The organism is Pseudomonas gingeri (assembly GCF_013385635.1).
Taxonomy (GTDB): Bacteria; Pseudomonadota; Gammaproteobacteria; order Pseudomonadales; family Pseudomonadaceae; genus Aquipseudomonas; species Aquipseudomonas gingeri_A.
The window spans coordinates 1-55,054 of sequence record NZ_JACAPR010000001.1; the positions used below are offsets into that span (position 1 = coordinate 1).

The 55,054-nt window shown below is 62.7% G+C and carries 54 protein-coding genes (1 of these 54 cut by a window edge); 25 read left to right on the top strand and 29 right to left on the bottom strand.

Annotated elements, in window-relative coordinates; genetic code table 11:
• Positions 1-176 precede the first annotated feature (176 nt).
• A complete protein-coding gene (locus HX851_RS00005) occupies positions 177-1,766 on the bottom strand; it encodes an ABC transporter substrate-binding protein (protein ID WP_177064474.1) in 1,590 nt (529 codons plus the stop codon).
• A gap of 450 nt (positions 1,767-2,216) precedes the next feature.
• On the opposite strand from HX851_RS00005, the gene rpmB reads away from it, so the two are divergent.
• From rpmB to HX851_RS00020, 3 genes are all read left to right on the top strand, one after another.
• Positions 2,217-2,450, top strand: a complete 234-nt coding sequence (gene rpmB, locus HX851_RS00010; protein ID WP_007921114.1) for a 50S ribosomal protein L28 — start codon at positions 2,217-2,219, stop codon at positions 2,448-2,450.
• Positions 2,451-2,462: 12 nt separating this feature from the next.
• Positions 2,463-2,618, top strand: coding sequence for a 50S ribosomal protein L33 (rpmG, locus tag HX851_RS00015; protein WP_003177274.1), 156 nt, complete (start codon positions 2,463-2,465; stop codon positions 2,616-2,618).
• A gap of 161 nt (positions 2,619-2,779) precedes the next feature.
• Positions 2,780-4,162, top strand: a complete 1,383-nt coding sequence (locus HX851_RS00020) for a hypothetical protein (RefSeq protein ID WP_177064476.1) — start codon at positions 2,780-2,782, stop codon at positions 4,160-4,162.
• Here HX851_RS00020 and HX851_RS00025 read toward each other — a convergent pair whose 3' ends face one another.
• Positions 4,163-4,525, bottom strand: a complete 363-nt coding sequence (locus HX851_RS00025; RefSeq protein ID WP_177058342.1) for a cupin domain-containing protein — start codon at positions 4,523-4,525, stop codon at positions 4,163-4,165.
• Positions 4,526-4,764: 239 nt separating this feature from the next.
• Here HX851_RS00025 and HX851_RS00030 point away from each other — a divergent pair, with 239 nt between their 5' ends.
• Entirely contained in the window at positions 4,765-6,258 is a 1,494-nt protein-coding gene (locus tag HX851_RS00030) for an aldehyde dehydrogenase (protein WP_177064478.1), read from the top strand.
• Between the two features lie 219 nt (positions 6,259-6,477).
• On the top strand, positions 6,478-7,626 hold the full coding sequence (locus HX851_RS00035) for an MFS transporter (protein WP_177064480.1): 1,149 nt from the start codon (positions 6,478-6,480) through the stop codon (positions 7,624-7,626).
• Here HX851_RS00035 and HX851_RS00040 read toward each other — a convergent pair.
• Both HX851_RS00040 and HX851_RS00045 read right to left on the bottom strand, forming a co-directional pair.
• The gene (locus tag HX851_RS00040) at positions 7,623-9,176 is read right to left on the bottom strand and encodes a phospholipase D family protein (RefSeq protein WP_177064482.1); all 1,554 of its coding nucleotides are present in this window, start codon (positions 9,174-9,176) and stop codon (positions 7,623-7,625) included. The two genes, HX851_RS00035 and HX851_RS00040, sit on opposite strands and share 4 nt — an antisense overlap.
• A 60-nt stretch (positions 9,177-9,236) precedes the next feature.
• Positions 9,237-10,670, bottom strand: a complete 1,434-nt coding sequence (locus HX851_RS00045; protein ID WP_177058338.1) for an aminotransferase-like domain-containing protein — start codon at positions 10,668-10,670, stop codon at positions 9,237-9,239.
• A gap of 181 nt (positions 10,671-10,851) precedes the next feature.
• On the opposite strand from HX851_RS00045, the gene HX851_RS00050 reads away from it, so the two are divergent.
• Positions 10,852-11,097, top strand: a complete 246-nt coding sequence (locus HX851_RS00050; protein ID WP_177064484.1) for a DUF1127 domain-containing protein — start codon at positions 10,852-10,854, stop codon at positions 11,095-11,097.
• Here the strand turns inward: HX851_RS00050 and HX851_RS00055 are convergent.
• Positions 11,094-12,386 carry an NAD(P)/FAD-dependent oxidoreductase gene (locus HX851_RS00055; protein ID WP_177064486.1) on the bottom strand — a complete coding sequence of 431 codons (1,293 nt, stop codon included), beginning with the start codon at positions 12,384-12,386 and terminating at the stop codon, positions 11,094-11,096. The genes HX851_RS00050 and HX851_RS00055 overlap by 4 nt on opposite strands.
• Positions 12,387-12,536: 150 nt before the next feature.
• Here HX851_RS00055 and HX851_RS00060 point away from each other — a divergent pair, with 150 nt between their 5' ends.
• On the top strand, positions 12,537-12,890 hold the full coding sequence (locus HX851_RS00060) for a YkgJ family cysteine cluster protein (protein ID WP_177058335.1): 354 nt from the start codon (positions 12,537-12,539) through the stop codon (positions 12,888-12,890).
• 116 nt (positions 12,891-13,006) lie between these two features.
• Here the strand turns inward: HX851_RS00060 and HX851_RS00065 are convergent, their stop codons facing one another.
• Complete coding sequence (locus tag HX851_RS00065; RefSeq protein WP_017125528.1) at positions 13,007-13,495, bottom strand: Lrp/AsnC ligand binding domain-containing protein; 489 nt, start codon at positions 13,493-13,495, stop codon at positions 13,007-13,009.
• Between the two features lie 157 nt (positions 13,496-13,652).
• On the opposite strand from HX851_RS00065, the gene dadA reads away from it, so the two are divergent.
• The 6 genes from dadA (at position 13,653) to HX851_RS00095 (ending at position 19,781) form a co-directional block, all read left to right on the top strand.
• Entirely contained in the window at positions 13,653-14,954 is a 1,302-nt protein-coding gene (dadA, locus tag HX851_RS00070; RefSeq protein ID WP_177064489.1) for a D-amino acid dehydrogenase, read from the top strand.
• Complete coding sequence (locus HX851_RS00075) at positions 14,926-15,279, top strand: RidA family protein (protein WP_177058333.1); 354 nt, start codon at positions 14,926-14,928, stop codon at positions 15,277-15,279. Before dadA ends, HX851_RS00075 begins: the two co-directional genes overlap by 29 nt.
• Before the next feature lie 90 nt (positions 15,280-15,369).
• Positions 15,370-16,443 (top strand): alanine racemase, encoded by a 1,074-nt coding sequence (gene alr, locus HX851_RS00080; protein WP_177064491.1) that lies wholly within the window; start codon positions 15,370-15,372, stop codon positions 16,441-16,443.
• A gap of 129 nt (positions 16,444-16,572) precedes the next feature.
• Positions 16,573-17,121, top strand: a complete 549-nt coding sequence (locus HX851_RS00085; protein WP_177064671.1) for a cupin domain-containing protein — start codon at positions 16,573-16,575, stop codon at positions 17,119-17,121.
• A gap of 175 nt (positions 17,122-17,296) precedes the next feature.
• Positions 17,297-17,722, top strand: coding sequence for a c-type cytochrome (locus tag HX851_RS00090; protein ID WP_369680887.1), 426 nt, complete (start codon positions 17,297-17,299; stop codon positions 17,720-17,722).
• A 136-nt stretch (positions 17,723-17,858) separates the two neighbouring features.
• Entirely contained in the window at positions 17,859-19,781 is a 1,923-nt protein-coding gene (locus HX851_RS00095) for an acetyl-CoA hydrolase/transferase C-terminal domain-containing protein (RefSeq protein WP_177064493.1), read from the top strand.
• A gap of 7 nt (positions 19,782-19,788) precedes the next feature.
• Here the strand turns inward: HX851_RS00095 and HX851_RS33510 are convergent, their stop codons facing one another.
• The 8 genes from HX851_RS33510 to HX851_RS00135 all read right to left on the bottom strand — a co-directional run bounded on the left by HX851_RS33510 (position 19,789) and on the right by HX851_RS00135 (position 27,961).
• Positions 19,789-20,811 (bottom strand): fimbrial protein, encoded by a 1,023-nt coding sequence (locus tag HX851_RS33510; RefSeq protein WP_256262788.1) that lies wholly within the window; start codon positions 20,809-20,811, stop codon positions 19,789-19,791.
• A gap of 71 nt (positions 20,812-20,882) precedes the next feature.
• A complete protein-coding gene (locus tag HX851_RS00105; RefSeq protein ID WP_177064495.1) occupies positions 20,883-21,404 on the bottom strand; it encodes a fimbrial protein in 522 nt (173 codons plus the stop codon).
• A gap of 56 nt (positions 21,405-21,460) precedes the next feature.
• Positions 21,461-21,988, bottom strand: a complete 528-nt coding sequence (locus HX851_RS00110; protein ID WP_177064498.1) for a fimbrial protein — start codon at positions 21,986-21,988, stop codon at positions 21,461-21,463.
• A gap of 23 nt (positions 21,989-22,011) precedes the next feature.
• Positions 22,012-22,953 (bottom strand): fimbrial protein, encoded by a 942-nt coding sequence (locus HX851_RS00115; protein WP_218173382.1) that lies wholly within the window; start codon positions 22,951-22,953, stop codon positions 22,012-22,014.
• Positions 22,954-23,026: 73 nt separating this feature from the next.
• Complete coding sequence (locus HX851_RS00120; RefSeq protein ID WP_177064500.1) at positions 23,027-25,630, bottom strand: fimbria/pilus outer membrane usher protein; 2,604 nt, start codon at positions 25,628-25,630, stop codon at positions 23,027-23,029.
• A 136-nt stretch (positions 25,631-25,766) separates the two neighbouring features.
• Complete coding sequence (locus HX851_RS00125; protein WP_177064502.1) at positions 25,767-26,546, bottom strand: fimbria/pilus periplasmic chaperone; 780 nt, start codon at positions 26,544-26,546, stop codon at positions 25,767-25,769.
• A gap of 19 nt (positions 26,547-26,565) precedes the next feature.
• A complete protein-coding gene (locus tag HX851_RS00130; protein ID WP_177058326.1) occupies positions 26,566-27,336 on the bottom strand; it encodes a fimbria/pilus periplasmic chaperone in 771 nt (256 codons plus the stop codon).
• A gap of 61 nt (positions 27,337-27,397) precedes the next feature.
• Complete coding sequence (locus HX851_RS00135; protein ID WP_177058325.1) at positions 27,398-27,961, bottom strand: fimbrial protein; 564 nt, start codon at positions 27,959-27,961, stop codon at positions 27,398-27,400.
• A 299-nt stretch (positions 27,962-28,260) separates the two neighbouring features.
• Between HX851_RS00135 and HX851_RS00140 the strand changes: the two genes are divergently transcribed.
• Entirely contained in the window at positions 28,261-28,929 is a 669-nt protein-coding gene (locus HX851_RS00140) for a response regulator (protein WP_177058495.1), read from the top strand.
• A gap of 30 nt (positions 28,930-28,959) precedes the next feature.
• On the opposite strand, the gene HX851_RS00145 is transcribed toward HX851_RS00140, so the two are convergent.
• Together HX851_RS00145 and rep are read right to left on the bottom strand one after the other, a co-directional pair.
• Positions 28,960-29,529 (bottom strand): xanthine phosphoribosyltransferase, encoded by a 570-nt coding sequence (locus HX851_RS00145; protein ID WP_177058324.1) that lies wholly within the window; start codon positions 29,527-29,529, stop codon positions 28,960-28,962.
• A 259-nt stretch (positions 29,530-29,788) separates the two neighbouring features.
• Positions 29,789-31,798: a DNA helicase Rep gene (gene rep, locus HX851_RS00150; protein WP_177058323.1), complete on the bottom strand. Its 2,010-nt coding sequence runs from the start codon at positions 31,796-31,798 to the stop codon at positions 29,789-29,791.
• Between the two features lie 268 nt (positions 31,799-32,066).
• On the opposite strand from rep, the gene HX851_RS00155 reads away from it, so the two are divergent.
• Entirely contained in the window at positions 32,067-33,737 is a 1,671-nt protein-coding gene (locus HX851_RS00155; protein WP_177058322.1) for a putative bifunctional diguanylate cyclase/phosphodiesterase, read from the top strand.
• Positions 33,738-33,892: 155 nt separating this feature from the next.
• Here HX851_RS00155 and HX851_RS00160 read toward each other — a convergent pair whose 3' ends face one another.
• Complete coding sequence (locus HX851_RS00160) at positions 33,893-35,284, bottom strand: NorM family multidrug efflux MATE transporter (RefSeq protein ID WP_177064504.1); 1,392 nt, start codon at positions 35,282-35,284, stop codon at positions 33,893-33,895.
• Positions 35,285-35,443: 159 nt separating this feature from the next.
• Between HX851_RS00160 and HX851_RS00165 the strand changes: the two genes are divergently transcribed.
• From HX851_RS00165 to HX851_RS00175, 3 genes are all read left to right on the top strand, one after another.
• The gene (locus HX851_RS00165) at positions 35,444-36,364 is read left to right on the top strand and encodes a LysR substrate-binding domain-containing protein (RefSeq protein WP_177064506.1); all 921 of its coding nucleotides are present in this window, start codon (positions 35,444-35,446) and stop codon (positions 36,362-36,364) included.
• A 190-nt stretch (positions 36,365-36,554) separates the two neighbouring features.
• The gene (locus HX851_RS00170; protein WP_177058319.1) at positions 36,555-38,531 is read left to right on the top strand and encodes a methyl-accepting chemotaxis protein; all 1,977 of its coding nucleotides are present in this window, start codon (positions 36,555-36,557) and stop codon (positions 38,529-38,531) included.
• Positions 38,532-38,759: 228 nt separating this feature from the next.
• The gene (locus HX851_RS00175; protein ID WP_177064508.1) at positions 38,760-39,569 is read left to right on the top strand and encodes an NYN domain-containing protein; all 810 of its coding nucleotides are present in this window, start codon (positions 38,760-38,762) and stop codon (positions 39,567-39,569) included.
• A 24-nt stretch (positions 39,570-39,593) separates the two neighbouring features.
• Here the strand turns inward: HX851_RS00175 and HX851_RS00180 are convergent, their stop codons facing one another.
• From HX851_RS00180 to HX851_RS00200, 5 genes are all read right to left on the bottom strand, one after another.
• On the bottom strand, positions 39,594-41,087 hold the full coding sequence (locus HX851_RS00180) for a YifB family Mg chelatase-like AAA ATPase (protein ID WP_177064510.1): 1,494 nt from the start codon (positions 41,085-41,087) through the stop codon (positions 39,594-39,596).
• Positions 41,088-41,279: 192 nt separating this feature from the next.
• Positions 41,280-41,867 (bottom strand): mobile mystery protein B, encoded by a 588-nt coding sequence (locus HX851_RS00185; RefSeq protein WP_177064512.1) that lies wholly within the window; start codon positions 41,865-41,867, stop codon positions 41,280-41,282.
• Entirely contained in the window at positions 41,858-42,322 is a 465-nt protein-coding gene (locus HX851_RS00190) for a helix-turn-helix domain-containing protein (protein WP_177058308.1), read from the bottom strand. Before HX851_RS00190 ends, HX851_RS00185 begins: the two co-directional genes overlap by 10 nt.
• Before the next feature lie 282 nt (positions 42,323-42,604).
• On the bottom strand, positions 42,605-42,805 hold the full coding sequence (locus tag HX851_RS00195) for a hypothetical protein (RefSeq protein WP_177058307.1): 201 nt from the start codon (positions 42,803-42,805) through the stop codon (positions 42,605-42,607).
• Between the two features lie 542 nt (positions 42,806-43,347).
• The gene (locus HX851_RS00200) at positions 43,348-43,608 is read right to left on the bottom strand and encodes an accessory factor UbiK family protein (RefSeq protein ID WP_177058306.1); all 261 of its coding nucleotides are present in this window, start codon (positions 43,606-43,608) and stop codon (positions 43,348-43,350) included.
• A gap of 414 nt (positions 43,609-44,022) precedes the next feature.
• Here HX851_RS00200 and glnK point away from each other — a divergent pair, with 414 nt between their 5' ends.
• The 4 genes from glnK (at position 44,023) to sutA (ending at position 46,805) form a co-directional block, all read left to right on the top strand.
• Positions 44,023-44,361 (top strand): P-II family nitrogen regulator, encoded by a 339-nt coding sequence (gene glnK / locus HX851_RS00205; RefSeq protein ID WP_002555808.1) that lies wholly within the window; start codon positions 44,023-44,025, stop codon positions 44,359-44,361.
• Positions 44,362-44,394: 33 nt separating this feature from the next.
• The gene (locus tag HX851_RS00210) at positions 44,395-45,735 is read left to right on the top strand and encodes an ammonium transporter (RefSeq protein ID WP_177058305.1); all 1,341 of its coding nucleotides are present in this window, start codon (positions 44,395-44,397) and stop codon (positions 45,733-45,735) included.
• A 212-nt stretch (positions 45,736-45,947) separates the two neighbouring features.
• Positions 45,948-46,373 carry a secondary thiamine-phosphate synthase enzyme YjbQ gene (locus HX851_RS00215; RefSeq protein WP_177058304.1) on the top strand — a complete coding sequence of 142 codons (426 nt, stop codon included), beginning with the start codon at positions 45,948-45,950 and terminating at the stop codon, positions 46,371-46,373.
• Between the two features lie 102 nt (positions 46,374-46,475).
• Positions 46,476-46,805, top strand: coding sequence for a dormancy-specific transcriptional regulator SutA (gene sutA, locus HX851_RS00220; RefSeq protein ID WP_177058303.1), 330 nt, complete (start codon positions 46,476-46,478; stop codon positions 46,803-46,805).
• 167 nt (positions 46,806-46,972) lie between these two features.
• Here the strand turns inward: sutA and HX851_RS00225 are convergent, their stop codons facing one another.
• From HX851_RS00225 to lptM, 6 genes are read right to left on the bottom strand one after another with little or no spacing between them, the layout of a single operon-like run.
• Complete coding sequence (locus HX851_RS00225) at positions 46,973-47,680, bottom strand: HAD family hydrolase (RefSeq protein ID WP_177058302.1); 708 nt, start codon at positions 47,678-47,680, stop codon at positions 46,973-46,975.
• A complete protein-coding gene (gene xerC / locus HX851_RS00230) occupies positions 47,680-48,576 on the bottom strand; it encodes a tyrosine recombinase XerC (protein ID WP_177058301.1) in 897 nt (298 codons plus the stop codon). The genes HX851_RS00225 and xerC overlap by 1 nt, the downstream gene beginning before the upstream one ends.
• Positions 48,577-48,578: 2 nt before the next feature.
• On the bottom strand, positions 48,579-49,304 hold the full coding sequence (locus tag HX851_RS00235) for a DUF484 family protein (protein ID WP_177058300.1): 726 nt from the start codon (positions 49,302-49,304) through the stop codon (positions 48,579-48,581).
• A 13-nt stretch (positions 49,305-49,317) separates the two neighbouring features.
• A complete protein-coding gene (gene dapF, locus HX851_RS00240; RefSeq protein ID WP_177058299.1) occupies positions 49,318-50,148 on the bottom strand; it encodes a diaminopimelate epimerase in 831 nt (276 codons plus the stop codon).
• A 4-nt stretch (positions 50,149-50,152) separates the two neighbouring features.
• The gene (gene lysA, locus HX851_RS00245; RefSeq protein ID WP_177064514.1) at positions 50,153-51,400 is read right to left on the bottom strand and encodes a diaminopimelate decarboxylase; all 1,248 of its coding nucleotides are present in this window, start codon (positions 51,398-51,400) and stop codon (positions 50,153-50,155) included.
• Between the two features lie 9 nt (positions 51,401-51,409).
• The gene (gene lptM / locus HX851_RS00250; protein ID WP_177058297.1) at positions 51,410-51,571 is read right to left on the bottom strand and encodes an LPS translocon maturation chaperone LptM; all 162 of its coding nucleotides are present in this window, start codon (positions 51,569-51,571) and stop codon (positions 51,410-51,412) included.
• Positions 51,572-51,787: 216 nt separating this feature from the next.
• Here lptM and cyaY point away from each other — a divergent pair, with 216 nt between their 5' ends.
• The 3 genes from cyaY to rnk all read left to right on the top strand — a co-directional run bounded on the left by cyaY (position 51,788) and on the right by rnk (position 53,098).
• Positions 51,788-52,144 (top strand): iron donor protein CyaY, encoded by a 357-nt coding sequence (gene cyaY, locus HX851_RS00255; protein WP_177064516.1) that lies wholly within the window; start codon positions 51,788-51,790, stop codon positions 52,142-52,144.
• Entirely contained in the window at positions 52,144-52,368 is a 225-nt protein-coding gene (locus HX851_RS00260; protein ID WP_438362366.1) for a DUF1289 domain-containing protein, read from the top strand. The genes cyaY and HX851_RS00260 overlap by 1 nt, the downstream gene beginning before the upstream one ends.
• Positions 52,369-52,684: 316 nt before the next feature.
• The gene (gene rnk / locus HX851_RS00265) at positions 52,685-53,098 is read left to right on the top strand and encodes a nucleoside diphosphate kinase regulator (protein ID WP_017125492.1); all 414 of its coding nucleotides are present in this window, start codon (positions 52,685-52,687) and stop codon (positions 53,096-53,098) included.
• Between the two features lie 22 nt (positions 53,099-53,120).
• Here the strand turns inward: rnk and HX851_RS00270 are convergent, their stop codons facing one another.
• A protein-coding gene (locus tag HX851_RS00270) for a class I adenylate cyclase (protein ID WP_177064520.1) crosses the window boundary here: on the bottom strand, positions 53,121-55,054 show its 3' portion. Its footprint extends 913 nt past the window's final position; the window shows 1,934 of its 2,847 coding nt (coding positions 914-2,847); the start codon falls outside the window, past its right edge; the stop codon is at positions 53,121-53,123.

The following is a 55,054-nucleotide window of genomic DNA, read 5'->3' on the forward strand; positions in this document are numbered from 1 at the left end:
GGCTTCCTCGAATAGGCCTTATACATAGATGCAACCGGGCAGCAGTGTTTTAAAAGCGGGGTAGACAGTGGAGGCGAGTCCATACATAGGAGCCGGCTTGCCGGCGATGGCGTCCGGATGGGCGCCGCAAGGCTCGAAGGCCTCATCGCCGGCAACCTACAGGGGGCGTGTCAATCTCAGGGTTTGAGGCTGACCCTGGAGAAGTCCTGGCGTCCGAACGGGCTCACCTGATAACCGTGGACATCCTTGCGTACCAGGGCGAAGGCCGTCGGGTGGGCCAGTGGCAGCCAGAGTGCCTGCTGCTGGATCTGCGCCTGGGCCTGCTCGTAGAGCTTGCTGCGCACGCCCTGTTCGCTGGTGGTCTTGCCGGCGCTGATCAGTTTGTCCAGGCTGGCATCGCAATAGCGCGCGAAGTTGGTGCCGGACTTCACGGCGGCGCAGGAGAATTGCGGCGTCAGGAAGTTGTCCGGGTCACCGTTGTCGCCGGCCCAGCCCATGAACAGCAGGTCATGCTCGCCGGCCTTGGCGCGACGAATCAGCTCGCCCCACTCGATTACGCGGATTTCCGCCTGGATACCCACTTCCGCCAGGTCGGCCTGCAGCAACTGTGCGCCAAGGCTCGGGTTGGGATTGAGCAGACTGCCCGATGGCCGGGTCCAGATGGTGGTCTGGAAGCCATCCTTGAAGCCGGCCTTGGCCAGCAGCGCCTTGGCCTTCGCCGGGTCGTAGGCATAGCCGGGCAGGTCCTTGGCGTAGCTCCAGGTATTGGGCGGGTAAGGGCCGTTGGCGGCTTCGGCGGTGTCTTCGAAGACGGCCTTGAGGTAGCTGGTCTTGTCGAACGCAAGGTTGATCGCCTGGCGCACTTCCGGCTTGTCCAGCGGTGGATGCTGGCTATTGATGGCGAGGAAGGCGGTCATGAAGGCGGCGGTCTTCTCGACCTTGAGCGCCGGGTCCTTGCCTGCCGCACCAACGTCCAGGGGCTTGGGCGAGAGAGCGATCTGGCATTCGTTACGCCGCAGTTTCTGCAGGCGCACGTTGGCGTCCGGGGTGATCGCGAAGATCAGGTTATCCACCGCCGGCTTGCCGGCGAAGTAGTCCGGATTGGCGGTATAGCGGATCGATGCGTCCTTCTGGAATCGCCCGAAAACGAACGGACCGGTGCCGACCGGCTGGCTGTTGAGTTTCTCCGGCGTATTCGCGGCCATCAGCTTGTCGGCGTATTCCGACGAATAGATGGAGGCAAAGCCCATGCTCAGCGCCGCCAGGAAGGTCGAATCCGGATGATCCAGGGTAAAGCGCACGGTCAACGGATCGGTGGCCTCGATGCGCTTGATCAGCGCCGGCAGTTGCAGCGACTGGGCATGGGGGAAACCGCTCTGGGCGATCTTGTGCCAGGGGTTGGCCGGATCCAGCATGCGTTCGAAACTGAAGCGGACGTCGGCCGCGGTCAGGTCGCGGGTCGGCTTGAAGTAGTCGGTGTGGTGGAATTTCACTCCCGGGTGCAGCTTGAACTCATAGGTCAGGCCGTCATCCGAGACGCTCCAGCTGTCGGCCAGGCTCGGCACCAGCTTGCCGCTGGCGGCGTCGAAGTCCACCAGGCGGTTCATCAGCACATCCGCCGAGGCGTTGGTGGTGGTCAGCGAGTTGTACTGCACGACGTCGAAGCCTTCCGGGCTGGCTTCGGTGCAGACGCTCAGCGAGGTCGCGGCGAAGGCCAGCGGGCTGAGAAACGGGACGAGCAATAGCGGTAGGGCAGCGAAGCGCATATTCAGTTTCCTTTGCAGGTCGTTGTCCCATCTGCGAGTGCAGTCTGGAAAAACCTCTACCCTAGTGCGCCGGGCGACAATTGACTATCCCATTTTTACTCGGCGTGCCTTGGGCACTGTACAATCGGCCGCGCTTCCCCACACGGGGTTTCCGGGCTTTTCCCCGGTGGGCCAGGCTTTGTGCGACGAGCGGCATTTGTTGCCCAAGCCCCTGCACTGGCGTCTCGTACCCTGGTTTTCGGGCGCTCGACACGGTTTTAATCGCACTTGATGTTGTTGCACCGTAGTCTTTCTGGTATAAAGCAGCGCTCTTTTCTAGGGGCCCGGTTCCTTCGCTTGTAGGTGTAGCCGGTAAGACCCTTAAAGAAACGCGGCGCCTGGCGCCAAATGACTGAGAGATTAAGCGGCCAACCCATGCCGGGTTGGGCATGTGGTTTAGAGGGCTGAGGCATGTCTAGAGTCTGTCAAGTTACCGGTAAGGGTCCGGTGACTGGGAATAACATTTCCCACGCAAACAACAAAACCCGTCGTCGTTTCCTGCCGAACCTGCAGCATCACCGCTTCTGGGTTGAGTCGGAGAAGCGTTTTGTGCGTCTGCGCGTTTCCGCCAAGGGCATGCGTATCATCGACAAGCGCGGCATTGATGTCGTGCTGGCCGAACTCCGTCGCGATGGCAAGGTATAAGGGAGCTAAATCATGCGTGAATTGATTCGTTTGATCTCGAGCGCCGGTACTGGTCATTTCTACACGACTGACAAGAACAAGCGCACTACTCCGGACAAAATCGAGATCAAGAAATATGATCCGGTTGTTCGCAAGCACGTGATCTACAAGGAAGGCAAAATCAAGTAATTGATTTTGTTTTTCGAGAAAAACCCCGACTGGTTCGGGGTTTTTTTTCGCCTGTTTTTCGGCCATTTCCTTCATCTTGCGTGGCCTTTTCCTGCGTCTGTCCCGTTGTGCCTTTCCTAGACTGCCTGAACGGCGGGACAACACAGTCAAGGAGGGCGTGAATGATCATTGCAAGGATGTTTGCATTGCTGTTGCTGGTGTTCCTGGCGGCGGCCAGTGTCGCGGTTTCGGCGGCGCAGCTGGTCGATGATGAAACCGGCACCGACACTTACGTGCGCCGGATGATCGAGGCGACCCGGGTCGCCTGGCCGGCGCTGGCTGCATTCAACCAGGCCACCCGGGTGTTTGCCGATATCCAGCTGCTGACCAGTAACGGCCGACGCGCCTGGGTGATGGATGCCCGGGGCGGACACGAGGTGGAGATGGCGCAGGTTGCCGCGTTGGGGCTTTCCCATGAGTACCAGCGTTATCGGAAGATCCTCTGGCAGGGGCGTCCGGCCATCTTTGTCGGACTGGGTGACGCCTTGCCCGAGGCTGAGCGGCGGCGAATGGACGATCCGCTGGCGGTGCCCGATGTGTTCAGCCTGGCGACCCACGAGGCCTTTCATTTTTACGTCGAGCACGACTGGGTGCATATCCCCGGTGCGGAGCGCAGTATCCTGTATCCAGCGCTCGCCGAACCGAGGGTGTATCGCAACCTGATCATTCGCCACCTTCTGGCGGCGGCCCAGGGTCAGCCTGACGGGTTGGCGCGGGCCAGCTACTGGCATCGCCGCTGGTTGCGCGAGCATGCCGACGAGGCCAGGCGTATCGGCAATACGGATCGCTCCGAAGGCAGTGCGCGTTATGTGGAGTCGGTTGGTCGATTGCTGGCACAGGGGCTGCGACCGGGTGCTGCCGAATGGTCGGTGCGGATGCTGGATACGCTGACTCGGCAGGGGCGGGAGGACTACCTGAGCGCCGACCAGGAAAGTTATGTGCTGGGCGATCTGGCCGGGTATCTGCTTGAGCGCCAGGGAGTCGATTGGTTGTCGCGGGTCGCCCGGGGAGAAACGCCGGTGGCGATTCTGCTGGAGTCGCTGCCGCCGCTGGCCACGCCCGCTGACGAGGCGTTGGGCCAGCGCCTCGGCGAAGCCGTTGCCAAGGCCAATCGCCAGGCTGCGCAGGCCTTCGGGCCATTTTCGCAGCGCTTCAACGATCCCTCGGGTGGGCGCCTGCTGGTGTCGAACCGGGCCATGCAGGGTAGTTTCGAGATCGGCAACTCCTACCTTCTGGCCGCGCAGCCGGAAAAAATCGAAGTCGGGGTGCGTGCCGACTTCGTCTTCGGTGACGGCCGCATTGAGCTTATAGCCGCAACCGTCGCGACCCGGATACAGGAGGCGTGCGGCCGCGAGGATTTCTACTGGATTCTGGCCCTGACCGCCGACGAACTGGAAAAGAAGGCTGACGGCCGCCTGCGAATCGAGCGCGACGACCTCAAGGTCGATCTCCCTTATCCGGTGCGGGCCGTCGACGATCCGCGCAATTGGTGCGTCGAGGCCTGATCAGGCTTTCTGTTCGAACACCACGTAGATCTTGCGGCAATATTCCAGCACTTCCCAGGTGCCCTTGAAGCCCGCTGGAATGACGAAGCGATCGCCGGCGCGCAAGGTCTTGGCGTTGCCGTCGGCGTCACGCAGGACCGATACGCCCTGCACGATCTCGCAGTATTCGTGTTCGGTGTAGTTCACCGTCCACTGGCCGACCGCGCCTTCCCAGACACCGGCATTCAGCTGTCCGCAGGGGCTGGCGTAGTGATTGAAGATCGTCTGTTGCGGATCGCCCTTGAGCACCTTTTCCGGTGCCGGGCGAAAGCGTTCGGGCGTGGTGTTGGCTTCGCTGAAGTCGACGATGTCCTGGATGCTCATGCTGCTTTTCCTCGGCAGTGGTAAGGCGGGCGATCGGAAGCCCCGAGTCTATGTTTATTAAAACGAACATGGCAACGGCGTTTACCGACCTTGTGTCAAATATATTGAAACTTAAGGTGCCGCTGGTTTAGGGTGGTGGGTGCCGTGGGCCGAAAACAGGACCCGTCGGGCAGAATTCTGGACGGTGCTGGCGCAAGAGCGCGTGGCGCTGCTATTTCAAATAAGAGGAGGACACTCGCATGACCACCCTGACTCGTGCTGACTGGGAACAACGCGCCCGTGAGCTGAAGATTGAAGGCCGCGCCTACATCAACGGTGAATACACCGCTGCTGTTTCCAACGACACGTTCGAGTGCATCAGCCCGGTCGATGGCCGCCTGCTGACGCATGTTGCCAGCTGCGATGCCGCCGATGCCCAGCGCGCCGTGGAAAATGCCCGTGCCACTTTCAATTCCGGTGTCTGGTCGCGCCTGGCGCCGGCCAAGCGCAAGGCGGCGATGATCCGTTTCGCCGCGCTGCTGAAAACCAATGCCGAAGAGTTGGCCCTGCTTGAAACCCTCGACATGGGCAAGCCGATCACCGATTCGCTGTTCATCGACGTTCCGGGCGCTGCCCAGGCACTGAGCTGGAGCGGCGAAGCCATCGACAAGATCTACGACGAAGTCGCCGCGACGCCCCATGACCAACTGGGTCTGGTGACCCGTGAGCCGGTCGGTGTGGTCGGCGCCATCGTGCCGTGGAACTTCCCGCTGATGATGGCCTGCTGGAAACTCGGCCCGGCGTTGTCCACCGGTAACTCGGTGATTCTCAAGCCATCGGAAAAATCCCCGCTGACCGCTATCCGCATTGCGGCCCTGGCCGTCGAGGCCGGCATTCCGGCCGGTGTGCTGAACGTGCTGCCAGGTTACGGCCACACCGTCGGCAAGGCCCTGGCCCTGCACCTGGATGTCGATACCCTGGTGTTCACCGGTTCGACCAAGATCGCCAAGCAACTGCTGATCTACTCCGGCGAATCGAACATGAAGCGCGTCTGGCTGGAAGCCGGCGGCAAGAGCCCGAACATCGTCTTTGCCGACGCCCCTGACCTGCAGGCCGCCGCTGAAGCCGCGGCCGGCGCCATCGCCTTCAACCAGGGCGAAGTCTGTACCGCCGGTTCGCGCCTGCTGGTCGAGCGTTCGATCAAGGACAGTTTCCTGCCGCTGGTGATTGAAGCGCTGAAGGCCTGGAAGCCTGGCAACCCGCTGGACCCGGCGACCAATTTCGGCGCCCTGGTGGATACCCAGCAGATGAACACCGTGCTGTCCTACATTGATTCCGGCCATGCCGATGGCGCCAAGCTGGTGGCCGGCGGCAAGCGTACCCTTCAGGAAACGGGCGGGACCTACGTTGAGCCGACAATCTTCGATGGTGTGAGCAACGCGATGAAAATCGCCCAGGAAGAGATCTTCGGCCCGGTATTGTCGGTGATCGCCTTCGATAGCGTCGAAGAAGCCATCCAGATTGCCAACGACACGCCGTATGGCCTGGCTGCCGCTGTCTGGACCGCGAACATCTCCAAGGCGCACCAGACCGCCAAGGCCCTGCGGGCCGGTAGCGTGTGGGTCAACCAGTACGATGGCGGTGACATGACCGCGCCGTTCGGTGGTTTCAAGCAGTCGGGTAACGGCCGCGACAAGTCGCTGCATGCGTTCGACAAATACACCGAACTGAAGGCGACCTGGATCAAGCTCTAAGCCAGGCAGGTCTGGCGAACTACCTGATCGTTCCCACGCTCCTGCGTGGGAATGCCTCACTGGACGCTCTGCGTCCGCTTTGTGACGCGGAGCGTCACGGGCTGCATTCCCACGCGGAGCGTGGGAACGATCGACGTTATCAACAAGACACAGCCGGACTTTCCGCAAGGAGGTCCGGCTGCGTTGTCTCTAAGCAGAGTTATCCACAGGAGCGTGGAAATGCGTTGGGCGACTTATTTCGCCGTCCTGGCGGCCGTGCTGAGCGTCGGCCTGGCGCTGGGCGTGAGCATGCCGCTGGTGTCCCTGCGGCTGGAAGGCTGGGGTTATGGCTCGTTCGCCATCGGGGTCATGGCGGCGATGCCGGCCATTGGCGTACTGGTGGGGACGAGTGTGTCCAGTCGTCTGGCGGCACACTTCGGTACGGCGCGGCTGATGGCCCTGTGTCTGTGGGCCGGGGCGCTGTCCATCGGCCTGCTGGCGCTGTTGCCGAGTTATCCGGTCTGGCTGGTGCTGCGCCTGATGATCGGGGTGATCCTGACCATCGTCTTCATTCTTGGCGAAAGCTGGATCAACCAACTGGTGATCGAGCGTTGGCGCGGTCGCCTGGTGGCGCTCTACGGCAGCAGCTACGCCTTGAGCCAGCTGTCCGGGCCGTTGCTGCTGGCGGCGGTCGGCACGCAAGGCGACTACGGCTTCTGGGTCGGGGTAGCCCTGCTGGTGGCTTCGCCGTTCCTGTTGCTGGGTCGCAGTGGGGCGCCGACTTCGGAGTCCAGCCGCGTAACCCTGATGGATCTGCTGGGGTTCTGTCGGAATCTGCCGGCGATTGCCTGGGCGATCTCCTTGTTTGCCGCCTTCGAGGCGATGATCCTGACGTTGCTGCCGGTCTACTGTCTGCGCCAGGGCTTCACGGCGGATATCGCCCTGGCGATGGTCAGCACCGTGGTGGTGGGCGATGCGCTGCTGCAGTTGCCGATCGGCGCCTTGGCCGACCGGATATCGCGGCGGACGATGTTTACCGGCTGTGCGGTGGCACTGATGCTGTCGAGTCTGGCGGTACCGTTGCTGATCGACACCCTGCTGATCTGGCCGTTGTGGGTGCTGTTCGGGGCGAGTGCGGGCGGCCTGTTCACGCTGTCGTTGATCCTGATCGGCGAGCGTTACCGTGACGACGCGCTGGTTCGCGCCAACGCCCATGTGGCCCAGCTCTGGGGTATCGGTTGTCTGGTCGGGCCGCTGGCGGCGGGGGCGGGCAGCCAGTGGATCAGCGGGCATGCGTTGCCGCTGTTCATGGCGGCGGGTGCGCTGGGCCTGGTGATCCTGGTATTGCGTCAGGGTGCGTTTGGCCGGGCTGAGACGGTATCGGCCTAAAGCATGCGCTCCAGCCCGACGCTGGTGGCGAGCCAGGCATTGAAGCGGCGCCACCAGCTTCCGGGTTCGCGGTGCAGTATATGGATCTGCCCGTTGTCCTCGGTGACCCAGACCAGTTGTCCGGCCTCCAGCCGCGGCTCGTAGCTCAGCGCCGGGGCCATGCCCTGCAAGGCCAGGGCGCGCACGTGTTCGGCCAGTTCCGGGCTATCCACCAGCACGCCGACCTCGGTGTTCCACAACACCGAGCGGGGGTCGAAATTGAACGAGCCGATAAAGGATTTTTGCCGGTCGAAGATCATCGCCTTGCTGTGCAGGCTGGAATCCGAGCCCTTGGACGAGCCACTGTGGAACAGGTGCGGGCCGCTGCCGCCGCGGTCGCCGGGCTGGCGGCGCAGCTCGAAGAGTTTCACGCCATGGGCCAGCAGCGCCTTGCGATAGGGCGCATAACCACCGTGCACCGCCGGCACGTCGGTGGCCTCCAGCGAGTTGGTCAGCAGGCTGACGGCGACCCCGGCGTCCGCCCGTCCCGTCAGGTACACCAGTCCCGGCTGGCCGGGAACGAAGTACGCGGAAATCATCATCAGCTCGGTATGCACATTCTGCAGTTCGGGCGCCAGTTGGGTGGTCAGCAGCAGGCGCGGGTCGGGTTCGTTCCTGGCCAGCACCTTGCTCGGCGCATCCCACAAGGCCTGGTTCCAGGCCCAGATCAGCTCGCGGCGCCAGGTGTCCAGGTGGGGGCGGTGCTGGTAGTCGGCCAGGCGCTGGTACAGCGCGGGGTTCTGCTGGCGCCAGGCAGCGAGGGACTGTTCCAGGCGGTTGCGGGTATTCGCCAGGTCCCGGGCGGTGGGTTGGCGCGAGAGGAACTCACCGATGGGCTTGCTCAGGGCGCTGTTCCAGTACTGGTCGAAGCTATGGCCGAGTTGCTCGGCCACCGGCCCTATGCCGAGCATGTCGATATCGGTGAAGTTCAGGTCCGGTTGCGCGCCGAAGTACTCGTCGCCGAGGTTGCGCCCGCCGACGATGGCCGCGCTGTTGTCGGCCAGCCACAGCTTGTTGTGCATGCGTCGATGTTGCAGGGACAGGTTGAACAGCCGGCCCAGGGTTCGCGTGGCCACGGTGCTGCGCCCCAGGTCCAGCGGGTTGAACAGGCGGATCTGGATATTCGGGTGGGCGGCCAGGGTGGCGATGATGTCGTCGAGACCGTCGCTGGTCGTGTCGTCCAGCAGGATCCGCACGCGCACGCCGCGGTCGGCGGCCTTGAGCAGTTCATCCACCAGCAGTCGCGTGCTCAGGCCGTCGTGAACGATGTAGTACTGCAGGTCGAGGCTGCTCCGGGCATTGCGGATCAGTTCCGCCCGTGCCCTGAACGCCTCGCCGCCATTGGGCAGCAGGCGAAAGCCCGAGCGCCCCTGGTAGGGCGCGGCCTGGGCCTGGAGCGCGCGCCCGAAGGCCGAGTCCGCTGCCGGCAAGGCCTGGCTGGGAACACGGGGAACGTCCAGTGAGGCGCATCCGCTCAAGAGCAGGGCGATCAACAGAAAACAGGATTTCAAGCGCAGTCGCCCTGAGTCATGGCAGGTATTGGCATATGGACGCTGTCCGACGGATAAAGGTCAATCGCTGCCGCAGGGGTTTTCGGCGAGCAGTTTGCTCGCCGCGGCGCCAACCTTGCGCACGGCCTCCTCGACCTGTGCCGTTGGCTTGGCAGCGTAGTTCATCCTCAGGCAATTGCGGTATTTGCCCGAGGCCGAAAAGATGCTGCCCACGGCCACCTGGACGCCCTGGTCCACCAGTTCGCGATTGAGCCGCTGGGTGTCGAAGCCATCCGGCAGCTCGACCCACAGCATGAAACTGCCCTGGGGCCGGCTGGCGCGGGTCCCGGCGGGAAAGTAACGGCTGACCCAGTCGAGCATCAAGTCGCGATTGCGTTGGTATTGCGTACGCATCCGCCGTAAATGCGGTTCGAAATGTCCGTTGCGCAGGAAGTCGGCGATGGCCAGCTGCGGCTGTGGGGCGGTGGCGCCGGTGCTGATGTACTTCATGTGCAGCACCCGCTCCAGGTAACGCCCGGGCGCGACCCAGCCTATGCGCAGGCCCGGCGCCAGGGTCTTGGAGAACGAACTGCAGAGCAGGACCCGGCCATCGTCGTCGAAGGACTTGATGGTGCGTGGGCGCGGGTAGGTGTAGGACAGTTCGCCATACACATCGTCCTCGATGATCGCCACGTCGAAACGTTGTGCCAGTTGCAACAGCGCGCGCTTGCGCGACTCCGGCATGATGTAGCCCAGCGGGTTGTTGCAGTTGGGAGTTAACTGTATGGCCTTGATCGGCCACTGTTCCAGCGCCAGTTCGAGGGCCTCGAGGCTGATCCCGGTGATCGGGTCGGTGGGGATTTCCAGGGCCTTCATGCCCAGGCCCTTGAGGGTCTGCATGGCGCCGTGGAAGCTCGGCGAGTCCACCGCGATGATGTCGCCATGGTCGCAGGTGGCGCGGATGCTGGCCGACAGCGCTTCATGGCAACCGGTGGTGACCACCAGGTCGTGGGGGCCGAGCTGGCAGCCGGAGTCGAGCATCAGTCGGGCAATTTGTTCGCGCAGGCCGAGGTTGCCGTAGATATTGTCGTAGCCCAGCCCTGGCAGGTCCTGGCGCCGGCTGATCTGCGCCAGACTGCGCAGCAGCGGTTTCATCGTCGGGCTGCCGACATCCGGTATGCCCCGCCCCAACTGTACGGTGTCTTTGCGCGGTACCGCGCGGATCAGTTCCAGCACCTGATCCCACTGGGATATCTCCACCGGCCGCTGGGCCGGGCGACCCACCACCGGCAAGGCTGGCAAATCCCGGCTGGTCGGCACGAAATAGCCGGACTTGGGCTTGGGCAAGGCCAGCCCGTTGTCCTCCAGCATCCGGTAGGCCTGCTGCACCGTGCTCAGGCTGACCCCATGTTCCACGCTCAGTGCCCGTACAGAGGGCAGGCGATCGCCTGGGCGATAGAAGCCTTGTTCTATGCGGGTTCCCAGCAGTTCGGCGAGGTTGACGTAGAGGGTCATGGTGGGTGCTCGATCAGGATGGAAACGGTTGACCAGTACAGATAGGGGGAAAATACAGGATTCAGCGACGATTTTGTCAATTCTGTATGGAAATAATACAGGTTGATTGAATCTGTAATGGTTTTTCCCGAATCGTCATGCTCTCTGCTCATGGCAACCGAGTAACAAAGGAGCAGCGGCAATGAACGGTTTGAGCGATGTGCGCCTGGCTTTGCGCAGTCAGGAACTGATGGTCGAGCAGGAGCGGGCAGGGACGGTTTCATCCGCCCGCCGATGCACGCCCGAGCTGGGTCGGATGGGACTGTTCTGGCATCGCCTGCATAGCCGCAAGGTGCTGCTCGGACTCACGCCCGACGAGTTGCGGGATATCGGGCTGAGTCGCGAGCAGGCACGGGCGGAAGGCTTGAAACCCTTCTGGCGGCCTTAACGCAATTCCTTCAGGCGATGCCAGAGCATGCCCAGGGCCAGCAGTGGCGAACGCAGGTACTTGCCGCCGGGGAAGGTGATGTGCGGCACCCGGGCGAACAGGTCGAAGCCGTCGCTCTGCTGGCCGCTGATGGCTTCGGCCAGCAGCTTGCCGGCCAGGTGGGTGGCGTTGAGGCCATGCCCGGCGTAGGCCTGGGCGTAGTACACGTTGGGCTGCTCCTTCAGGCGACCGATCTGTGGCAGGCGGTTGGCGCCGATGCCGATCATCCCGCCCCACTGGTAATCGATCCTTACCCCCGCCAATTGCGGAAACACTTCGAGCATTTTCGGCCGCATATAGGCGGCGATATCCTGCGGATCACGCCCGGAGTAATGGCAGGCGCCGCCGAACAGCAGGCGACGGTCGGCCGATAGCCGGTAGTAATCCAGCGCCACCCGTTGGTCGCAGACCGCCATGTTCTGGGGCAGCAGCGATCGGGCCTGGGCTTCGCTCAAGGGTTCGGTGGCGATGATATAGCTGCCGGCGGGCAGCACCTTGCCGCCGAGCTCGCCGTTGAGCCCGTTGAGGTAGGCGTTGCAGCCGAGGACCAGGGTCTTGGCGCGGACCGAGCCCTGGGCGCAGTGCACCTGTACTTGGGGGCCGTAGTCGATACGGGTGACCGCGGACTGTTCGAACAGCCGCACCCCCAGTTGCGCGGCGGCGGCGGCTTCACCCAGCGCCAGGTTCAACGGGTGCAGATGACCCGAGCCCATGTCGATCAGACCGCCGACATACCGCTCGGAGCCGACCACGCTGTGCATTTCATCGGCTTGCAGCAGGCGGGTTGCATGGCGATAGCCCAGTTGCCGGAGCTCCTCGGCGTCCTCGGCGAAACCTTCGAGGTCGCGGGGCTTGTTGGCCAGGTCGCAGTAGCCCCAGGTCAGGTCGCAGTCGATCCGGAAGTGCTCGATACGCCGGCGGACGATGTCCACGGCCTCCAGTCCCATCAGCTTCAACTGGCGCACGCCGTCCTGGCCGAGGACGTCGGTGAACTGCTCCAGCCCATGGCCGACGCCTCGGATCAGTTGCCCGCCGTTGCGTCCGCTGGCACCCCAGCCGATCCTGCGGGCTTCCAGCAGGACCACGCTCAGGCCGCGCTCGGCCAGTTCGATGGCGGTATTGAGCCCGGAGAAACCGCCGCCGACCACACAGATATCGGCCTGCACCTCACCTTGCAACAGCGGGTATTCCGGCTGCGGGTGGCTGCTGGCGGCGTAGTAGGAGGCGGTGTGCCGGGCAGGGGCGTTCATGTGCGTGATCCTGATTTTTGTGTTTGGAAAATTTTACGGAGGATAAGCCGGACCCTTGCGAACGGGCAACCGCGGGGCGGCTGGTGCTGTCTGGAGCCGGGCTTTTCAGGCAGAATCCCGGGCTATCCCTGTCCTCCGGTAATCCCATCGATGAGCTGCAACAGCCAGAAAATCCGCTTTCTCCGGCAGCAGATCCCGTCTTTCGAGTGCGTGCCGGGTTGCCACGACTGCTGTGGGCCGGTGACCACATCATCGGAGGAAATGGCCCGTCTGCCGCGCAAGACCGCGGCCGAACAGGAAGCGGCGCTGAGCGAGCTGAACTGCGTGCACCTGGGGCCGAACGGCTGCACGGTGTACGACGAGCGTCCGTTGATCTGTCGCCTGTTCGGCACCACGCCGCGCCTGCCGTGCCCCAATGGCCGGCGCCCGGTGGAAATGATTCATCCACGGGCCGAGAAGCAGGTCCACGACTATATCGCCAGTACCCGCCAGGTCCTGGTCTGAGTCCATGGATCGTTCCCCCGCTCCGCGTGGTAACGCCTCATAGGACGCTCCGCGTCCGTTTTTGCGACGCAGAGCGTCACGGGCTGCATTCCCACGCGGAGCGGGGGGAACGATCACTAATCAGGAATCGGCAGGTTCAGGCTCTCCTTCACCTCTTCCATCACGATATAGCTTTTGGACTCCCGCACATGGGGCAGCTTGAGCAGGATATCGCCCAGTAGCTTGCGATAGGACGCCATCTCGGAAATCCGCGCCTTGACCAGGTAATCGAAGTCGCCCGAAACCAGGTGACACTCCAGCACATGCGGCAGTTTCAGCACGGCGCGGCGGAATTCCTCGAAGGTGTCGCCGGACTTGTAGTCCAGGCTGATCTCGACGAACACCAGCAGGCTGCCCTTGAGGTGCTGCGGGTTGAGCCGGGCGTTGTAGCCCATGATGATCCCTTCGCGCTCCAGCCGCCGGACCCGCTCGGTGCAGGGCGTGGTGGACAGACCGACCTTCTCCCCCAGCTCGGTGAACGAGATGCGTCCGTCGGCCTGGAGGATGCGCAGGATGTTGCGATCGATCTTGTCCAGCTCACGTTTGGTCTGGTGATTGGTCCGCATAGGGAATGCGCCTCCGTGAAAAGCCATTTTGCCGAGAATTGTCGCCAAATATAGGCGTTTATATAGTGAAAAGCACTGGCTATTGTTTTTTACACTGCGCGCATCTTCGCTCTGAACAACAAACATCGGCAGCTGGCCGCGATTGAGGGACATACACATGCGAGTTCTGGTATTGGGCAGTGGCGTCATCGGTGTCGCCAGCGCTTATTATCTGGCCCGGGCCGGCTTTGAAGTGGTGGTGGTCGACCGTCAGCCGGCCGCCGCCATGGAAACCAGCTTCGCCAACGCCGGCCAGGTCTCGCCGGGTTATGCCTCGCCGTGGGCCGCCCCTGGCGTGCCGCTCAAGGCCATCAAGTGGTTGCTGCAACGCCACGCGCCGCTGGCGATCAAGGCCACCGCCGATGTCGACCAGTACCTGTGGATGGCGCAGATGCTGCGCAATTGCACCGCCAGCCGCTACGCCGTGAACAAGGAGCGCATGGTCCGCCTGTCCGAGTACAGCCGTGACTGCCTCGACGAGTTGCGCGCCGAAACGGGCATCGCCTACGAAGGGCGCAGCCTGGGCACCACCCAGTTGTTCCGGACTCAGGCGCAGCTGGATGGTGCGGCGAAAGATATCGCCGTGCTGAAAGAGTCCGGTGTGCCCTACGAGTTGCTCGACCGTGCCGGCATTGCCCGGGTCGAACCGGCGCTGGCCAGCGTTACCGATATCCTCGCCGGTGCCCTGCGCCTGCCGAACGACCAGACCGGCGACTGCCAGATCTTCACCACCCGCCTGGCCGAAATGGCCGTCAAGCTGGGTGTGGAATTCCGCTTCGAGCAGGATATCCAGCGTCTCGACTACGCCGGTGACCGGATCAACGGCGTGTGGATCGACGGCAAGCTGGAAACCGCTGATCGCTACGTGCTCGCCCTGGGCAGCTACTCGCCGCAGTTGCTCAAACCACTGGGCATCAAGGCCCCGGTCTACCCGCTCAAGGGTTACTCGCTGACCGTGCCGATCACCAACCCGGCGATGGCCCCGACCTCGACCATTCTCGACGAAACCTACAAGGTCGCGATCACCCGTTTCGACAACCGTATCCGCGTCGGCGGCATGGCGGAAATCGCCGGTTTTGACCTGTCGCTGAATCCGCGGCGGCGCGAAACACTGGAGATGATCGTCAACGATCTCTATCCTCAGGGCGGCGACCTCCAGGCAGCCAGCTTCTGGACCGGCCTGCGTCCGACCACCCCCGACGGTACCCCGATCGTGGGCGCCACGCCGTTGCGCAATCTGTTCCTGAACACCGGTCACGGTACGCTCGGCTGGACCATGGCCTGTGGCTCCGGTCGCCTGCTGGCCGACCTGATGGCGAAGAAAACCCCGCAGATCAGCGCCGAAGGCCTCGATATTTCCCGTTATGGCAATCACCAGGAGACTGCAAGACATGTCAATCCAGCGCCAGCTCACCAATGAGCGCATGAGCCAGATCGTCGTTCACAGCGGGACCGTGTATCTGGCCGGGCAAGTCGGCGACGACATGAATGCCGGGATTGAGACACAGACCCGTGAAGCCCTGGCCAATATCGAACGTTTGCTGGACCTGGCGGGCACCGACAAGACCAAGCTGCTGTCGGTGACCATCTACCTGAAAGACGTCGATGCCGATTTCGCCGGCATGAACTCGGTCTGGGACAAGTGGCTGCCCAAGGGCGTGGCCCCGGCCCGTGCCACGGTGCAGGCCAAGCTCTGCGAACCGGAAATCCTGGTCGAGCTGTCCGTCGTGGCCGCCCTGCCTTAACGCAAGATCCCTCTCCCGGCACGGCGTGTGGCAACACTGCTTGTCGTGCCGGTTTTTTCTTCCCAACCGACCGTCCAGAAGTCTGCCGCCATGCGTCCTGCCCGTGCCCTGATCGACCTCCATGCCCTGCGCCACAACTACCAGCTGGCCCGTGAAGTATCGGGGGCCAAGGCACTCGCCGTGATCAAGGCCGATGCCTATGGCCATGGTGCCGTGCGCTGTGCCCAGGCCCTGGAGGCCGAGGCCGACGGCTTTGCCGTGGCCTGCATCGAAGAAGCACTGGAACTGCGCGCCGCGGGTATCCGCGCGCCGATCCTGCTGCTGGAAGGCTTTTTCGAAGCCGACGAGCTGGCGTTGATCGTCGAGCACGATTTCTGGTGCGTGGTGCATTCGCTGTGGCAACTGGAAGCCATCGAGCAGACGACGGTCGGCGCGCCGATCACCGTCTGGCTGAAGCTGGATTCGGGCATGCATCGTGTCGGCCTGCACCCTGCGGATTACCAGGCGGCCTACCAGCGCCTGCTGACCAGCGGCAAGGTGACGAAGATCGTGCTGATGAGCCACTTCGCCCGTGCCGACGAGCTGGACAGCCAGCGCAGCGACGAGCAGGTCGCGGTATTCGAAGCGGCGCGCCAGGGCCTGGTGGCGGAAGTCAGCCTGCGTAACTCCCCGGCGGTGCTGGGCTGGCCGAAGATTCCCAGTGACTGGGTGCGGCCGGGAATCCTGTTGTTCGGCTCCACGCCGTTCGGCGAGGAGCATCCGGTGGCGGCGCGCTTGCAGCCGGTCATGACCCTCGAGTCGAAAATCATCAGCGTGCGCGAACTTCCGGCCGGCGAGCCGGTGGGCTATGGCGCCCGCTTCATCACACCCAAACCGATGCGTGTCGGTGTGGTCGCCATGGGCTACGCCGACGGCTACCCGCGCCATGCGCCGACCGGCACACCGGTGCTGGTGGCCGGGCAACGCAGCCAGTTGCTGGGTCGGGTGTCGATGGACATGCTGTGTGTCGACCTGACGGACGTACCCCAGGCCGGGCTCGGTTCGACCGTGGAGCTGTGGGGCAAAAACATCCTCGCCAGCGAGGTGGCCGCCTGCGCCGAGACCATTCCCTACCAGATATTCTGCAACCTGCGCCGGGTCCCGAGGCTCTACATCGGGGGCTAGCGCGCAGCGCAGCGCATTACGGGAGTTTGTGCCGAAGGGGATTCGGGCCAAAGTGTTGTAAATACTGAACGCTATGCCATGATATCGCTCAATTACAACAACTGCCTGAATCCCTGGGAGGCTGCCGCATTGGACGTCGGTGAACGACTGCAATCCATCCGCAAACTGAAAGGTCTGTCTCAGCGTGAACTCGCCAAGCGTGCGGGCGTCACCAATAGCACCATTTCAATGATCGAGAAAAACAGCGTCAGCCCTTCGATCAGTTCGCTGAGAAAGGTGCTTGGCGGCATTCCCATGTCGATGGTCGAGTTCTTTTCCGAAGAGATTCTCCAGGAAAAACCGACGCAGATCGTCTACAAAGCCAACGAACTGATCGACATCTCCGATGGCGCCGTGACCATGAAACTGGTCGGGCGAGCCCATCCGAGCCGCGCTATCGCGTTTCTCAACGAAATCTATCCGCCAGGCGCCGATACCGGCGAGGAAATGCTGACTCACGAAGGTGAGGAAACCGGCATTCTGGTCGAAGGGCGGCTGGAACTGGTGGTCGGCCTGGAAACCTTCGTGCTCGAAGCGGGCGACAGCTACTATTTCGAAAGTACCAAGCCGCACCGCTTTCGCAATCCGTTCGATATACCGGCGCGACTAATCAGCGCAGCGACACCCGCCAACTTCTGATAACCAGAGGCGCCAGGTCAGGGATTGCAAGGCGCCCGGCAGTACGGACAGGCGATTGCGGTAATACCCCTGTAACTACAGGGGTTGTTTCGCAGTGGCGGTCTTACCGCTATACTCACGCCCGCCTGCGAAACCGTGGTTCGGGGTGTGATTAGCCACCATTGAGGGTGTACGCGTGAATCCAATTATGAAAATGCTGGCCGTACCAGCAACCGTGTTGGCCCTATGGGCTGTCAGCGCTCAAGCTGCGACGAACGACGATATTGCCAAACGCCTGGAGCCGGTCGGCCAGGTCTGTGTCCAGGGCCAGGAATGCAAGGGGATGGAGGTCGCGGTCGCGGCCGGCGGCGGCGGGGCGAAGACGCCCGACGAGGTGATTGCCAAGCACTGTAATGCCTGCCATGGCACCGGTCTGCTGGGCGCGCCGAAAATCGGCGATGCGGCCGACTGGGGCAAGCGTGCCAAGGAACAGGGCGGCCTGGATGGCCTGCTGGCCAAGGCCATCACCGGGATCAACGCGATGCCGCCAAAAGGCACCTGCGCCGATTGCTCCGATGACGAGCTCAAAGGCGCCATCGGCAAGATGTCCGGCCTGAAATAACGCGGGTCCCGCGCTGAAAAAGCCGCTTTCGAGCGGCTTTTTCGTGTCTGGCGTTTACATCTTGTGGCTGTCATTTGCAGCAAAGACCGGGCAAGCTCGGTCCAACCTCAATTCAGGGAAAGGTGGGGAGGATCGGATGGTACGCAACTGTTCTATCGAGCAAGCGGTCGACGAGGTGCTGGTGCGGTTGCCGGCGCATATCCACCTGGGCATGCCCCTGGGGCTGGGCAAACCCAATCGTTTCGTCAACGCCTTGTACCGACGTGTCAGCCAATCGCCGGAGCGCCGGCTGACGATCTATACGGCCCTGAGCCTGGGCCGTCCGTCCCTTGGCGATGGTTTGCAACGGCGCTTTCTCGAGCCCTTCGTGGAGCGGGTGTTCGGCGATTACCCGGAACTGGATTTCCTCGCCGACCTGCACCGTGACACGTTGCCGTCGAATATCCATGTCGAGCAGTTCTTCATGCAGCCGGGCAGTCTGCTCAATAGTGCCGCGGCCCAGCAGGACTATGTCAGCAGCAACTACAGCCACGCGGCCCGGGATATCAATGCCAGCGGCCTGAATCTGGTGGCCCAGCTGGTTGCCGCCGATCCGCAGCAGCCGGATCGGCTGAGCCTGAGCTGCAACCCGGATATCACCCTCGACCTGTTGCCGATGATCGCCAGGCGCCGAGCGGCCGGGGAAACCATCCTGCTGCTGGGCCAGGTCCATGACGACTTGCCCTATATGCCGGGTGATTCGGAAATCGACCGTGAAGCCTTCGACCTGCTGATCGACGAGCAGGAGCAAAGTACCTTGTTTTCCACCCCGAACATGCCGGTGGACTGCCAGGATCACTTTATAGGCCTGCATGCCAGTACGTTGGTACGTGATGGCGGGACCCTGCAGATCGGCATCGGCTCCATGGGCGACGCGCTGACGGCGGCACTGCTGGCCCGTCACGCGGACAACGAAGGGTATCGGGCGCTGCTGGCCGATATCGACGTGTTGCCGTGGAAGTCGCTGATCGACCGGCAGGGCGGTACCGAGCCCTTTGCCCGTGGGCTCTACGGTTGCAGCGAGATGTTCGTCAACGGCCTGCTGGTGCTGGCGGATGCGGGGATCGTGCGGCGCAAGGTCTACGCCGATATCGCCCGGCAGCGCCAGGCCAATGCCGGGTTGCTCGACGAAACCACGGCGCTCGGCGGCATCGTTGTGCACGGCGGTTTCTTTCTCGGGCCGGAGAGCTTTTACCAGCGCCTGCGGGAGCTGCCCAAGGAACGGCTCGCCGAGTTCAACATGACCGCCATCAGCTACATTAACGAGTTGTACGGCCAGGAGGAGCTCAAGCGCCTGCAACGCCTCGATGCGCGATTTATCAACAGTGCCTTCACCATGACGCTGCTCGGGGCCGGCGTCGCCGACCAACTGGAAGACGGGCGGGTGCTCAGCGGGGTGGGCGGGCAGTACAACTTCGTCGCCCAGGGGCATGCACTGGAAGGTGCGCGTTCGGTACTGATCCTGCGCAGTTGGCGCGAGTCCGGCGGCGAGGTCAGTTCGAATATCGTCTGGGAGTATGGGCATTGCACCATCCCCCGGCACCTGCGCGATATCGTCGTGACCGAGTACGGGATTGCCGACCTGCGCGGCAAGAATGACGCGACGGTGATCGAGGCTTTGCTTAATATCAGTGATTCGCGGTTCCAGGCCGGGCTCATCGAGGAGGCGCAGAAGGTCGGCAAGCTGCCGAAGGATTTCCGCCTCGATCCACGTTTTGCCGATAACTGTCCGGAGCGCCTGCAGGCGATCCGGGCACGGCATCCGCAGCTGTTTCCGGAGTATCCGCTGGGCAGCAATTTCAGCGCCGAGGAACGTGACCTGCTACGGGCGCTGAATTGGCTCAAGAGCAAGTTCAAGCTGAGCGAGGTGTTCGAGTTGGGCAAGGCGACGCTGGAGGCGCCCGAGCCTTCGGCATTCCCGGAACACTTGCAGCGCATGGGCCTGACGCAACCGCAAGGCCTGCGCGAGGAGTTGTACCAGCGTCTGCTGCTGGCGGGGTTGCAGGCCACTGCCGGCTAGAGGGCCGTCAGTTGTAGCTGATGTTGACGGTCACGGTGCTGACCAGCGTGCCTTTGCTGACCGTGCCGGTGGTCTTGTGATAGGCCGCGCCCAGTGGCAGCACCGCGCGATTGCCGGAGACCGTCACGGTGCGCGAGCCGTTGTGGCTGAGGGTTGATTCGACGCCACCGATCCGCGAGTACAGCCACAGGCCGACACCGGTGGCGGTACCGGTGCTTCTGAACAGCGCTGCGTTGCCGGTGGCTGGTGTACCGGTGAACCTGAAGGTCACGTTGGAGGCATTGCGGCAGTCGGCACTGATATCGAAGGTCTTCTTGGCCAGCCAGGTGCCGGTGAAGTTCGAGAGCCGGATGGTGTCCAGGGGCACCGTGCGATTGACATCACCCGTCGCCAGGTCGCAGGTCGGCACCGGCGCGATAATGGTGCCCCGACCCAGCAGGATATTGTATTCACGGGGGTTGAAATGCGAGGGTGTCGGTTCCCACCAAGTCCTGGCAATCACCCGGGGAACAATGCTGCCGGAAGCGATGGTCCCGGTTTTTATCAGCCTGTAGTCGATTTCATAGGCATAGGTCTTGTTGCTCGCCGAAAGATTGGTCTGACTGTAGGTTCGCTGTGTGGTGTTACTCCGGATCCCGGTGATCGTATTGTGCGCACCGACCTGAGTGTTGCCATTGGTTCTGAAGACAATCCCGATGCCTGGCATGCCTGTTGGATAGACGCTGTAGGATCGGGAACCATCGTTGTAGGTCGATACCGCACCGGCAGCGCCTTGGGCACTGAATTTCACGTCGGTACGGCTATCGCAATACCAACTGACCCGCTTGGTTCCATGGCTGGCACTGGGGAAGTCCCGCCAGCCGGTCAGCGGGCTACCGACGGACGCATTGATATCCGTCACGGTGACCGTGCCAATATCACCGGAATATCCTCCGGGGTGATAGACCGAAGACGTGCACGCGGCAAATGCCTGCCCGGATAGGGACAAGAGCAGCGCCGCTCCGGATAGGGTCTTGTAAGGTTTGTTCATGTTTTCACTGCTTATGGTCTCTGGGGTTCCTGGGACCTGCAAACGCTGTCTACCCGAACCTGTTGTCGGTTTCAGTTGTAAGTGATTTCCACGATCGCCTGGCTTTCCAGCGTCCCTTCGCGCACCGCACCTGACTTCCAGTACGCCGCCCCCAACGGCAGCACCGCCTGACCGCCGCTTGGTGACAGGGTGCGGGTACTGTCGCTGCCATCGGCGCGGAGGGTCTGCTGCACGCCTCCCAGGCGCGAGTACAGCCACAGCCCCAGGCCGCCGGCATCGCCGGTGTTGAGGAACCGGGCGGGATCCGAGGGTGAGGGGATGCCGGAGAACGTGAACGTGACGCTGTTGATATCCGCGTCGCAGCGGGCGCTCAGCTCGAAGGGCTTGTGGCCCGCCGATTCGGCGTTGGCGAAGTCACCGACCCTGACTGGTGGCAGGGGGATGGAGCGCTCGATATCGTCGGCAATCAGGTTGCAGGTGCCACCCTCGACAGTGCCTTCGATCCGCAGGTTTCCCGGGTTCAGGACCTCGGTGGCCGAGGCTTGGGCAATGGCCACGACCGTCAGCGCCAGGGGTATCAGGTAGGTTTTCATGGGGTGTAGTCCGTTCGGGCCGACTGGAGGCTGCTCCCAGGTAGGGCTTGATGGCGTCAGTTGTAGGTAATGGTCACGGAGGCCGTGGTCAGCAGCGAGCCTTTGGAGACGGTGCCGATTTTTATGTAGTGGGCGCCCATGGGCAGTACCGCACGGCCAGAGCTTGCTGGAATGGTTCGCGAGCGGGCGGTGGCGTTGCCGTTGGCCGGGAAGTTGTAGACACTTCCGCCGATGCGCGACTGAATCACCGTGGCGATGCCGTTGGCGTTGCCGTCATTGGCGAAACGTGTGGGGGAGGTGGGTGCCGGCTTTCCGGAAAAGGTGAAGGTGACATTCCTGATATCCGAGTCGCAGTTGGCGGTCAGATTGAACTCCCGGAGCCCAGTCCACTCGACACTGTCGAAATCACTTACCTTGACATTGGGCAGGTTGATCGTGCGGTCGACGTCGCTGGTGGCCAGGTGGCAGGTGCCGCCCTCGATATTCCCGCGAAAGGTCAGGTTGCCGGTCGGGACCGCCTGGGCGGTGCCGGTGATGGTTGTGGCGGCGATCACCAGGGAGAGTGCAAAAAGAGGTGCTTTCATTGCCGGGGTCCTTGCTGGTCTGCTCAGTTGTAGGAAATGTTGACGGTGACGGTGCTCACCAACGTGCCCCTGGTCAGGGCGCCGGTGGTCTTGTGATACTCCGCCCCCAGTCGCAGCACGGCGCGGTTGGCTGATACCGCCACGGTGCGGGTGCTGTTGTGGCTGACGGTCTGGTTTGGTGTATGCAGCCATAGACCCACGCCGCCAGCCGATCCGGTGTTGGCAAAGAGCGCGGCGTTTCCGGACGCCGGCGTGCCGGTGAACCGGAAGGTGACGTTCGAGGCGTTGCTGCAGATGGCGGTCAGGTCGAAGTACTTGAGGCCGGTGGAGATGCCGGTGAAATTCGCGATTCGCACGGGGTCCAGCGTGATGGTACGGGTAACGTCGCTGGTGGCCAGGTCGCAGGTGGCGGTGGGGGCGACGAAGCTGACGGCGTTGTTCAGTACAACCGTATGGATGGTGCGCCCATCCCAGCTGTTCACCATGAGGTTGCCGCTGGGGACGGTACCGTTTGAGATGTTGCCTATCTTGTAGAACTGCGCCTCCAGCGTAACGACGGTGTGGTCATAGGTTGTGTGGCTCAGTGCAATAGAGCTGCTATGGAGGGGGAGTGAGTAGGGGACGCCTCCCCTGAGCGTCGCATGGACCCGTACGCCAATCCCGGGGACATTGGTTCGATAGACATTCGCCACCCCTGGAAGCGCCCCTCCGGCAGCGATCGTGTAGCGCCCGGTCGTTTGCTGCATGATGGGCGGGGTACAGGTGCTGGTGCCGCTGGGGTATGGGCCACTGAAGGATGCCTTGGTGATCATGGCGCCCACTGGCAGACTTGACGGCACACTGATGGTGGCGGGAAACGTCACGCTGCTGCGGGGGTTGTTCGGGTAATAGTTGCAAGCCGCCTGGGCCGCCACAGGCAGCAACAGGGCCAGCAATGCGAAAACCGACTGGATGGTGCCTTTCATTTTCCACCTCGCTTGAACAATGGCTGGAGTCTGTCGGACGGAGCGTTTCTGGAGCAGGTAGGCGTGACCATGATCAAGCCTCATCCGCAGTGGTATCAGTCGGAGTCTCCCGAGGTGTCTCGGGTATATCTGCCCGACACTCCCCATTCATTTGACGCAAGCCTTCCGCCTCGGCAAGCGTGCTCAGGTCATAGTCGATCCGGCAGGTGTCCGTGCCGGTCGGGCCCCACTTGACCGTCAACCGGCCGCTTTCGTGCGGCAAACGGACAAACGCCATGCTGTTCTGTCCGACCACGCCGACGTTGGCCTCGCTTTCGTCGAACACATCGGCACCGAAGGGCAGCGGGCTGCCATCGTCGCGGGTGGCCGTGATGATCACGGCCCGACCCGTGCTGGTCTCGTACTTCAGCACCACCACGGAACCGGCCCGGGGAGCGACGTTGTGCGAGGCGGACTTGAGTTCGATGTCATGGGACATGTCCCGCGGATCCAGCTCGACCACGTTCTGGCGGTACGGCGTGAGGTGCGGCACCACCGCGTAACCGTTGTCGTCCACCTGGGCATCGTTGTTGCTGCCGACCCAGGCGCCTTTGGCGCCGGGTGCGTTGACCAGGCCGATGGTGTCGCCCAGTTCCGGGGTCAGGGTCAGGCCGTCGGCGTGAGCCACGAGGCCACCGGACAAACCCACCGATTGCGAGTGATAGCCGTTGCCCTGGCTGAAACCGGTGGAGGCCACGGCATAGCGGCTGCGGTATTGCAGGTCGGCGTTGAAGCTGTTGCCGACGCCGTTGTCGGCATGGCCGGCCGAGACCCCGTAGTTGATCTCGCTGCGTTCGCCCCAGGTGCCGCTGAGACCGGCCTGGGCACTGCTTTGGCGGTCGCCGCGGCTGAGATTGCTCCACAGGTTCGGTGCGCGGTTCGAGTAGCCCAGCGGCAGGCTGACGGTGAGGTCGATCTGGTTGCTGCTGCGCTCGGTCAGCAGGTCGCGGCTGCGCTGCGCGCTGATGGTGTAGTTCACGCGTTGCCAGGAACTGCTGTAGCCGGCGGTGAAGCTCAGGGTGCCGCCCTTGCGGTTCCAGTAATTCTGCGACGAGCCGGTGAGAAAGACCGAGCCCTGTTCCAGGCTCTGGTTGAGGCTGATATCCAGGCGTTCGCGCACCCGGCTCACGCCTTCCAGGTCGCCGCCCTTGCTGGCGATCTCGCGCAGTTGCGCGGTGTCGCGGGCGCTGAGGAAGCCGTCGGTGGAGTAGCGGAAGGCACCCAGGGCGAAGTTGGTCCCGGTGTCGGCGAAGTTCTTGTTGTAGCGGGCTTGCAGGCTCTGGCCCTGGCGATTGGCAAGCCCCGGCAGTTCGGCCTGGGAGGCGGTCAGGTCAAGGGAAATCGCTCCCACCGGGGTGTTGAACGCCGCTCCCAGCAGTTGCGATTGATAGCCTTGCGAGACCAATGCGCCGACATAACCGGTGACCAGGTTGCTGAGACCGTACTGGAAGGTGCCCTGGGTCAGCCAGGGCTTGCTGTCGAGGCCGAGTTCGTCCATCTCGCCGAAGCTCAGGGAGTAGCGGCTATAACCCGGTCGGATCAGGTTCACATTGGAGGCGAATGGCACGATGAACTGCCGCTTGCGACCGTCGGCCTCGGTGACGGTGACCTCCAGGTCGCCGCCGTAGCCGGTGGGGAACAGGTCGTTGAGTACGAACGGGCCCGGCGGCACGCTGACTTCGTCCAGCAGTATGCCGCGCTGGCGCACGCTGACTCGGGCGTTGGTCTCGGCCACGCCCCGGACGATGGGGGCGTAGCCGGTCAACGAGTCGGGCAGCATGCGGTCGTCGGTGGACAAGGTCATACCGCGCAGGCGGATGCTGTCGAACAATTCGCCGGTGGTGTAGATCTCGCCGGTCATGAATTGCGATTGCAACTGCGGCAGTTCCCGTTGCACATAGGTGGCGCTGCTCTGGTAGCCGCTGCTGGCCGAGTTGCTGCTGTAGGCGCCGTTGTGCCGCAGGTGCCAACCGTTCAGGTTGAGTCCGGTGTGCAGCCCCAGGTAGTTGGAGAACGATGAGCGGCCCTGGTTGTTGTTCATGAAACCGTTGGCGTTGTAGCGGACGAATGCCGCATTCACGCCCGTGTCCCAGTGCTCCGGGCTGACGTAGCCGCGTGCCGTGCGGGAGAGGTAGAGCTGTGGCACTTGCAGGTCGAGCCGTCCTTCACCTGCATCGAAGTTGACGCTGGCGCCGGGTATGTAGGTGCCGATGTCGCCACAGGTCGGCAGGGTCGGTAACACCGGCGGAATGGTTTCACCGGCTTCGGCGGCCTTTTGTGCGATGCCATCGAGATCGATCCCCAGCCTTGTCAACTGGGGCCGCTCCAGGCAGAGCTGGGCATTGTTACGGCCCTCGACGGCGGCGAAGGTCAGTTCTTCCCGGCCGATCCAGTTGCCGTTGATGGAGACATCCGCGCGGTATTGGCCCGGCAGGACCACGTTGCCTTCGTTGAAGCGCGAGATATCGATCTGTCCGCCACCACCGGGAAAGAACGCCGGATTGAACTCCACCCGCTCGACCCCGTCCGCGGCCAGGGCATTGCCGGCTGCCAGCAGCAGGAGGCTGTGAATGGCGTGGGCCAGGCGGTTGCGCGGGGTGGGCAATACGCCGGGTACAGACTGGGTCTTCGATCTCATCGCTAACGTTCCAAACCTTGTGTGTTGCCGGATTCGGGCAAGCCGGGCCCGACCGTCGCGCGTTCTTGGTCGCGGACGGGGCGGGAATCTCTTTGCTGGTTGGTGTTCCTGGCGTGCCAGGCGCTGGTTCAGCCGGTCATGGCGTGACCTGGGCCTTGTGCGAGTGCCGGGCGCCGTAATCGTCGATGGTCTGGAACTCGATCCAGGCGCCGGCCTTCGGCATAGACTTGAGGCTCGGCAAGGGGAAACGGTTATCCGCCTTCGGGTCGACCATGTTTTCCGGCCCGGTCTGGCCGACCGGTTTGGCATGGCGCTGGCCGGCCGCGACCAGTTCCACCGAGTCGAAGTTCAGGTGGTAGGGTGTCGGGTTGTGCACTTGCAGGCTTTGTCCCTGTTCGCTGTTCACCAGGGTCCAGCGCAGTTTTTCCGCAGCCTGCGCGGATTCGTAGGGCAGGTCCTTAGGCCGGAAAAACACCTTGATGCGAGTGCGGAAAGCCAGCTGCAACTGGTTGCTCTCCGCCGAGTCCTGGGCCTTGGGCGGGACTTCCAGCATGTTGAGCCAGAACAGGCTCTCCTTGTCCGTGGGCAGCGGTTCGCCGGTATAGGCCAGCCGTACGACCTGCTGCTTGCCCGGCTCGATGCGAAAGATCGGGGGGGTGGCGAGGAACGGCACGCGAGCCTGCTCCGGGGCCACCTCCTCGTTACCGGTATCCAGCCAGACCTGTACCAGGGCCGGTTTCTGGTTCTTGTTCTCGAAGCGTATCGTCACTTCCTTCTGGTTCGCCGGATACACCACCCGGGTGCCGGTGATGATGACGCTGGCCTGCGTCATGAAGCTGGTGCTCAGTATCAGGGCCGCCAGGGAGAGCAGGATGACGAGGCGTGCGGTCGTGCCGCTGCGCTGGAGTGTGTTCATGAGTACGGGTCGGTCCGGTTCAAGAGGTGATGTCGGCGCTGTGGCTGACGCGCGCGCCGAAGTCGCTGATGGCGGTGAACTCGACCTTCAGGGCACCGCTGGGCGGGGTGCGCAGGGCGGGCAACGGGAAGCGCTTGATATCGCCGGATGGCAGCAACAGGCTGTCGTTGGCCTCCTTGTTCGGCGCCTTTGGATAACGTTCGTTGTGGCCTTTGCCCACCAGTTCGACCGAACCCAGCGAGACGTGATACGGCGTGGGATTGACGACTTCCAGGGCGTGGCCGCCTTCGTGCCGCACCAGCTTCCAGCTCAGCCTCGGTGCCGCGGCCCCCTTCGGATAGGGCAGCCCCTGCGGTCGGTAGAACACGCGCAGGCGGGAGCGGAATGACAGTTCCAGCAGGTTCCTGTCCATGGCATCGGTCACGGTGGGTTGTACTTCCAGCACATTGAGCCAGAACAGGCTTTCGCGGTCGGTGGGCAACGGCTCGCCGGTATAGCGCAGGCGCGGGGCCTGCTGCTTTTTCGGTTCGATGCGCAGGATCGGCGGTATCGCGGTAAAGGGCGCCTGCGCGGTCGCGGGTGTCGCGCGTTTGTCACCATCGTCGAGCCAGAGCTGGACCAGGGCCGGGCGTTCGCCCTTGTTCTCCAGCCGGACCACGACTTCCTGCTGTTCGGCGGGATAGATCACGCGTGTGCCATGGATGACCACGGCGGCAAACGAGGAAGTAGCGTGCAGCGATGCCGTCAGAAAGGCACAGGCGACCATGCCCGAACGAACCAGGTTGTTCATTGGCGAAGCTCTCGTGTTGAAGGCTGGACCCGCAAGGGCGCGCGGGTCCGTTGGATGACGCTTAGTCGGCGTACTCGACCATGAAGCCGACCCGGGTGGCGACCAGGCCTTCGCCCGCGGCACCGGTGGCGTAGTACTGGGCGGCCAGGGGAATGACCGCCTGGTTGTCGGCGATGACCACGCCTTCGGACTTCTCGGTGTAGACGTGGATCGGCGTGCCGTCGCGCTGGGTCACCTCGACCTGCACGTTGCTGGCGGCGTCTCCGGTGCTGTCGATGTTCAGGCGGCCGGTGGCGACGTCGATGGCCGGGCTGGTCGGGTCGAACGCGACCAGTGCGGTGCGGCCGTTGGTGCAAGCGGTTTCGCCCGGCGCGCCGACGCGAATCGAGAAACCGGTGAGGTTGGCGCGGTCGCCGGCGTTCGTCAGGCGGGCCGCGGATACGCCGCCCAGGTCGACGTTCTTGACCACGCTACCGCCGCCCGGCGCTTCACCTTCGATGGTGCAGGTCACGTCGGTTACCAGGCCGTTGAAGTTGATGATGCCGTCATTGGCGGCGGAAGCCGGCAGGGCGATGAGCGCGGCCAGGGCGAGAGACACGGCGGCAGAGACTTGGGAGATTTTCATGGAATTACCTTGAATGGTTTCAGTTGATTTCCCTTCCGGCAGCCCTCCGGGGGGAGGGTGGTAGCCTGTCGGATGAGGCCGCTACTCTCGCGTAGCCGGGCTCGGGGGAACATCGAGATAACTCGAAACGCGGCAGTTTCGTGATTTCTCGAAGGGCTTTCCGTTTGTGCTCTCGGCGCTGGGTGCTATAAGCCTGAAAGTTCTGTAGGTATTCGCCACGCCCCTTATCTGTTGGCTCGGCTCTTTCTCGGGAGGTCTAAAAAAAGATGACTAGCGCAGTCCCTGGTTCCTACACAGTCATGCTGCTGGACGATCACGAACTGATAAGGGTGGGTACTTCCCTGTGGTTGTCAAAGGAGCCTGACCTCGAGGTTGTCGGCTCCTTTTCCACGGGCAAGGAGCTGCTCGCCGCCCTGGCCATCAGGCAGCCGGATATCCTGGTGATCGATTTCATGCTCGGCCCGACGGAGATCGACGGGATCAACCTGATCCGCGCACTGCGGGTGCGTTATCCCGATTGCCGGCCGCTGGTGCTTTCGGCCCATTACACGCCGGCGACGGTGTCCCTGGCTCTGCGGGCCGGGAGCTGGGGGTTCTTTGGCAAGACCCAGCGCCTGGACGGGCTGGCGGCGGCGATCCGCACCGTGGCCCGGGGCAAGATCTATCTGCACCCGATCATGGCCAGGGAGGTTGCCACGGTATCGGAGAAGGAGGTGTACGAGGCAGCGAACGTCAACGAGCTGGCGCCCGTTTGTGCCCATGACATCCTCTCGCCCAGGGAGCGGGAAGTGCTGCGCTGTTTTCTCGATGGCATGTCGGTGAACGGGATTGCCGAGAAGTTCTCGCGCAGTGCCAATACCATCAGCACACAGAAACAGTCGGCCTACCGCAAGCTGGGGATCAAGACCGACAGCGAACTGTTCAAGCTGTCCAGTTCGCTACGGGATTCGAGCGCGATGGGCTTCTGATTGCGGGCCCGCGCCGCCTGGTCGCGGTTATCAGATAAAGGTCACCACGCCACCGGCGAGGGATTTCACCCTGGCCAACGATTCCACGCGATAGCCCTGGGCGTCCAGTTCGGCGCGGCCGCCCTGGAACGACTTCTCGATCACGATGCCCAGGCCCGCCACGGTCGCGCCGGCCTGCTTGATGATCGAGATCAGCGCCTGGGACGCCTTGCCGTTGGCCAGGAAGTCATCAATGATCAGCACGCGGTCGCTGCTGGTCAGGTGGCGCGGGGAGATCGCCACGGTGCTTTCCACCTGTTTGGTGAAGGAGTAGACGGTCGCCGACAGCAGGTTCTCCGTCAGGGTCAGGGACTGGTGCTTGCGGGCGAAAATCACCGGCACGCCGAGGTTCAGTCCGGTCATGATCGCCGGGGCAATGCCCGAGGCTTCGATGGTGACGATCTTGGTGATGCCCGAGTCGGCGAACAGCGTGGCGAATTCGTCACCGATCAGTTTCATCAACTGCGGGTCGATCTGGTGGTTCAGGAAGGCGTCGACCTTCAGGACCTGATCGGAAAGCACGATGCCTTCTTCGCGAATTTTCTTATGCAGTGCTTCCACGGAACGTCCTCAAGTAGCGCATTTACGCTGAAAATAGAAAAAATAATAATATCCGATCGTTCCCACGCTCCGCGTGGTAACGCCGCGATGGACGCTCTGCGTCCGCTTCAAAAGCTTCGCGGGCAAGCCCGCTCCCACAGCGTCACGGGCTGCATTCCCACGCTCGAGCGTGGGAACGATCATACCTGTCAGTTAAGGCAAGCCCGCTCCTACGCAAACCCGCTCCCACAAGAAGGAATCGTTTAAAAAGTAGTCAATTCTAGCGCTTTAACATGGCGCGTATATCCGCCAGCGCGGAGTTGCCGCGCACGGCTTTCACTTCGGTCGGGGTGTCATCGTTGCCTTCCCAGGCCAGGTCGTCGGGCGGCAGTTCATCGAGGAAACGGCTCGGCGCGCAATCGATGACCTCGCCGTACTGCTTGCGCTTGGCGGCGAAGGTGAAGGCCAGGGTCTGGCGCGCGCGGGTGATCCCGACATAGGCCAGGCGCCGTTCTTCCTCGATGGTGTCGGCCTCGATGCTGGAGCGGTGGGGGAGAATCTCCTCCTCCATGCCCATGATGAACACATAGGGGAACTCCAGCCCCTTGGACGCGTGCAGCGTCATCATCTGCACGCCTTCGGCACCGTCTTCCTCCTCCTGCTGACGTTCGAGCATGTCGCGCAGGACCAGCTTGCCGATGGCGTCCTCGACGGTCATATCGCCATCTTCGTCTTTTTCCAGGGTGTTCTTCAGCGCCTCGATCAGAAACCAGACGTTGCTCATCCGGTAGTCGGCGGCCTTGTCGCTGGAGCTGTTGGTGCGCAGCCAGTTCTCATAGTCGATGTCCATGACCATGCTGCGCAGGGCGGCAATCGGGTCTTCGCCGGCACACTGCTCGCGGACCTTGTCCATGAAGCGCTTGAACCGCGCCAGGCGGTCGGTGAAGCGGCTGTCCAGGTGTTCGCCCAGGCCGATCTCGTCGGTGGCGGCGTACATCGAGATCTTGCGTTCGGTGGCGTAGTTGCCGAGCTTTTCCAGGGTGGTCGAGCCGATTTCCCGGCGCGGCACGTTGATCACCCGCAGGAAGGCGTTGTCGTCGTCCGGGTTCACGATCAGGCGGAAGTAGGCCATCAGGTCCTTGACTTCCTGACGTCCGAAAAAGCTGTTGCCGCCTGACAGGCGATAGGGGATCTGGTGGTGCTGCAGCTTCAGCTCGATCAGCTTGGCCTGGTAGTTACCGCGATAGAGGATGGCGAAATCGCTGTAGGGGCGGTCGGTGCGCAGGTGCAGGCTGAGGATTTCCATGGCCACGCGCTCGGCCTCGGCGTCCTCGTTACGGCAGCGGATCACGCGGATCTCGTCACCGTGGCCCATCTCGCTCCAGAGTTGTTTTTCGAACTCGTGGGGATTGTTCGAGATCAGCACGTTGGCGCAGCGCAGAATACGGCTGGTGGAGCGGTAGTTCTGTTCGAGCATCACCACTTTCAGGGACGGGTAGTCGTCCTTGAGCAGCATCAGGTTTTCCGGGCGCGCACCACGCCAGGCATAGATCGACTGGTCGTCGTCGCCGACCACGGTGAATTGGTTGCGCGTGCCGATGAGCATCTTAACCAGCAGATACTGGCTGGCGTTGGTGTCCTGGTATTCGTCCACCAGCAGGTAGCGGACCTTGTTCTGCCACTTCTCGAGGATATCGGCATGTTCCTCGAACAGCTTCACCGGCAGCAGGATCAGGTCGTCGAAGTCCACCGCGTTGAACGCCTTGAGCGTGCGCTGGTAGTGGGTGTAGACGATGGCGGCGGTCTGCTCCTTGGGGTTGCGCGCGTTTTCCAGGGCCTGGGGCGGCAGGATCAGGTCGTTCTTCCACGAGCCGATCATGTTCTTGATCTCGTCGACGCCGTCGTCGCCCGAGTATTCCTTCTGCATGATGTCGGTCATCAGGGCCTTGACGTCGGCCTCGTCGAAAATCGAGAAGCCCGGCTTGTAGCCCAGCCGCACGTGCTCCTTGCGGATGATGTTCAACCCCAGGTTGTGGAAGGTCGAGACCGTCAGGCCACGGCCTTCGCCCCCCTTGAGCAGGGTGCCGACGCGCTCCTTCATTTCCCGCGCGGCCTTGTTGGTAAAGGTCATGGCGACGATGTACTGGGCGCGGATGCCACAGTTCTGGATCAGGTGGGCGATCTTGCGGGTGATCACGCTGGTCTTGCCGGAGCCGGCACCGGCGAGCACCAAAAGAGGGCCGCCGACGTAGTTCACGGCTTCTTGCTGCCGGGGGTTGAGTCGGGACATGGCGAAGTCAGTGGTCTGTTACGAAAAAGGGCGGGCATTTTAACAGGCTGGACAGATTCTGCCGCGACTCTGCGACACTGTGACGTACCACGCGATCTAAATTTGCCGGTTTTGTTACTTTCCCGCAGGATGCGCGAAGAATTTAAGGCTATCGTTCAAGTTTGCACGGTACAAAGCTGCGGTTGAGAATCAATTGCGTTTGTGGTCGCTGCACGGCGCGTCATAATGCCTTTCGCCACTATCTTTTTGCAGAGTCTAGGGAGCTAGCTTGTCCAAGCCTGTCGAACCCTTGCGTTTGCTGCTTCTGGCCGAAGAGCCGGCGTGGGCAGCGTTGTTGCGCGAGTGTCTCGCTCCTATGGGAGGCGCGGCCGTATTGGTCAGTGCGACATCCTGGGAGTTGGTCAGTGGCCTCTTCGATGATGAACGCACGGCGGTATTGCTGACCGTGCCCGGTCTGCAGCCGGCGCCGGGGCGTTGCAGCCTGCCGACCGTACTATTGCTTGACAGCGAGCCCGACGTGGCGCCGCTGGGCGTCAGTGACTGGCTGGTCCGCGCGGACCTGGACGCCTCGACCCTGCGTCGCTGTCTGCGCCACGTGCGTGAGCGCGGGGTGCTGGAAAATACCCTGCAACGTCTCGCCGAACAGGACCCGCTGACCGGCATCGCCAATCGCCAGGGCTTCCAGACGCTGCTGGCGGCACGCCTGGCCGAGAATGAAGGGCGCGGCCTGGCCCTCGGCCACCTCGACCTGGACAACTTCCGTCACGCCAACGACGCCCTCGGCCACCAGGCCGGCGACCGGCTGATCCTGCAAGTGGTCGCACGCCTCAAGAGCCAGCTCGAAGCCGGCGATCAGCTGGCGCGCCTGGGCAGCGACGAGTTCGCCCTGTTGATCGACACCCGGCGGGCACCGCAGCGGGCGGAGTGGATGGCGGAGCGAATCATCGAAGTCATGGCCGAACCCTACTGGGTCGACGGTGAAAGCCTGCTGATCGGCTGTAGCCTGGGCATCGCCCACGCCCGTGCCAACGCCGGTGCCGACCCGCTGATGTGGCACGCGCACATTGCCATGCAACAGGCCAAGAGCACCCAGGGTTGCACCTTCCATATTTTCAATGAACGTATCAATCGCAATGCCCGCAGCCTCGCCGACCTTGAAAGCGAGCTGCGCCGGGCGTTGCGTCGTGACGAACTGGAGCTGCACTACCAGCCACGGCTTGACCTGGGCACCGGGCAGATCGTCGGTCTCGAAGCCCTGGTGCGCTGGCGCCACGGCGAACGCGGACTGTTGCCGCCCAGCGAGTTCGTGCCGCTGGCCGAGCAGAGCGGGCTGATCGTGCCACTGGGCTACTGGGTGATTTCCCGGGCTCTGCGGGATATGCAGGACCTGCGCGAGCGCGGCCTGGGGCCGTTGCACATGGCGGTCAATCTGTCGTTCCGGCAGTTCCAGGACAGCCAGTTGCTGTCGACCTTGAGCCGGCTGATTGCCGAGCGCGGTGTCGAGGCGCAATGGCTGGAGTTCGAGCTCACGGAAACCGCGGTGATGCGGCGCAGCGACCTGGTCAAGCAGACCATGGATGCCCTGGGACGGCTGGGGGTGCGCTTTTCCCTGGACGACTTCGGCACCGGCTTCTCCTCCTTCGTGCACCTCAACAGTCTGCCGATTGCCTTGCTCAAGGTGGACAAGAGCTTCGTCGGCGGCATGGAGTTGCGCGAAGAGAACCGCAAGCTGGTTCACGCCATGATCAACCTGGCCCACAACCTCAACCTGGAAGTGGTGGCCGAAGGTGTCGAAACGCCGGAGCAACTGGCACTGTTGCGCGGCTTTGGCTGCGACCAGGCCCAGGGTTACCTGATCAGCCGGCCGCTGCCGCTGGTGGAGCTGGTCGAGTACCTGACGTTCGGTGCCAGCCAGCAGGCGGTGCAAGAGGTTTGCTGACCCCCCTGTAGGAGCCGGCAAGCAGGCTCCTACAAGATCATGCCTCACCACAAAATATCGTTACTGCTACGACCCTTGTAGGAGCTGGCTTGCCAGCGATGAGGCCTTTGAGTCTCGCGGTGCTTGTCCAGGCGCCATCGCCGGCAAGCCGGTTCCTACAAGGGTTCCAGGGTGAGTTCACGGCGGCGATCACGGCGGCCTAGCATTCGCTTCATCCGCCATTCGAACGCCAGGGTCAGGCCCACCGCCGCGAACGCCAGCCCCAGGGCCAGGCCCCACCAGACGCCGGTCGGCCCCCAGCCGATATTGAACGCCAGCAGCCACGCCGCCGGCGCCCCGATCAGCCAGTAGCAGCCGAGCCCGACCAGGAAGGTGGTCTTGGCATCCTTGAGCCCGCGAATCGCGCCCATGGCAATGGTCTGTGTGCCGTCGAACAATTCGAACCAGGCGGCCACGGCCAGCAGGCTGACGGCCAGGTCGATCACCGGGCGGAACGCCGGGTCGTTCTGGTCCAGGAACAGTCCTATCAACTGATGCGGAGCGAGCCAGAAGAGCATGCCGAACGCCAGCATGGTCGCCGCGCCGAAGGCGATACCGACCCGTCCCGCGCGCCGCGCATCCAGCAACTGCCCGGCACCGTAGTGCTGGCCGATGCGCAGGGTGATGGCATAGGAAATCCCCGCCGGAATCATGAACGCCACCGAGACGATCTGCAGGGCGATCTGGTGCGCCGCCAGCTGCGTGCTGCCCATGGTGCCCATGCACAGGGCGGCGAACGCGAACAGCCCGACTTCCACCGCGTAGGTGCCGCCGATGGGCAGGCCCAGCCGCCAGAGCTCGCGCAGGTACTGCCAGTTCGGTCGTGACAGGCCCCGGCGCAAGGGGTAGTCGCGATAGGCGGCATGTCGCCGGATATGCCAGGCCATGGCCAGCGCCATGCAGTTGGCGACGATGGCGGTGACCAGGCCGATACCGGTCAGTCCCAGCCGGGGCAGGCCGAACATACCGGTGATGAACGCATAGTTGAGCGCAAAGTTGGCCACGGTGCCGCACAGGCTGATCACCATCACCGGGGTGGCGCGTCCCAGGGCGCTGGTAAAGCCGCGCAGGGCCATGAAGCTCAGGTAGCCGGGCAGGGCGAACGGCAGCGCCAACAGGAACTGGCCGGCCGCGTGGACATTGCTCGGCGTCTGGCCGAACAGCAGCAGGACCGGCTTGAGGTTCCACAGCAGCAGGCCGGCGACCAGCGCCATGGCCCAGGCCAGCCAGAGCCCGGCCTGGGTCAGGCGGGTGGCGCCCTCGACATCGCCGGCGCCGTGACGAATCGCCACCAGGGTGCCGACCGCGGCAATCACGCCAAGGCAGAAAATCGACACGAACGAATAGCTTGCAGCGCCCAGGCCCCCGCCGGCCAGGGCCTCGGGACTGAGGCGGGCCATCATCAGGGTGTCGGTCAGCACCATCAGCATGTGCGCCAACTGCGAGGCGATCAACGGCCCCGACAGCCGCAGGATGGCCCAGAGTTCGGTACGTGCAGGATGCTGCATGATCATCAGGCTCGAAAAGTGGCAGGCTAAGGAAAAGATTGATTCTCGGTGCCCGCGCGGGTTTGCACAAAGGGATAAAAACGATTGCTCGCATGATAAAAACTCATGCAGGAGCATTTCTGGTAAGTTCTTCGCTACCCAGTCATCGGAAGGTTCAGCATGTCCCGTCGCCTGCCGCCTCTCTATGCCCTGCGCGCCTTTGAAGCCGCGGCGCGACACAGCTCGTTCACCCGTGCTGCCGAAGAGCTGTCGATCACCCAGAGTGCGGTCAGCCGGCATATCCGCACGCTCGAAGAGCACTTCGCCTGCCGCCTGTTCCAGCGCAATGGGCGCAACCTGCAATTGACCGAAGCCGCGCGCCTGCTGCTACCGGGTATTCGCGAAGGCTTCGGCGCCCTTGAACGTGCCTGCAATACCTTGCGCGCCGAAGACGACATCCTGCGCATGAAGGCGCCCTCGACCCTGACCATGCGCTGGCTGCTGGCCCGGCTCAGCCGTTTCCGGCATTTGCAGAAAGGCAACGAGGTGCAGCTCACCAGCGCCTGGATGGATATCGACAGTGTGGATTTCAATCAGGAACCTTTCGATTGCGCGGTGTTGCTCAGTAACGGGAATTTCCCTCCGGACTGGGAGGCCAGCTACCTGTTTGCCGAATGGCTGATCCCGGTGGGGGCGCCGACGCTGCTCAACGACCAACCCTGGGACGTCGAGCGGCTGGCCGGCGCCGAGCTGTTGCACCCGACGCCGGATCGGCGTGACTGGCGCAGTTGGTTGGAGTGCATGGGGCTGTCCGAGCGGATCTCCCTCAAGGGTGGCCAGGTGTTCGATACCCTGGAGCTTGGCATGATCGCCGCGGCCCGTGGTTATGGTGTGTCCATGGGCGATCTGCTGATGGTGGCCGAGGATGTCGCCCAGGGCCGCCTGAGCCTGCCGTGGCCGACCGCGGTGGCCAGCGGCGAGAAATATTACCTGGTCTGGCCGAAAACCCGTCCCGGCGGCGAGCGTCTGCGGCGCCTGAGTGACTTCCTGCAAGGCGAGGTCGCCGCGATGGAGCTGCCCCCGGTCGAACGCCTGGGCTGAATCGAAACAGCCCGTCAGTCCGGGATTTGGCCGATATCCACCCGATTTACTCAAGTATTGCGGTAGGCCGCCGAATCTACCCACATGGAACCTTCGTTCAGAAAGCCCCACTCACGACTCAACTTTTAGAATTATTACCGGGTAGCGCTACGAGATCAGGATGATCCGGCCGCTCGGCCAGGAGCTGTTCATGTCTCAACCCCGTGCTCGAATCGCCACGCAACTGGGTCTTGCGCTCGCTGCCATCCTGGCAGTGGTCATCAGTGGCAGTACTGTTTTTGCCCTGCGTTCGCTCGACTCCGCCAACCTCGACACCCGTGAAGAGCACCTGGCCAGCGAGGCTCGATTGCTGGCCGACCAGTTGAACACCTTCCACAGTACCTTGCGCGAAAGCACCCAGCGTCTGAGCGGGTTGTTCGAAAAACGCTTCAGCAGTGGCCTGAGCGTGCGCCCCGAGACCCCGGTGCCTGTCGCCGGCACCCAGGCTCCCGGGCTTTACCTGGGCGATCACCTGCTCAACAACGATTTCAGCGAAGTCGACGAGTTCAAGCAGATGTCCGCCGGTGTCGCGACCTTGTTCGTGCGCAGCGGCGAAGACTTTATCCGCGTCAGCACCTCCCTGACCAAGCAGGACGGCAGCCGGGCCATCGGCACCCTGCTTGACCACCAGCACCCGGCCTACGCCAAGCTGATGGCCGGCCAGGGCTATGTCGGCCGGGCCTTGCTGTTCGATCGCTCCTATATGACCCAGTACACTCCGGTGCGTGATGGCAGCGGCAAGGTGTTCGCCGTGCTGTTTGTCGGCTTCGACTACACCGAGGCGCAGAACGCCCAGTTCGACAATCTCAAGCGCTTCCGCATCGGCACCACCGGCTCGCTGTCGTTGCTCGACGAGCAGAAACACTGGCTGGTACCACCGGCCGGGGTGAAGGATCTCGACCAGGCAGTGCCGGTGATCGTCGACCTGGCCAAACAACCGGGCCAGGGCCGTTTCTGGAGCGACAAGGGCGACGATCTCTACAGCGTCGCCGTGCCGTTCGAAGGCGGGCCATGGACGGTAGTGGCGAGCATGCCCAAGGCCGAGATTCGCGAAGTGACCTGGAGCGTCGGCATTCGCCTGGTGCTGGGCAGCGTACTGGCGATGTTGCTGGCGGTTGGCGCGGCGGTCTGGCTGTTGCGCAGCAAGCTGCAACCGCTGGGGGACCTGGTGCGCCAGGCGCAGGCCCTGGGTGCCGGCGACCTGAGCGTACGACTGAATGTCTCGAGCCATGACGAAATCGGCCAGTTGGCCGCCAGCTTCAACCAGATGGGGCAGGCGCTGTCGACCATGGTCGAGCACATCCGCAAGGCGGCCGGTGAGGTCAACAGCCGCGCCAAGGCCTTGTCCGGTTTGTCCGGCGGGGCCTATGAGGGCATGGAGCAGCAGTCGGGCGAAATCACCAGCATGGCGGGGGCGGTGGAGGAGTTCAGCGCGACTTCGCTGAACATTGCCGACAACATGGGCAGTACCGAGCGCCTGGCCCAGGAAAATGCCCAGCAGACGCGGATCGGCCGGACCTCCATGGACGAAGCGTCCTCCTCCCTGGAACAGATCGCCGCCGCGCTCAACAGCACCGCGACGGTGATCAACACCCTGGGCCAGCGTTCCCAGGAAATCGGTGGCATCGTCGGAGTGATCACCTCGATTGCCGACCAGACCAACCTGCTGGCGTTGAACGCCGCCATCGAAGCCGCCCGCGCCGGCGAGCAGGGCCGTGGTTTTGCCGTGGTGGCGGATGAAGTGCGCAGCCTGGCGGGTCGTACCCGCGAGGCGACCGACGAGATTTCCGGGATGATCCACAGCATCCAGCAGGAAACCAGCCATGCCATCCAGACCATGGAGCAGGGCAACGCGCTGATGCAGGAAGGTCTGTCACGCAATGCCAATGTCGCCTCGGCGCTGGCGCGGATCGACGAACAGAGCCGCTCGGCGGGCCAGCAGTTCGCCGCCATCACCACCGCGACCCAGGAACAAAGCAGCACCGCGACCCTGCTCAGCAGCAACCTGCAAAGCATCGCCCTGGCCAACAGCGAACAGCGCGAAGTTGTCTCCAACCTGGCACTGACCGCCAAGGAACTGGAAGGCCTGGCGGCGGACCTGCGTCAGGAGGTTGATCGGTTTCGTTGAACTGAAGTAGTCCTTTCAGGATGTCGATCCAGATGCCAAGCGGAGTTGTCGCGGTTGGCCGCTCAATAGGAAGGACGTACGAAAGTTTTGAAACAACCTACTGATGATTTTGGTTTGACTGCTTCGTCAAGCCTGAATAAAATTTGATCAACAGCCCAGTACAGCGCGCAGGCAATCGTTAGAACCTGCCCAGCGGTCCTGGGCTTTTTTTTGCCTGGAGAAAAGCTCATGAAACGAACAGCCGTCCTGATTGACGGGGGATTTTTCTTCCAGCGGTTTCTTTTTTTCTCGCGCAAGTACTTCCGAAAAGACTTCATTGTGACGTCCGAGCAGCTGGCGACAATCATCAAAAAAATTGTCCGGCTGCATATCGAAGATGAACGAACTGCAGCCAGAGAGCTATATCGGATTTACTACTATGACTGTCCCCCGCCCTCAAATCAGGTGCGTTTGCCAATTGTGCCCTCGGGCCATACGTCATCCGGCCACTTGAACTTCAACAAGCATCCTCCCTACCAGCTTCGACGAGAGTTGCATGACCATCTCAGGGCTAGCCGAAAGACTGCCCTGCGTTTGGGAGAACTGTCGAGAAATGGGGAGTGGCAACTCAATACTCATACGCTGAAGGAGTTGCTCAAGGGGGCAAGGCAATGGCATGCGCTGACCAATGAAGATTTCCATTACAAGGTCGAACAGAAAGCCGTCGATACAAAGCTGGGAATGGACATCACCACGCTAGCCCTCGACAAGCTGGTCGACGTGATCGTTCTGGTCGCTGGGGATTCCGATTTTGTGCCTGCGGCAAAGCTGGCACGCATGAAAGGTATCGACTTCGTCCTGGATCCTATGTGGGCTAACACGAGTGGTAGCTTGAGCGAACACGTCGATGGGCTTCGATCGTTTGATCTGGTTCGAATCATTCGCGACGTAACGGGCGAAACAGTATCTAGCCTGCCTGATTGGTGGCAAAAAACCTGCGCTGATATAGCGATCACCGGAAATATGGAGACTGATCCGGGGATTGATGTTCAGGGTTGAGCTTTTGCCATCGATCCAACGCCATCAACTGGCACTGGGCCGATACTGCAGCGCCTCGGCCAGATGGTCGCGGCTGATGGTTTCCAACTGCTCCAGGTCCGCCAGGGTCCGCGCGACCTTCAGCAATCGATGGGCCGCCCGCAACGACAGGGTCAATCGCTCGCAAGCCGTTTCCAGCCAGTGTTCGTCGGCTGTGGATAACTTGCAGTGCTGTCGCAGTCCTTCCAGATCGAGAAAGGCATTGGCGCAGCCCTGGCGCTGTTGCTGGCAGTGGCGGGCTTCTGCCACCTGTGTCGCGGCCTTGGCCGTGTTGTTTCCCGGCTCCCTGGCGGGGCTCAAGGCCGTGGCTTCGCGGGCTACGGTCAGGTGCAGGTCGATGCGATCGAGCAGGGGGCCGGAGAGTTTGTTGCGATAGCGCTGGACCTGCTCCGGCGTGCAGCGGCAGCGGTTGGCGGGGTCGCCAAGATATCCACAGGGGCAGGGATTCATCGCCGCCACCAGTTGGAAGCGCGCCGGGAACCGTACCCGATCCCGGGCCCGGGAAATGATGATCTGGCCCGACTCCAGCGGCTCGCGTAAAACCTCCAGTACCTTGCGGTCGAACTCCGGCAACTCGTCGAGAAACAGCACGCCATGGTGGGCGAGGGTGATCTCGCCAGGCTGCGGCCTGGACCCGCCGCCCACCAGCGCCGGCCCGGAAGCGGAGTGATGGGGCTGGCGAAACGGTCGCTGCGGCCAACTGCTGAGGGGCACATGGCTGGCGACCGACCGGATCGCCGCCACTTCCAGCGCTTCCTGTTCATCCAGCGGCGGCAACAGGCCGGGCAGACGGCTTGCCAGCAGCGTCTTGCCAGTACCCGGCGGCCCGCTGAACAGCAGGTTGTGGGCGCCGGCGGCGGCGATCAGCAGGGCGCGTTTGGCGGCGAGCTGGCCTTGCACTTCGCTCAGGTCCGGATAGGGCTTGCCCAGGTGCAGCAGGCCATCGGACTCGAAGGGGCTGATCGGTGCATGGCCGTTGAGATGGGCGACCAGTTGCAGCAGATGATCGACCGCGATCACCGTCAGCCCGGAAGCCAGCGAAGCCTCTTCGGCATTGGCCTGCGGCACCACCAGCGTACGTCCGGCGGCGCGTGCCGCGAGTGCCGCCGGCAACACGCCCTGCACCGGGCGAATGGCGCCGGACAAGGCCAGTTCACCCAGGCACTCCAGGTTTTCCAGCGTCAGGGTCGGCACCTGCACGCTGGCGGCGAGGATGCCGAGGGCAATCGCCAGGTCGAAGCGCCCACCGTCCTTGGGCAGGTCCGCCGGAGCGAGGTTGAGGGTGATGCGCCGAGCGGGAAAGTCGAGGGCCGAATTGAGGATCGCGCTGCGCACCCGGTCCTTGCTTTCCTTGACGGCGGTTTCGGGCAGTCCGACCAGGGTAAGGGAGGGCAAGCCGTTGGCCATATGGGTTTCAACGGTAACGGCGGGGGCTTCCACGCCCACCTGGGCGCGAGTGTGGACGATGGCCAGGGACATGTTCTTTCCTTGAACGCGAAGCGGATTTGCTGCGGTTCTGCAAGGCTAGTCGAGCGGGGGAAGGGCTTGGGGGCTTTTATGTGTCCAGACGATTCGATGTCTGTTCGTGGGGGCGTGATGCAAGGTTAACGCTGAGTAGACCGTGCTCTCACTGTGCCTGATACGTGGCTCCTAGGGGCGGCTCAATGATGCTCAACTGCGCACAAAGACCATAAGTGAGGCGTAATCGCCGGCATCAGCCTCACGGAGAGACTGGATGTAGCGATCACGTACCTCATTGGTTGAAACCAGATTCCCGTTACCCCAGGAGAAATCAGGGCAGCCGCACTGCCTGAGAAGAGCATCGGTCATGTAACGAGCATGCCTGCCATTTCCGTTTGGGAAGGGGTGTATCGACACGAGCTGGTGATGAAAACGAGCCGCTATCTCATCAGGTGTGAACGTCTTGTTCTCTACCCAGTACGCCACATTGCCTAGGAGCTGATTCAGCTTGATCGAGATCTGTATCGGATCGCAGCCGATATTTTTTTCAGTTCTGCGGAATGTGCCAGCCCAGTTCCATGTGTCGCTGAACATCTTCTTGTGAAGGTCGCGGCAGAAGTGTTCGTTCAGTACCTCAAGCTTTTTCTGGCGATTCAGCCATTGCTTGGCCTTGAGCAGGTTTTCCGCTTCCCACTCGTCAAGCTCGCCCTGGGTACTGATATGTTTTGGCTTGAGATCTGCGGCTTCGTCATGGTCGAGAGGGGTTTGCCCGGGTTTCAGTTCGAGTTCTACCGCCATAGTCGAGCCCACGCTCCTGCCAGCAGTTCCTGGCGCCGTTCAGTTACCTTGCGTTCTATAAATGAGTCGGACGGACGTTGGCCTTCAAGAGCCATCATGTGCGAAACCCCCATGACCTCCTTCCTGGCCAGCGATTCCGCGCGCTCTTCGACCATGTCATGCAAGGGCTTTTTGGGTATCAGTACATAGACCAGCTCGCAGTCCAGCCCGTTGGCCAGTTTTCTCAGTTGACCGAGGGTGATTCGATCATCTGCCTCCGATTGCTCGGACTTCTGAAGCGTTGCGGGCGCCACGCCGAGCAGAGCGGCCTGACTACGTACCGTTCTACCCAGAGATTCTCGAATCGAGCGCAGCCAACCACCACGAGGAGTGGTTTTCCCTTTGAGGGTTACGAACGGCTCGAGGGCCCGTTCCACCTGGGTCAGACGCAGGTGGCTGAGTGAGGAATTGCGCATAAAATCTCCTTTTTGACAGCCTATAAGCTGTCAAAATAGGCATTTATGTATGCCTATAGGCTAACAAGTTATCACTTTTGTTAGCCTATAGGCTAACAAAATAATGCTTTTGACAGCCCATAGGTGTACAAAAATAAAGGATCTGTATGCGTATAGGTATACATCTTTATGATTTTGTATGCCTATAGGCTAACAACTTTGGCGATGGCTTGGGCGTGGAAGCTGGTGCCGGTGGCTCTGTGCAGTCCTCCGGCGCGTCGAGGAGGTCCCAGAGCCCCCAACTTACGAAAACGATGGAAGCAAGCGTGACGCTCGTTTCCACCACGGTGCGTTTCGCGCGCTGCGTGGCTGTTCTCCCTCCGGCAGCATATGAGGAACATCTTGCAGCCTGAACCAGGCCTGGTTTTCCAGCAGGAGCGCGTGGAGATTGAGCTTGTGACGAGTAAAGACGTGAGGCACCAGATACGTTTCAGCGTTATTCATCAAGACAGCTCCTTTTGCTTGAAAGGACTGCCGGCAATCGTCGCCAAACAATTGGGTGGCAGCTGTACGCGGGTTGGCGAACCGGAGCAAAAGGAACCCGGCAGACCCGAAGGTCTCCCACGCACAGCCGCCATGACACGAATCGACGAGCATGAAAAAACGCCCGCTATCGGATGGTGGGCGTCGTGCGCCTTAAGCTTTCCGGGTCGCCAAACCCAGTGCCGAGGTGGTCGGCAGTTGTGAGGTTAGAGCGGCGGATTGGGCCAGGACGGGGGCTCCGATGCGCCGACATAAAGCTGCGGTGAAGAAGACTGTAAGAGGGGAGCCGGGCGTGCGAAACGGCGGCAGATTGCTCCCTTTGCAAGCGGAGAATTCAACATCTGCAGTCGGTCGAAGATGTGCACTAGCTGGGGGTGTGGGGGATGGGCGGGAGATACGGGGAGTGATTCAGGGCGGATGTCGCGTTGCGGCTGGATGCGTGTCGAGAGCCATTGGGTACCGGCCCTTTGCTCCCGCATGAAGCGGGAGCGAATGGAGAGCTGTTACTCCACTGGCGGACTGAGCCTTGCTTCCAACTCCGCCACCTTCGCCTCCAGGCTTTCCAGGCGCGCGCGAGTGCGGGCCAGGACCACCATCTGGCTGTCGAATTCTTCCCGGCTGACCAGGTCCAGCTTGCTGAAGCCACTCTGCAACAGGGCCTTGAACTGGCTTTCGAGTTCATTGCGCGGCAACGGGGTTTCGCCGCTGAACAGGCGGGAGGCGTGGCCGCTCAGGGCGTCGAGGAAGGCTTTGGGCGCGAGCATGGTCTGGGTTCCGGATACAGGGTCGTCCCAGTGTACCACGCAGTGTCTATAGTGATTTCCGAGGGCGGCGATGCACGCTTTTCGCGCAACACGCCGGGCGGTCGCGCACCGTTGTTGTGCGTGTTGCCCGCGAGCTGGCGGTTTTTTTGCCCTTCACAGCGACCAAGGGATTGAAATCAGTGGGTTTTGTAGAGATGGCAAGGTTTCTGCTTAGTCGCTTGTGACCCATGCACTGATGCAGTCGCTGTGACGAAGCAGTGCGGCAGGCGGAGCTGGGAAGCTTCGCCGGCAGCGGTTAGCTGGCGTCGACAGGCTGATCAGGGCCAACGATGCGTTACAAAGCCAGGCACTGCGCTTAGACTTGAGTCGGGTTTGTTTTCCTGGGGCAAGTCCACCAATTCGGGAGAAAGTTTCATGAAGCTAGTCACTGCCATCATCAAGCCGTTCAAGCTGGACGACGTGCGCGAGTCGTTGTCCGAAATCGGCGTGCAGGGCATTACCGTTACTGAGGTCAAAGGCTTCGGTCGGCAGAAGGGTCACACCGAGCTGTATCGCGGCGCGGAATACGTGGTCGACTTCCTGCCCAAGGTGAAGATTGATGTCGCCATCGACGACAAGGATCTTGACCGGGTTATCGAGGCGATAACCAAGGCCGCCAACACCGGCAAGATCGGTGACGGCAAGATCTTTGTGGTCAATCTGGAACAGGCTATTCGCATCCGTACCGGCGAAACCGATACCGACGCAATCTAAGCCGCCAAACCCAACGCCCCAGGAGAAAACAATATGACTCTGCGTAAATTCGCAGGGCTAGGAGCCCTGTTGTCCCTCGTAATGCCGGCCCTGGCCATGGCGGCGGACCCGGTACCGGCTCCAGTCCTCAATTCCGGCGATACCAGCTGGATGCTGACCTCCACAGCCCTCGTGCTGTTCATGACCATTCCAGGCCTCGCGCTGTTCTACGGCGGCATGGTGCGGTCGAAAAACATTCTTTCCGTGATGATGCAGTGCTTCGCCATTACCGGTCTGATCACCATCCTGTGGTTCATCTATGGCTACAGCATGGCGTTCGATACCACCGGGATGGAAGCCGGCGTCGTCAACTACAACTCCTTTGTCGGCAGCCTGGCCAAGGCCTTCCTCGCCGGTATCACGCCAGCGAGCATTACCGGCCCGGCGGCGTTGTTCCCTGAGGCGGTGTTCGTCACCTTCCAGATGACCTTCGCGATCATCACCCCGGCGCTGATCGTCGGTGCCTTCGCCGAGCGGATGAAGTTCTCCGCGATGCTGATCTTCATGGGCGTGTGGTTCACCCTGGTCTATGCACCGATCGCGCACATGGTCTGGAGCGGTCCGGGTTCCCTGCTGGGCGACTGGGGCGTGCTCGACTTCGCGGGCGGCACCGTGGTGCACATCAACGCCGGTATCGCCGGTCTGGTGGCTTGCCTGGTGCTGGGCAAGCGCAAAGGCTTCCCGACCACCCCGATGGCACCGCACAACCTCGGCTACACCCTGATCGGCGCGGCCATGCTGTGGGTCGGCTGGTTCGGTTTCAACGCCGGTTCCGCCGCCGCGGCCAACGGTACCGCCGGCATGGCGATGCTGGTGACCCAGATCGCTACCGCCGCCGCTGCACTGGGCTGGATGTTCGCCGAGTGGCTGACCCACGGTAAGCCAAGCGCACTGGGCATCGCCTCGGGCGTGGTGGCTGGCCTGGTTGCCATTACCCCGGCTGCCGGTACCGTCGGCCCGATGGGCTCGCTGATCATCGGCCTGGCGGCCGGTGTGGTGTGCTTCTTCTGCGCCACTACCCTGAAACGCAAGCTGGGCTACGACGACTCCCTGGACGCCTTCGGCGTGCATGGTATCGGCGGTATCCTCGGTGCAATCCTGACCGGTGTGTTCGCGGCACCGTCGATGGGCGGCTTCAACGCTGCGACCACCGACATCGCGGCCCAGGTCTGGATCCAGTGCAAAGGCGTCGGCTTCACCGTCATCTACACCGCGGTCGTGACCTATATCATCCTCAAGGTACTGGATGTGGTGATGGGCCTGCGTGTGACCGACGAAGAAGAATCGGTCGGCCTCGACCTGGCACAACACAACGAGCGCGGCTATAACCTGTAAGCGCGTTTAAAAAATTTGCCCGGCTTGCCGGGCATTTTTTTGCCTGGATTTTGTCAGTGCAAGGAAGGCTGAAAGGATTTATCCAGAAGCATTGCAGCCAAAACGACGGGACTATCCCTCGCGGGACGATGGCTTACAGCATGGCTGGCGTATTAGGCGCTTTGCTTTTTTCCTGAGCGCGCTAGAATGCGCGCCGATGGGCGGAGAACTGTATGTGGCAACAGACACTGATTACCTTGCGGGCCAGGCCCCGGGGTTTTCATTTGGTGACCCAGGAGTTGCTCGATGGCTTGCCTGAACTGAAGGCATGTCGAGTCGGTCTGTTGCATTTGTGGCTACAGCATACCTCGGCCTCGTTGACCATCAACGAGAATGCCGATCCGGCGGTTCGCCGTGACTTCGAACGTTTTTTCAACCGACTGGCGCCGCAAGGCGGGCTCGAGTATGAACATAACGACGAAGGCGCGGATGACCTGCCGGCGCACTTCAAGGCCAGTTTGCTAGGCTGTCAGCTGACTTTGCCGATAACGGCGGGACGGTTGGCTCTGGGTAGCTGGCAAGGTGTCTATCTGGGCGAGCACCGTGATCATGGCGGTGCTCGTAAAGTCCTCGCCACCCTCCAGGGTGATGGGGCATAAGCCGCTGGGGTTCAGCGGATGTTGATTTTTTTCCGGCGGCCTTCGACAGTCGGCGCAGCTGGGCTATAACTAATCTGCTTTTCGCAAGTCATGAGGTAGAACATGAGCGACGATGATCTGGAAAACGATGACCTCGAAGTAGGCGACGAAGACGAAACCGAAGAAGGTCTGGAAGCGGCGGCTGAAGACGTAGACGTTGCCGATGACGACGGTGGCGATGCCCCCGCACCGACTGCCAAGGGTAAGGCCAAGGCCGCCGTGTCGGTGGATGAGCTGCCCAGCGTGGAAGCCAAGAACAAGGAGCGTGATGCTCTGGCTCGCGCGATGGAAGAGTTCCTCGCGCGCGGTGGCAAGGTGCAGGAAGTCGAGGCCAATGTGGTGGCTGATCCACCCAAGAAGCCGGATAACAAGTACGGTAGCCGACCTATCTGAGTGTCAGCTTCCTCGCTTGTCGAAAAAGCCCGCCGTCGCTGCGGGCTTTTTCATGCCCGGCATTCGACGATCGGTGGGCAGGCAGCCCGTGACGCTCCGCGTCACACAGCGGACGCAGAGCGTCCAGTGAGGCATTCCCACGCGGGAGCGTGGGAACGATCATGCGATCAGGCCCTGGTGTTCCAGCCGGCCAGCAGTGCCGGCAGTTCGGTCAGGCTGCGGACCTCGGCATCCGGTTGCTTGTCCGCTTCCCAGGCCTTGCCCGTCGGGTTGTACCAGATCGCCCGCAGGCCCGCTTGTTGCGCCCCGGCGATATCGTCGCCCGGATGGTCGCCGATGTGCACCGCCGCCTCGGCCGGAATGTTCCCGCCACGTACCAGTGCTTCGTGAAACAACCGTGAGTCGGGCTTGGCGATGCCGATGTCTTCGGCGCACAGGGCAAAGCGGAAGTAGTCGGCAAGGCCCAGGCGGCGCACGTCGGCATTGCCATTGGTGACCACGCCCAGGGCAAAGGAGCGGCCGAGGGTCTCCAGGGTCGGCTCGACCTCGGGAAACACCTCGATCTGGTGCCGGGCGTGAATGAATACTTCGAACGCTTCCGCTGCCAGTGTCTCGGCCTGCCCGTGGGCGTAGCCGGCTTCCTCCAGCGCATGGAACAGCACCCGGCGGCGCAAGGCGCTGATGCGATGCTTGAGCGTCGGGTCCTTGAGCAGCACCCGTTCGCGGATCGCCCACAGGTGTTCGATCGGTACGCCGCCCAGGTCCGGAGCGTGCCCGGCCAGCCATTCGCGCAACACGTTCTCGGCGCTGTGGATCACCGGCGCGGTATCCCACAAGGTGTCGTCGAGGTCGAAGGTGATCAGCTGAATCGTCATTACTCACTATCCTTGCTGCGCTTGGCCCGGGGGTGGGCGCTGTCATAGACGGTTGCCAGATGCTGGAAGTCCAGGTGGGTGTAGATCTGCGTGGTCTTGATGTCCGAGTGGCCGAGCAGCTCCTGCACCGCGCGCAGGTCCTGGGAGGACTCCAGCAGGTGGCTGGCAAAGGAGTGCCGGAGCATGTGCGGGTGCAGGTTCTGTCCCAGTTCACGCTCGCCGGCAGCCTTGACCCGTAGCTGGATGGCCCGCGGCCCGAGGCGCCGGCCTTGCTGGCTGACGAATACCGCATCGTCCGCCGGATTGCTCAGGACGCGCAATGGCAGCCAGGTCAGCAGGGCTTCGCGGGCCTTGCGGCCGACCGGCAGGACGCGGGTCTTGCTGCCCTTGCCGTGGACCTGCACCAGGCCGTCGGCCAGGTCCAACTGATCGAGGTTGAGCCCGGTCAGCTCCGACAGGCGCAGGCCCGAGGAATAGAACAGTTCGAGAATGGCCTGGTCGCGGTGGGCGAGGAAGTCATCCTCGACGGCGCCGTCGAGCAGTTGCAGGGCGCGGTCGGTGTCGAGGGTCTTGGGCAGCCGGCGTTCGCCCTTGGGCGGCGCCAGGCCGGTGGCCGGATCGTGGCTGCACAGGCCTTCGCGGTTCAGGTACTGGTACAGCCCGCGGACCGCCGACAGCAGCCGTGCCAGGCTGCGCGAGGATTGTCCCTGCTGGTGCAGGCGCGCCACCAGTCGCCGCAGCCGCTGGATATCCAGGGCCGCCCAGCTGGTGATCTGTTCCTTTGCGCAGAAGGCCAGGACTTTGTTCAGGTCGCGGCGGTAGGCTTCGAGGGTATGGGGCGACACCTGGCGCTCACTGCGCAGGTGCTCGCAGTAGGCGTCCAGTTGCCGTTCCATGACTAGCGCACCGAGCGCAGGGAGTGGGTGAAGCGCGGGACGACACGGCCCAGGACTTCGGCTATGTAGCTGAGGAACAGCGTGCCGACCGAGCTCTTGTAGTGCTGCGGGTCGCGGCTGGCGACGGCGAGCACGCCGTGCAGACCCAGATGGCTGATGGCGACCACGGCGGTGGAGCCGATCTGCTTGCGTTGCTCTTCACCGAACAGGAAGTCCAGTTCGTGCTCGCGCAGGCTGCCGCTGATGCTCTTGCCTTCCGAGAGCAGTCCGCCGATCGCCTGCTGGGCGTCGGTGCCGCTGACCCAGCGGCCCACCGGCATGGCGTTGTCGCTGAACAGGATCAGGCTGACGAAGGGCACCTGGAAATCCTGGCGCAGGCTGTCCTCGACGGCCATCACCAGGTCTTCCAGGCTGGCCGCGTCCATCAGTGCAAGGATCAGCCGGCGGGTCTTGTCGAACAGCCGGTCGTTGTCCCGGGCGACGTCCATCAGCTGTGAAAGCCGGTGGCGCATCTCGATATTACGTTCGCGCAGGATCTTCATCTGCCGTTCGACCAGCGATACCGTGTCACCCCGCTGGTGTGGAATGCGCAGCGCCGGCAGCAGCTCTTCGTGCTCGACGAAGAAGTCCGGGTGGGCCTCCAGGTAGGCGGCGACGGTCGCCGCCTCCAGGCTTTGCGCAGGCAGTTCGTTGGGCTGTTCGGCTGGAGCCTGAGGCTGATCGGTCATGACGTTCGCTCGCTTATAGACGCACTTGTCCTTCATACACCCGTACGGCCGGCCCGGTCATCATCACCGGCTCGCCGTCGCCGGCCCATTCGATGGACAGGCGTCCGCCGGGCAGGTCGATGGTCACCGGCGAATCCATCCAGCCCTGGCTGATGGCCGCGACCGCCGCCGCGCAAGCGCCGGTGCCGCAGGCCTGGGTTTCCCCGGCGCCACGCTCCCAGACGCGCAGTTGCGCGCGCTGGCGATCGATCACCTGCAGGAAGCCGACATTGACCCGCGCCGGGAAGCGCGGATGATGTTCGATCTTCGGTCCCAGCTCGTGCACCGGGGCGCTGTTGATGTCCGTGACGCGCAGCACCGCATGGGGGTTGCCCATGGACACGGCGGCCAGGTCGACGCTCTGGCCGTCGACGTCGACCTGATAGCTCAGGGCCTGGGTCGGGGCCTGGAACGGAATATCCGCCGGCACCCGGCGCGGGGCGCCCATGTTCACGCTGATCTGGCCGTCCTGACGGACGTCCAGTTCGATGACGCCGCTCTTGGTCTCGACGCGGATCTGCCGCTTGGCGGTCAGGCGCTTGTCCAGCACGAAGCGCGCGAAGCAGCGGGCACCGTTGCCGCATTGCTCCACTTCCGAGCCGTCGGAGTTGAAGATCCGATAACGGAAATCCACCTCGGGATTGCTCGGCGCTTCGACGATCAGCAACTGGTCGAAGCCGATGCCGGTGTGCCGGTCACCCCATTGCTTGGCGTGCTTGGGCAGGATGTGCGCGTGCTGGCTGACCAGGTCGAGGACCATGAAGTCGTTGCCCAGGCCGTGCATCTTGGTAAAACGCAGCAGCATGGTCTTACTCCGGCAACAGGCTTTCGCCGGCGTACAACTCGGCCAATGTCTCGCGACGGCGGATTTCGATCATCTGCTCGCCATCCACCAGCACTTCGGCGGCACGGCCGCGCGTGTTGTAGTTGGAACTCATGACAAAACCATAGGCGCCGGCCGAATGGACGGCCAGCAGGTCGCCTTCCTCCAGCGCGAGCTGGCGATCCTTGGCCAGGAAGTCGCCGGTTTCGCAGATCGGTCCGACGATGTCGTAGGCCCGTGGCGCGCTGTCACGCGGGCGCACGGCGGTGACGTTCATCCAGGCCTGGTACAGCGCCGGGCGGATCAGGTCGTTCATCGCCGCGTCGACGATGGCGAAGTCCTTGTATTCGGTGTGCTTGAGGTACTCGACCCGGGTCAGCAGCACGCCGGCGTTGGCAACGATAAAGCGGCCCGGTTCGAACATCAGGGTCAGGTCGCGACCGGCGGTGCGCTCGCGCACGGCCTTGATGTAGTCGGCCACCAGCGGCGGCTCTTCATCGCGATAACGCACGCCGACGCCGCCACCGAGGTCGATGTGGTGCAGGTAGATACCGCATTCGCCGAGGCGGTCGATCAGCGCCAGCAGGCGGTCGAGGGCATCGAGGAACGGCGGCAGGCTGGTCAGTTGCGAGCCGATATGGCAATCGACGCCCAGGACTTCCAGGTTCGGCAGCTGTGCGGCGCGGACATACACCTCTTCCGCGTCGGCGATGGCGATGCCGAACTTGTTTTCCTTCAGGCCGGTGGAGATGTACGGGTGTGTGCCGGCATCCACGTCCGGGTTGACCCGCAGCGAGATCGGCGCGCGTACGCCCATCTCGGCCGCCACCACTTGCAGGCGCTCCAGCTCGTCGGTGGACTCGACGTTGAAGCAGTGCACGCCGACTTCCAGGGCGCGACGCATGTCGTCACGGCTCTTGCCGACGCCGGAGAAGACGATCTTGTCCGCCGTGCCGCCGGCGGCCAGGACACGCTCCAGTTCGCCACGGGAAACGATGTCGAAACCGGCACCCAGGCGCGCCAGGACATTCAGCACGCCGAGGTTGGAGTTGGCCTTGACCGCATAGCAGACCAGGTGCGGCGCACCCTGCAGGGCATCGGCATAAGCGTGGTACTGCGCCTCGATATGGGCGCGGGAGTAGACATAAGTCGGTGTGCCAAAGCGCTCGGCGATGGCGGACAAAGCTACACCTTCCGCGAACAGTTCACCGTCGCGGTAGTTAAAAGCGTCCATGGTGATCCCTTAGTAGGTGTCGTGCTTGTGCGCTTTGGACTGCGAGGACTTGGCCTGGTCGTCCGGGTTCTGGCTGTCATCGGGAAGATACAGCGGACCTTTTTGCCCACAGGCAGAGACCAGGCAAGCGATCGCGAGGAGCGCAGCAAGGGAAGAGATCAGGCGCTTCATGGCGAAATCCTTTGTAAAAGCATTAATTGCGCCCGAGTATACCGGCCACCCGGCGGCTTGCCTATGCGGGCCGCCAGCCGGACTCCGGCGGGTCGATCGGGACCCGGTGGATTATTGATGCCACTGTCGCTCCAGGGTGGTTATGCTTTGCAATCATCCGCGAGCGCCCGTATCTTCAGGCGCCTGGAGTGACCAGTATTTTTCGAGGTTTGCGCAATGAGTTTGACTGAAGCCCGTTTTCACGATCTGGTCGATAGCACGCTGGAAAACCTGGAAGAAGTATTCGACGAGAGTGGCCTGGATCTGGACCAGGAAAACTCCAGCGGTATGCTCACCGTGAAGTTCGAAGGTGGCAGCCAGCTGATTTTCAGTCGCCAGGAGCCTCTGCTTCAGCTCTGGCTGGCGACGTCCAAGCCCTCTGGCGCTTATCACTTCGAGTACAAGGAAAGCAGCAGTGAAGATGAAGATGGCAGTTATTGGTTCTGCGTGAAGAGCGAAGAGAAGCTCAACGAGATCCTCGCGCGCTTTACCCTGGAACAGTCCGGTGCCGATCTGGACTTCGACGAGATCTGATCGTGACGCAGCAAGCCACACCGGCAAGACCCGCCAAACCGCTGTACAGCAACATCAGCCAGGCTGTGCCTTCGCCTTGCGTGAGCCTGTGCCGGCTCGATGAGCAAAAAGTGTGTATCGGCTGTTTTCGGCATGTCGAGGACATTCGCGAGTGGCGCTCGGCCGACGACCAGCGCCGTCGGGTGATCTGCGAGCAGGCGCGGCAGCGCCAGGCGTGTGCCTGAGCCTTACGGTCCCTTGTAGGAGCCGGCTTGCCGGCGATGGCGTCCGGTCGGCCGATGCCAGCTTCAAGGGCCTCATCGCTGGCAAGCCAGCTCCCACAGGGGCATTGATCGTTCCCACGCTCTAGCATGGGAACGATCGGAGCCGCATTGCCCGGTTTATGTCCATCATCAGGGCCGACCCGCTTCTGCGGCTTGTGTATTTGCGCTGCTGTGATAGTGTCAAGCCACGCCTCGGGTTGACGAGGCACGTGAAAACCCCGCCTTTCGTGGCGGGGTTTTGCTTTTATCGTGCAGAAAAAAGGAGTCTGCCTGGATCATGAGCACCGCACCTTCCATCATCCTCACCCGCCTCGATGTGCAGCGTCTCGAGCGCCTGATCGACAGCCTGGACGATTCGCTGCCGGGCGTCGTCGCGTTGCAGGCCGAACTGGATCGCGCTGAAAGCGTCGTGGGGCACGAAGAAGTGCCCGCCGGTGTCGTGACCATGAACTCCCGGGTCCATTGTCGCGAAGAAGGCAGTGGCAAGGACTATCACCTGACCCTGGTCTACCCCCAGGATGCCAATGCCGACGAAGGCAAGATCTCGATTCTCGCGCCGGTCGGCAGCGCCTTGCTCGGCTTGCAGGTCGGACAGCACATCGACTGGCCGGCTCCGGGCGGCAAGACCCTGAAGCTGACCCTGCTGGAAGTCGAATACCAGCCGGAAGCGGCCGGTGACTTTCACCTCTGAGCCCTCACCCCCCTGAACCCTCTCAGGCCTGTTCCAGGGCGATATTCAGCGAGCTTTCCAGGTCGGCCTTGTAGCGCAGGTACAGGTTGGTCGAGCCCGTGCCTTCGCCGACCAGGCCGCTGAGGTCCAGGTCGGTGATGTAGCAGCGATAGCGCTCGACCTCGCGGCGCTGGCCGATAATTTCCTGGGCAACCGCGATAAACAGCTGGTCGCCGTATTCCAGTTCGGAAAACTCCCGCTGATTGCAGTACAGGGTGACCTGGACTTCGTTCGGCCCGGCTTTGCCGACGATCGCCTGGACGTCGTAGAACGGCTTGTTGACCGGTGTCTGCGGTGCCGGCCGGGCCTCGACCCGTCGTGCCCGGCCCGGTGCGGAGGGCAATAGCTGGTAATACAGGGTTTCCAGCACGGTCGCGGGCAATGTCGAGTCCATCGGCATCAAGGCTTCGCGACGGTACAGGATCGACTGCAGGAAGCGTTGCAACGGCACCAGCAGGCTTTGCTCGTCATGGAACGGCACGCGCTGTTGCCACAGGGCATTGAACTCATCCAGCACATACAACTCGGCCTGGTGCTCGTTGATCCGGAAGAACACCTGTATGCACTCGGGCTGGCCCATCGGCAGCACCAGTGCCAGGTCGTGTTCCTCCATGGCCCGCAGGTCCAGGTGCAGTGGGCTGTAGCTCGACAGGTCGGCGCTCAGGTAGTCGAGCAGCGTCGACAGGTTGTCCAGGGCGATATGGCGGACCTGGCCGGGCACCAGCTCCAGCACGTGGTAGTGCTGCTGGACCTGCACCAGGTAGCGATGATTGAGGTCGCCGATCAACAGTTCCTGGGCGGTGTTGAGCACTTCCTCGACGCGCTGGGCGATGAATTGCGCGCGGTTGTGGCAGAAGCAGCGCACCCGCAGCCTTGGCAACTCGCGCCCCAGGGGCAGGTTGTTGAGGTAGTCGCGCAGGCAGTCGAGCAGGGCATGGGGGCCGTCGTAACGGCTGATCAGCACCTCGTTCCAACTGTTGAGGGTGACCTGGTCGAGGGTCAGCACCAGGTTTTCCCGGACACCGGCGTAACTCAGGGAGTCGGTGCGCTCGGTGGTCATCAGGATATTCAGGTCGCGGTGGTGCTTGAGCGGGTCGACGCCGACATTGACCAGCAACAGCACCTCGCCGGGGATGCTCGGGCGCAGCAGCTGTTCTTCGCTGACGGTGCTCAGCGGCAGGGCGATCACCTGCTGCAGGCTGCCGAGCAGGTTGAACAGCTCGAACTCGGTCAGGTCGCTGCTGCCGGGGTGCAGCGCCAGGCGGGTGCTGCTGTCGATCACGCCGTTGCGGTGGCACCAGGTCAGCAGTTCGAGCAGCTCGCGGCTGCGCTTGATCGGCGCGAAGTGTTCCCACTCCTGGGCGCCCAGGCTGCCGTTGTAGAGGCCCCAGTGGGTCTGTCCCGGTTCCTTGCGGTTGGGCGACTGGACCAGAGTCAGGGTGTCTTCGGCCAGGTCCGGGGCAATGCCGGGGTTGATGAACTCGATCTTGCCGGCCTTGCGCTCGAACGCCGCGTACAACCGGCGCCCGAGAACATTGAGGTCACGCTTGTTGATCAGGCTGACCGCCTGTTCGGTACGAGCGAACTGGGTCAGGAAGCGATAGCTGTAGTTGAGCTCGTTGACCAGCGCGCGACGTTCGGCGCTGACCTGGCGGACTTTCCACTGGCTGCGGCTGTCGAGCAGTGCCAGTTGCCGGCGATCCCAGCCCCATTCGCCGGCCAGGCGCTCGAGCAACCGGCGTTGCCAACTGGTGTTTCGCGAGTTGTTGCCGGTGAGCTTGCGGTTGACCTTCAGGTACAGGCTGCGCCGTACCAGTTCCAGGCGTTCCGGTTCGTTGCGGGCCTTGAGGTATTCCTCGATCCGCCGGTAGACCACGATATAGGGGTCCAGCTCGTCGAGGTCCAGCTGGTTGGCGA

Excerpts from the sequence above, each read along its gene's own strand:
- HX851_RS00005 (WP_177064474.1), bottom strand. The coding sequence starts at position 1,766 with ATGCGCTTCGCTGCCCTACCGCTATTGCTCGTCCCGTTTCTCAGCCCG.
- rpmB (WP_007921114.1), top strand. The coding sequence starts at position 2,217 with ATGTCTAGAGTCTGTCAAGTTACCGGTAAGGGTCCGGTGACTGGGAAT.
- rpmG (WP_003177274.1), top strand. The coding sequence starts at position 2,463 with ATGCGTGAATTGATTCGTTTGATCTCGAGCGCCGGTACTGGTCATTTC.
- HX851_RS00020 (WP_177064476.1), top strand. The coding sequence starts at position 2,780 with ATGATCATTGCAAGGATGTTTGCATTGCTGTTGCTGGTGTTCCTGGCG.
- HX851_RS00025 (WP_177058342.1), bottom strand. The coding sequence starts at position 4,525 with ATGAGCATCCAGGACATCGTCGACTTCAGCGAAGCCAACACCACGCCC.
- HX851_RS00030 (WP_177064478.1), top strand. The coding sequence starts at position 4,765 with ATGACCACCCTGACTCGTGCTGACTGGGAACAACGCGCCCGTGAGCTG.
- HX851_RS00035 (WP_177064480.1), top strand. The coding sequence starts at position 6,478 with ATGCGTTGGGCGACTTATTTCGCCGTCCTGGCGGCCGTGCTGAGCGTC.
- HX851_RS00045 (WP_177058338.1), bottom strand. The coding sequence starts at position 10,670 with ATGACCCTCTACGTCAACCTCGCCGAACTGCTGGGAACCCGCATAGAA.
- HX851_RS00050 (WP_177064484.1), top strand. The coding sequence starts at position 10,852 with ATGAACGGTTTGAGCGATGTGCGCCTGGCTTTGCGCAGTCAGGAACTG.
- HX851_RS00055 (WP_177064486.1), bottom strand. The coding sequence starts at position 12,386 with ATGAACGCCCCTGCCCGGCACACCGCCTCCTACTACGCCGCCAGCAGC.
- HX851_RS00060 (WP_177058335.1), top strand. The coding sequence starts at position 12,537 with ATGAGCTGCAACAGCCAGAAAATCCGCTTTCTCCGGCAGCAGATCCCG.
- HX851_RS00065 (WP_017125528.1), bottom strand. The coding sequence starts at position 13,495 with ATGCGGACCAATCACCAGACCAAACGTGAGCTGGACAAGATCGATCGC.
- dadA (WP_177064489.1), top strand. The coding sequence starts at position 13,653 with ATGCGAGTTCTGGTATTGGGCAGTGGCGTCATCGGTGTCGCCAGCGCT.
- HX851_RS00075 (WP_177058333.1), top strand. The coding sequence starts at position 14,926 with ATGTCAATCCAGCGCCAGCTCACCAATGAGCGCATGAGCCAGATCGTC.
- alr (WP_177064491.1), top strand. The coding sequence starts at position 15,370 with ATGCGTCCTGCCCGTGCCCTGATCGACCTCCATGCCCTGCGCCACAAC.
- HX851_RS00095 (WP_177064493.1), top strand. The coding sequence starts at position 17,859 with ATGGTACGCAACTGTTCTATCGAGCAAGCGGTCGACGAGGTGCTGGTG.
- HX851_RS33510 (WP_256262788.1), bottom strand. The coding sequence starts at position 20,811 with ATGAACAAACCTTACAAGACCCTATCCGGAGCGGCGCTGCTCTTGTCC.
- HX851_RS00105 (WP_177064495.1), bottom strand. The coding sequence starts at position 21,404 with ATGAAAACCTACCTGATACCCCTGGCGCTGACGGTCGTGGCCATTGCC.
- HX851_RS00110 (WP_177064498.1), bottom strand. The coding sequence starts at position 21,988 with ATGAAAGCACCTCTTTTTGCACTCTCCCTGGTGATCGCCGCCACAACC.
- HX851_RS00115 (WP_218173382.1), bottom strand. The coding sequence starts at position 22,953 with ATGAAAGGCACCATCCAGTCGGTTTTCGCATTGCTGGCCCTGTTGCTG.
- HX851_RS00120 (WP_177064500.1), bottom strand. The coding sequence starts at position 25,630 with ATGAGATCGAAGACCCAGTCTGTACCCGGCGTATTGCCCACCCCGCGC.
- HX851_RS00125 (WP_177064502.1), bottom strand. The coding sequence starts at position 26,546 with ATGAACACACTCCAGCGCAGCGGCACGACCGCACGCCTCGTCATCCTG.
- HX851_RS00130 (WP_177058326.1), bottom strand. The coding sequence starts at position 27,336 with ATGAACAACCTGGTTCGTTCGGGCATGGTCGCCTGTGCCTTTCTGACG.
- HX851_RS00135 (WP_177058325.1), bottom strand. The coding sequence starts at position 27,961 with ATGAAAATCTCCCAAGTCTCTGCCGCCGTGTCTCTCGCCCTGGCCGCG.
- HX851_RS00140 (WP_177058495.1), top strand. The coding sequence starts at position 28,261 with ATGCTGCTGGACGATCACGAACTGATAAGGGTGGGTACTTCCCTGTGG.
- rep (WP_177058323.1), bottom strand. The coding sequence starts at position 31,798 with ATGTCCCGACTCAACCCCCGGCAGCAAGAAGCCGTGAACTACGTCGGC.
- HX851_RS00160 (WP_177064504.1), bottom strand. The coding sequence starts at position 35,284 with ATGCAGCATCCTGCACGTACCGAACTCTGGGCCATCCTGCGGCTGTCG.
- HX851_RS00165 (WP_177064506.1), top strand. The coding sequence starts at position 35,444 with ATGTCCCGTCGCCTGCCGCCTCTCTATGCCCTGCGCGCCTTTGAAGCC.
- HX851_RS00170 (WP_177058319.1), top strand. The coding sequence starts at position 36,555 with ATGTCTCAACCCCGTGCTCGAATCGCCACGCAACTGGGTCTTGCGCTC.
- HX851_RS00175 (WP_177064508.1), top strand. The coding sequence starts at position 38,760 with ATGAAACGAACAGCCGTCCTGATTGACGGGGGATTTTTCTTCCAGCGG.
- HX851_RS00180 (WP_177064510.1), bottom strand. The coding sequence starts at position 41,087 with ATGTCCCTGGCCATCGTCCACACTCGCGCCCAGGTGGGCGTGGAAGCC.
- HX851_RS00185 (WP_177064512.1), bottom strand. The coding sequence starts at position 41,867 with ATGGCGGTAGAACTCGAACTGAAACCCGGGCAAACCCCTCTCGACCAT.
- HX851_RS00190 (WP_177058308.1), bottom strand. The coding sequence starts at position 42,322 with ATGCGCAATTCCTCACTCAGCCACCTGCGTCTGACCCAGGTGGAACGG.
- HX851_RS00195 (WP_177058307.1), bottom strand. The coding sequence starts at position 42,805 with ATGAATAACGCTGAAACGTATCTGGTGCCTCACGTCTTTACTCGTCAC.
- HX851_RS00200 (WP_177058306.1), bottom strand. The coding sequence starts at position 43,608 with ATGCTCGCGCCCAAAGCCTTCCTCGACGCCCTGAGCGGCCACGCCTCC.
- glnK (WP_002555808.1), top strand. The coding sequence starts at position 44,023 with ATGAAGCTAGTCACTGCCATCATCAAGCCGTTCAAGCTGGACGACGTG.
- HX851_RS00210 (WP_177058305.1), top strand. The coding sequence starts at position 44,395 with ATGACTCTGCGTAAATTCGCAGGGCTAGGAGCCCTGTTGTCCCTCGTA.
- HX851_RS00215 (WP_177058304.1), top strand. The coding sequence starts at position 45,948 with ATGTGGCAACAGACACTGATTACCTTGCGGGCCAGGCCCCGGGGTTTT.
- sutA (WP_177058303.1), top strand. The coding sequence starts at position 46,476 with ATGAGCGACGATGATCTGGAAAACGATGACCTCGAAGTAGGCGACGAA.
- HX851_RS00225 (WP_177058302.1), bottom strand. The coding sequence starts at position 47,680 with ATGACGATTCAGCTGATCACCTTCGACCTCGACGACACCTTGTGGGAT.
- xerC (WP_177058301.1), bottom strand. The coding sequence starts at position 48,576 with ATGGAACGGCAACTGGACGCCTACTGCGAGCACCTGCGCAGTGAGCGC.
- HX851_RS00235 (WP_177058300.1), bottom strand. The coding sequence starts at position 49,304 with ATGACCGATCAGCCTCAGGCTCCAGCCGAACAGCCCAACGAACTGCCT.
- dapF (WP_177058299.1), bottom strand. The coding sequence starts at position 50,148 with ATGCTGCTGCGTTTTACCAAGATGCACGGCCTGGGCAACGACTTCATG.
- lysA (WP_177064514.1), bottom strand. The coding sequence starts at position 51,400 with ATGGACGCTTTTAACTACCGCGACGGTGAACTGTTCGCGGAAGGTGTA.
- lptM (WP_177058297.1), bottom strand. The coding sequence starts at position 51,571 with ATGAAGCGCCTGATCTCTTCCCTTGCTGCGCTCCTCGCGATCGCTTGC.
- cyaY (WP_177064516.1), top strand. The coding sequence starts at position 51,788 with ATGAGTTTGACTGAAGCCCGTTTTCACGATCTGGTCGATAGCACGCTG.
- rnk (WP_017125492.1), top strand. The coding sequence starts at position 52,685 with ATGAGCACCGCACCTTCCATCATCCTCACCCGCCTCGATGTGCAGCGT.